The sequence below is a fragment of the Treponema sp. R80B11-R83G3 genome (assembly GCF_054786115.1).
This window is the reverse complement of the sequence record NZ_BDHF01000081.1, coordinates 1-57,671: the sequence shown is the minus strand read 5'-3', so window position 1 is coordinate 57,671 and position 57,671 is coordinate 1. Positions and strand designations below refer to the sequence as shown.

The 57,671-nt window shown below is 41.9% G+C and carries 55 protein-coding genes, 1 tRNA gene and 2 pseudogenes (1 of these 58 running past the window's edge); 35 read left to right on the top strand and 23 right to left on the bottom strand.

All coding sequences use genetic code 11. The annotated features are described in order from the left end of the window. Nucleotides 1–1,396 carry the 3' portion of a beta strand repeat-containing protein gene (locus ACYVRH_RS10185; protein ID WP_461256799.1) on the top strand. It extends 4,916 nt beyond the left edge of the window, so the window shows 1,396 of its 6,312 coding nt (coding positions 4,917–6,312); its start codon lies off the left edge, out of view; the stop codon is at nucleotides 1,394–1,396. Nucleotides 1,397–1,464: 68 nt separating this feature from the next. Here ACYVRH_RS10185 and ACYVRH_RS10180 read toward each other — a convergent pair whose 3' ends face one another. Continuing rightward, the gene (locus tag ACYVRH_RS10180; protein ID WP_461256798.1) at nucleotides 1,465–1,683 is read right to left on the bottom strand and encodes a hypothetical protein; all 219 of its coding nucleotides are present in this window, start codon (nucleotides 1,681–1,683) and stop codon (nucleotides 1,465–1,467) included. Between the two features lie 32 nt (nucleotides 1,684–1,715). Further along, nucleotides 1,716–2,666, bottom strand: coding sequence for an Rpn family recombination-promoting nuclease/putative transposase (locus tag ACYVRH_RS10175; protein WP_461256797.1), 951 nt, complete (start codon nucleotides 2,664–2,666; stop codon nucleotides 1,716–1,718). A 495-nt stretch (nucleotides 2,667–3,161) separates the two neighbouring features. Here ACYVRH_RS10175 and ACYVRH_RS10170 point away from each other — a divergent pair, with 495 nt between their 5' ends. Next, nucleotides 3,162–3,575, top strand: a complete 414-nt coding sequence (locus tag ACYVRH_RS10170; protein ID WP_461256796.1) for a DUF3800 domain-containing protein — start codon at nucleotides 3,162–3,164, stop codon at nucleotides 3,573–3,575. Nucleotides 3,576–4,128: 553 nt separating this feature from the next. On the opposite strand, the gene ACYVRH_RS10165 is transcribed toward ACYVRH_RS10170, so the two are convergent. The 3 genes from ACYVRH_RS10165 to ACYVRH_RS10155 are packed head-to-tail and all read right to left on the bottom strand — an operon-like array spanning nucleotide 4,129 to nucleotide 5,555. Next, nucleotides 4,129–4,314 carry a hypothetical protein gene (locus ACYVRH_RS10165; protein ID WP_461256795.1) on the bottom strand — a complete coding sequence of 62 codons (186 nt, stop codon included), beginning with the start codon at nucleotides 4,312–4,314 and terminating at the stop codon, nucleotides 4,129–4,131. Nucleotides 4,315–4,324: 10 nt separating this feature from the next. Next, nucleotides 4,325–4,600 carry a type II toxin-antitoxin system RelE/ParE family toxin gene (locus ACYVRH_RS10160; protein ID WP_461256840.1) on the bottom strand — a complete coding sequence of 92 codons (276 nt, stop codon included), beginning with the start codon at nucleotides 4,598–4,600 and terminating at the stop codon, nucleotides 4,325–4,327. Nucleotides 4,601–4,634: 34 nt separating this feature from the next. Continuing rightward, nucleotides 4,635–5,555, bottom strand: coding sequence for a homoserine O-succinyltransferase (locus ACYVRH_RS10155; protein WP_461256794.1), 921 nt, complete (start codon nucleotides 5,553–5,555; stop codon nucleotides 4,635–4,637). 202 nt (nucleotides 5,556–5,757) lie between these two features. Between ACYVRH_RS10155 and ACYVRH_RS10150 the strand changes: the two genes are divergently transcribed. From ACYVRH_RS10150 to truB, 7 genes and pseudogenes are all read left to right on the top strand, one after another. Continuing rightward, nucleotides 5,758–6,777: an HD-GYP domain-containing protein gene (locus ACYVRH_RS10150; protein ID WP_461256793.1), complete on the top strand. Its 1,020-nt coding sequence runs from the start codon at nucleotides 5,758–5,760 to the stop codon at nucleotides 6,775–6,777. Then, on the top strand, nucleotides 6,777–9,944 hold the full coding sequence (locus ACYVRH_RS10145) for an ATP-binding protein (protein ID WP_461256839.1): 3,168 nt from the start codon (nucleotides 6,777–6,779) through the stop codon (nucleotides 9,942–9,944). The genes ACYVRH_RS10150 and ACYVRH_RS10145 overlap by 1 nt, the downstream gene beginning before the upstream one ends. 108 nt (nucleotides 9,945–10,052) lie before the next feature. Next, complete coding sequence (locus ACYVRH_RS10140; protein ID WP_461256792.1) at nucleotides 10,053–10,433, top strand: LSm family protein; 381 nt, start codon at nucleotides 10,053–10,055, stop codon at nucleotides 10,431–10,433. Nucleotides 10,434–10,527: 94 nt separating this feature from the next. Next, a pseudogene (nusA, locus tag ACYVRH_RS10135) lies at nucleotides 10,528–12,002 on the top strand (transcription termination factor NusA). Nucleotides 12,003–12,013: 11 nt separating this feature from the next. Further along, entirely contained in the window at nucleotides 12,014–14,485 is a 2,472-nt protein-coding gene (gene infB, locus ACYVRH_RS10130; protein WP_461256791.1) for a translation initiation factor IF-2, read from the top strand. Between the two features lie 2 nt (nucleotides 14,486–14,487). Next, complete coding sequence (gene rbfA / locus ACYVRH_RS10125; protein WP_461256790.1) at nucleotides 14,488–14,928, top strand: 30S ribosome-binding factor RbfA; 441 nt, start codon at nucleotides 14,488–14,490, stop codon at nucleotides 14,926–14,928. Next, nucleotides 14,897–15,904, top strand: coding sequence for a tRNA pseudouridine(55) synthase TruB (gene truB, locus ACYVRH_RS10120; protein WP_461256789.1), 1,008 nt, complete (start codon nucleotides 14,897–14,899; stop codon nucleotides 15,902–15,904). Before rbfA ends, truB begins: the two co-directional genes overlap by 32 nt. 2 nt (nucleotides 15,905–15,906) lie before the next feature. Here the strand turns inward: truB and ACYVRH_RS10115 are convergent, their stop codons facing one another. Together ACYVRH_RS10115 and ACYVRH_RS10110 are read right to left on the bottom strand one after the other, a co-directional pair. Further along, nucleotides 15,907–16,401 carry an META domain-containing protein gene (locus ACYVRH_RS10115; RefSeq protein ID WP_461256788.1) on the bottom strand — a complete coding sequence of 165 codons (495 nt, stop codon included), beginning with the start codon at nucleotides 16,399–16,401 and terminating at the stop codon, nucleotides 15,907–15,909. A gap of 70 nt (nucleotides 16,402–16,471) precedes the next feature. Then, on the bottom strand, nucleotides 16,472–16,930 hold the full coding sequence (locus ACYVRH_RS10110; protein ID WP_461256787.1) for an META domain-containing protein: 459 nt from the start codon (nucleotides 16,928–16,930) through the stop codon (nucleotides 16,472–16,474). Nucleotides 16,931–17,260: 330 nt separating this feature from the next. Between ACYVRH_RS10110 and ACYVRH_RS10105 the strand changes: the two genes are divergently transcribed. From ACYVRH_RS10105 to ACYVRH_RS10020, 18 genes and pseudogenes are all read left to right on the top strand, one after another. Continuing rightward, nucleotides 17,261–17,866 carry a flagellar biosynthetic protein FliO gene (locus ACYVRH_RS10105; protein ID WP_461256786.1) on the top strand — a complete coding sequence of 202 codons (606 nt, stop codon included), beginning with the start codon at nucleotides 17,261–17,263 and terminating at the stop codon, nucleotides 17,864–17,866. Beyond that, nucleotides 17,866–18,786, top strand: a complete 921-nt coding sequence (gene fliP, locus ACYVRH_RS10100) for a flagellar type III secretion system pore protein FliP (protein WP_461256785.1) — start codon at nucleotides 17,866–17,868, stop codon at nucleotides 18,784–18,786. Before ACYVRH_RS10105 ends, fliP begins: the two co-directional genes overlap by 1 nt. A 7-nt stretch (nucleotides 18,787–18,793) precedes the next feature. Next, a complete protein-coding gene (fliQ, locus tag ACYVRH_RS10095; RefSeq protein WP_461256838.1) occupies nucleotides 18,794–19,066 on the top strand; it encodes a flagellar biosynthesis protein FliQ in 273 nt (90 codons plus the stop codon). Nucleotides 19,067–19,074: 8 nt separating this feature from the next. Then, a complete protein-coding gene (locus ACYVRH_RS10090; protein WP_461256784.1) occupies nucleotides 19,075–19,950 on the top strand; it encodes a flagellar biosynthetic protein FliR in 876 nt (291 codons plus the stop codon). Next, complete coding sequence (gene flhB, locus ACYVRH_RS10085; protein ID WP_461256783.1) at nucleotides 19,947–21,155, top strand: flagellar biosynthesis protein FlhB; 1,209 nt, start codon at nucleotides 19,947–19,949, stop codon at nucleotides 21,153–21,155. Before ACYVRH_RS10090 ends, flhB begins: the two co-directional genes overlap by 4 nt. Nucleotides 21,156–21,182: 27 nt before the next feature. Then, nucleotides 21,183–23,298: pseudogene (locus ACYVRH_RS10080) on the top strand (flagellar biosynthesis protein FlhA). Nucleotide 23,299: 1 nt separating this feature from the next. Next, a complete protein-coding gene (locus ACYVRH_RS10075; protein ID WP_461256782.1) occupies nucleotides 23,300–24,580 on the top strand; it encodes an AAA family ATPase in 1,281 nt (426 codons plus the stop codon). Nucleotides 24,581–24,592: 12 nt separating this feature from the next. Further along, nucleotides 24,593–25,513 carry a MinD/ParA family protein gene (locus tag ACYVRH_RS10070; RefSeq protein WP_461256781.1) on the top strand — a complete coding sequence of 307 codons (921 nt, stop codon included), beginning with the start codon at nucleotides 24,593–24,595 and terminating at the stop codon, nucleotides 25,511–25,513. 19 nt (nucleotides 25,514–25,532) lie between these two features. Next, nucleotides 25,533–26,384, top strand: coding sequence for a hypothetical protein (locus tag ACYVRH_RS10065; protein ID WP_461256780.1), 852 nt, complete (start codon nucleotides 25,533–25,535; stop codon nucleotides 26,382–26,384). A gap of 17 nt (nucleotides 26,385–26,401) precedes the next feature. Next, complete coding sequence (gene whiG, locus ACYVRH_RS10060) at nucleotides 26,402–27,178, top strand: RNA polymerase sigma factor WhiG (RefSeq protein WP_461251979.1); 777 nt, start codon at nucleotides 26,402–26,404, stop codon at nucleotides 27,176–27,178. After that, nucleotides 27,175–29,139: a FapA family protein gene (locus ACYVRH_RS10055; RefSeq protein WP_461256779.1), complete on the top strand. Its 1,965-nt coding sequence runs from the start codon at nucleotides 27,175–27,177 to the stop codon at nucleotides 29,137–29,139. The genes whiG and ACYVRH_RS10055 overlap by 4 nt, the downstream gene beginning before the upstream one ends. Next, nucleotides 29,120–29,464, top strand: a complete 345-nt coding sequence (locus ACYVRH_RS10050; RefSeq protein WP_461256778.1) for a hypothetical protein — start codon at nucleotides 29,120–29,122, stop codon at nucleotides 29,462–29,464. Before ACYVRH_RS10055 ends, ACYVRH_RS10050 begins: the two co-directional genes overlap by 20 nt. Nucleotides 29,465–29,475: 11 nt before the next feature. Then, on the top strand, nucleotides 29,476–30,093 hold the full coding sequence (locus tag ACYVRH_RS10045) for a hypothetical protein (RefSeq protein ID WP_461256777.1): 618 nt from the start codon (nucleotides 29,476–29,478) through the stop codon (nucleotides 30,091–30,093). Between the two features lie 41 nt (nucleotides 30,094–30,134). Next, on the top strand, nucleotides 30,135–31,430 hold the full coding sequence (locus tag ACYVRH_RS10040; RefSeq protein ID WP_461256776.1) for a lipoprotein N-acyltransferase Lnb domain-containing protein: 1,296 nt from the start codon (nucleotides 30,135–30,137) through the stop codon (nucleotides 31,428–31,430). Next, nucleotides 31,420–31,671 (top strand): hypothetical protein, encoded by a 252-nt coding sequence (locus tag ACYVRH_RS10035; RefSeq protein WP_461256775.1) that lies wholly within the window; start codon nucleotides 31,420–31,422, stop codon nucleotides 31,669–31,671. The genes ACYVRH_RS10040 and ACYVRH_RS10035 overlap by 11 nt, the downstream gene beginning before the upstream one ends. Before the next feature lie 183 nt (nucleotides 31,672–31,854). Next, nucleotides 31,855–31,927, top strand: a tRNA-Asn gene (locus ACYVRH_RS10030). Nucleotides 31,928–32,304: 377 nt separating this feature from the next. Next, entirely contained in the window at nucleotides 32,305–32,571 is a 267-nt protein-coding gene (locus tag ACYVRH_RS10025; protein WP_461256774.1) for a hypothetical protein, read from the top strand. A 36-nt stretch (nucleotides 32,572–32,607) separates the two neighbouring features. Beyond that, nucleotides 32,608–32,811 (top strand): hypothetical protein, encoded by a 204-nt coding sequence (locus ACYVRH_RS10020; RefSeq protein ID WP_461256773.1) that lies wholly within the window; start codon nucleotides 32,608–32,610, stop codon nucleotides 32,809–32,811. 42 nt (nucleotides 32,812–32,853) lie between these two features. Here ACYVRH_RS10020 and ACYVRH_RS10015 read toward each other — a convergent pair whose 3' ends face one another. From ACYVRH_RS10015 to ACYVRH_RS10000, 4 genes are read right to left on the bottom strand one after another with little or no spacing between them, the layout of a single operon-like run. Beyond that, nucleotides 32,854–34,356, bottom strand: a complete 1,503-nt coding sequence (locus ACYVRH_RS10015; protein ID WP_461256772.1) for a hypothetical protein — start codon at nucleotides 34,354–34,356, stop codon at nucleotides 32,854–32,856. After that, nucleotides 34,337–36,055 carry a hypothetical protein gene (locus ACYVRH_RS10010; RefSeq protein ID WP_461256771.1) on the bottom strand — a complete coding sequence of 573 codons (1,719 nt, stop codon included), beginning with the start codon at nucleotides 36,053–36,055 and terminating at the stop codon, nucleotides 34,337–34,339. Before ACYVRH_RS10010 ends, ACYVRH_RS10015 begins: the two co-directional genes overlap by 20 nt. Then, nucleotides 36,004–36,936 (bottom strand): hypothetical protein, encoded by a 933-nt coding sequence (locus tag ACYVRH_RS10005; protein ID WP_461256770.1) that lies wholly within the window; start codon nucleotides 36,934–36,936, stop codon nucleotides 36,004–36,006. The genes ACYVRH_RS10010 and ACYVRH_RS10005 overlap by 52 nt, the downstream gene beginning before the upstream one ends. Before the next feature lie 17 nt (nucleotides 36,937–36,953). Further along, nucleotides 36,954–38,276, bottom strand: a complete 1,323-nt coding sequence (locus ACYVRH_RS10000) for a hypothetical protein (protein WP_461256769.1) — start codon at nucleotides 38,274–38,276, stop codon at nucleotides 36,954–36,956. A gap of 251 nt (nucleotides 38,277–38,527) precedes the next feature. Between ACYVRH_RS10000 and ACYVRH_RS09995 the strand changes: the two genes are divergently transcribed. From ACYVRH_RS09995 to ACYVRH_RS09975, 5 genes are all read left to right on the top strand, one after another. Next, nucleotides 38,528–38,884, top strand: a complete 357-nt coding sequence (locus ACYVRH_RS09995) for a helix-turn-helix domain-containing protein (RefSeq protein ID WP_461256768.1) — start codon at nucleotides 38,528–38,530, stop codon at nucleotides 38,882–38,884. Between the two features lie 457 nt (nucleotides 38,885–39,341). Continuing rightward, nucleotides 39,342–39,617, top strand: coding sequence for a type II toxin-antitoxin system RelB/DinJ family antitoxin (locus tag ACYVRH_RS09990; RefSeq protein WP_461256767.1), 276 nt, complete (start codon nucleotides 39,342–39,344; stop codon nucleotides 39,615–39,617). Next, entirely contained in the window at nucleotides 39,610–39,879 is a 270-nt protein-coding gene (locus ACYVRH_RS09985; RefSeq protein ID WP_461256766.1) for a Txe/YoeB family addiction module toxin, read from the top strand. The genes ACYVRH_RS09990 and ACYVRH_RS09985 overlap by 8 nt, the downstream gene beginning before the upstream one ends. 593 nt (nucleotides 39,880–40,472) lie before the next feature. Continuing rightward, nucleotides 40,473–40,778: a hypothetical protein gene (locus ACYVRH_RS09980; RefSeq protein ID WP_461256765.1), complete on the top strand. Its 306-nt coding sequence runs from the start codon at nucleotides 40,473–40,475 to the stop codon at nucleotides 40,776–40,778. Next, nucleotides 40,757–40,948: a tyrosine-type recombinase/integrase gene (locus tag ACYVRH_RS09975; protein WP_461256837.1), complete on the top strand. Its 192-nt coding sequence runs from the start codon at nucleotides 40,757–40,759 to the stop codon at nucleotides 40,946–40,948. The genes ACYVRH_RS09980 and ACYVRH_RS09975 overlap by 22 nt, the downstream gene beginning before the upstream one ends. Before the next feature lie 15 nt (nucleotides 40,949–40,963). Here ACYVRH_RS09975 and ACYVRH_RS09970 read toward each other — a convergent pair whose 3' ends face one another. From ACYVRH_RS09970 to lsrK, 5 genes are all read right to left on the bottom strand, one after another. After that, on the bottom strand, nucleotides 40,964–41,317 hold the full coding sequence (locus ACYVRH_RS09970; RefSeq protein ID WP_461256764.1) for a hypothetical protein: 354 nt from the start codon (nucleotides 41,315–41,317) through the stop codon (nucleotides 40,964–40,966). Between the two features lie 97 nt (nucleotides 41,318–41,414). Then, nucleotides 41,415–43,265 carry a flavin reductase gene (locus ACYVRH_RS09965; protein WP_461256763.1) on the bottom strand — a complete coding sequence of 617 codons (1,851 nt, stop codon included), beginning with the start codon at nucleotides 43,263–43,265 and terminating at the stop codon, nucleotides 41,415–41,417. 70 nt (nucleotides 43,266–43,335) lie between these two features. Beyond that, on the bottom strand, nucleotides 43,336–44,103 hold the full coding sequence (locus tag ACYVRH_RS09960) for an EFR1 family ferrodoxin (RefSeq protein WP_461256762.1): 768 nt from the start codon (nucleotides 44,101–44,103) through the stop codon (nucleotides 43,336–43,338). A 50-nt stretch (nucleotides 44,104–44,153) separates the two neighbouring features. Further along, nucleotides 44,154–44,504: a cupin domain-containing protein gene (locus ACYVRH_RS09955; RefSeq protein WP_461256761.1), complete on the bottom strand. Its 351-nt coding sequence runs from the start codon at nucleotides 44,502–44,504 to the stop codon at nucleotides 44,154–44,156. 14 nt (nucleotides 44,505–44,518) lie between these two features. Beyond that, nucleotides 44,519–46,084 (bottom strand): autoinducer-2 kinase, encoded by a 1,566-nt coding sequence (gene lsrK, locus ACYVRH_RS09950; protein ID WP_461256760.1) that lies wholly within the window; start codon nucleotides 46,082–46,084, stop codon nucleotides 44,519–44,521. A gap of 67 nt (nucleotides 46,085–46,151) precedes the next feature. Between lsrK and lsrF the strand changes: the two genes are divergently transcribed. After that, a complete protein-coding gene (gene lsrF, locus ACYVRH_RS09945; RefSeq protein WP_461256759.1) occupies nucleotides 46,152–47,039 on the top strand; it encodes a 3-hydroxy-5-phosphonooxypentane-2,4-dione thiolase in 888 nt (295 codons plus the stop codon). A 322-nt stretch (nucleotides 47,040–47,361) separates the two neighbouring features. Here the strand turns inward: lsrF and ACYVRH_RS09940 are convergent, their stop codons facing one another. The 5 genes from ACYVRH_RS09940 to ACYVRH_RS09920 all read right to left on the bottom strand — a co-directional run bounded on the left by ACYVRH_RS09940 (nucleotide 47,362) and on the right by ACYVRH_RS09920 (nucleotide 49,865). Continuing rightward, the gene (locus ACYVRH_RS09940) at nucleotides 47,362–47,703 is read right to left on the bottom strand and encodes a GNAT family N-acetyltransferase (RefSeq protein ID WP_461256758.1); all 342 of its coding nucleotides are present in this window, start codon (nucleotides 47,701–47,703) and stop codon (nucleotides 47,362–47,364) included. Between the two features lie 16 nt (nucleotides 47,704–47,719). Further along, the gene (locus tag ACYVRH_RS09935) at nucleotides 47,720–48,052 is read right to left on the bottom strand and encodes a cytidine deaminase family protein (RefSeq protein WP_461256836.1); all 333 of its coding nucleotides are present in this window, start codon (nucleotides 48,050–48,052) and stop codon (nucleotides 47,720–47,722) included. Between the two features lie 81 nt (nucleotides 48,053–48,133). Continuing rightward, nucleotides 48,134–48,562, bottom strand: coding sequence for a hypothetical protein (locus ACYVRH_RS09930; protein WP_461256757.1), 429 nt, complete (start codon nucleotides 48,560–48,562; stop codon nucleotides 48,134–48,136). A gap of 54 nt (nucleotides 48,563–48,616) precedes the next feature. Then, nucleotides 48,617–49,102 (bottom strand): GNAT family N-acetyltransferase, encoded by a 486-nt coding sequence (locus ACYVRH_RS09925; RefSeq protein WP_461256756.1) that lies wholly within the window; start codon nucleotides 49,100–49,102, stop codon nucleotides 48,617–48,619. A gap of 172 nt (nucleotides 49,103–49,274) precedes the next feature. After that, complete coding sequence (locus ACYVRH_RS09920; protein ID WP_461256755.1) at nucleotides 49,275–49,865, bottom strand: GNAT family N-acetyltransferase; 591 nt, start codon at nucleotides 49,863–49,865, stop codon at nucleotides 49,275–49,277. A 113-nt stretch (nucleotides 49,866–49,978) separates the two neighbouring features. Here ACYVRH_RS09920 and ACYVRH_RS09915 point away from each other — a divergent pair, with 113 nt between their 5' ends. Next, a complete protein-coding gene (locus tag ACYVRH_RS09915) occupies nucleotides 49,979–50,254 on the top strand; it encodes an integrase core domain-containing protein (protein ID WP_461256754.1) in 276 nt (91 codons plus the stop codon). A 3-nt stretch (nucleotides 50,255–50,257) separates the two neighbouring features. On the opposite strand, the gene ACYVRH_RS09910 is transcribed toward ACYVRH_RS09915, so the two are convergent. Both ACYVRH_RS09910 and ACYVRH_RS09905 read right to left on the bottom strand, forming a co-directional pair. After that, nucleotides 50,258–54,649: an acyl-CoA dehydratase activase gene (locus ACYVRH_RS09910; protein WP_461256753.1), complete on the bottom strand. Its 4,392-nt coding sequence runs from the start codon at nucleotides 54,647–54,649 to the stop codon at nucleotides 50,258–50,260. 358 nt (nucleotides 54,650–55,007) lie between these two features. Continuing rightward, the gene (locus tag ACYVRH_RS09905) at nucleotides 55,008–56,216 is read right to left on the bottom strand and encodes a hypothetical protein (protein WP_461256752.1); all 1,209 of its coding nucleotides are present in this window, start codon (nucleotides 56,214–56,216) and stop codon (nucleotides 55,008–55,010) included. Between the two features lie 219 nt (nucleotides 56,217–56,435). On the opposite strand from ACYVRH_RS09905, the gene ACYVRH_RS09900 reads away from it, so the two are divergent. Continuing rightward, on the top strand, nucleotides 56,436–57,671 hold a 1,236-nt coding region (locus ACYVRH_RS09900), incomplete at its 3' end, for a hypothetical protein (RefSeq protein ID WP_461256751.1).

Sequence of the window (57,671 nt, the reverse complement as noted above, 5' to 3'; positions counted from 1 at the left end):
TACTTGTGATGGCGTAGGCATATATCGAAACACTGGTAGTCTTTCTATCGTAAATTCTAATATAAGAAATATAACAGATAGTGGTATGGATCCAAATATCGCAGGATACTCAAGCGGAATATACTATATTGCTTCAGGAAATCTGACAGTCTCAGGTTTAGAGTTACAGAATATTTCGGGTGACGGCATTTATAGCTGGGGAAGCGGCGTTAGGAAATTTTCTGGTATTACCGCAACAAACATAGGCGGCGAAGGCGTGTGTTCCGATTCCATGACAAGTGGCAGTTTTTCCGTTACCGACAGCAATTTCGCTTCCAGCGACGTGGTCTGTGTCGCATCGGGAGCCGTACCAATAACCGTGTCCGATACGAATTTCCTCGGCACATCAGGGGGTGTTTATTTATATACAAACGACGGAGGTGTTACTATAGACAATGTTATCATTGACAGTGAATTATTTATTGACAGATATGGGATATCAATTGAATCACGCGGTACGATTAAAATTTCCAATTCGATTATAAAAAATAGAGGAAGTGGAATTCGTACAAGTACAATATATAGAAGTATAACTACAGGGAATAATATAGAAATTTCCGGGACTACTATAAAAAACTGTAGTTATGGATTGTCCTTTTCGGGTTACGCAACATTGACCATTGATAATATATTTATGGAGTTATGTCTGCCTAATAATAGGTACGGAAAAATTATTAGTACTGGTTCTAAAATAGGGACTGGCGACTGCACAATAACCAATTCACGTTTTATTAACTGCATCGGGGGAGATGATGGTTACAATTTAAATGATAACAGTTTATTTCTTGCTGCAGAAGATTTTACAATAATCAGCAATTGCGAATTTACTCATAATGCCGCCCTTCCCGCTCTGGCAGTGAGCAGTCGTGGTTATGTTAAATCTTTGTTTGGAGCCGGAGAAGGAAACTTTGAAAACTGTACTTTTAATAATTTAAAAGGCGATATGCCGTCAGGGCAAAATTACATTTTTAACAGTTGGTATAAGTATCCATCGTATGCTCCTTCAGGAGGAGTTTCCGGAGTGGTAGGCACAGTAAGCTCAAAAATTAATATAAATTTGCGGAACTGTACGTTTAACTTTAATTCTGGTTCGGCAGGTTTATTGGCATTAAGTAGCGTACAGACAACCGACGGCAATCATATTGATTATCTTTTAATGGATGGCGTTACCATCAACAATAATAACGGTCAGCAGCCTCTTATCTGGCTTAATGATAATAGAGTCGCTGGTACTTTTCAATTCAAGGCGAATAACAGATACAACGGAACCTTGCTGAACACGCAAGCGGCAATAGTCGGATTGGGCAGTAATGTTATAAGATTAACTAACGGCGCGACGCCTGTGTTAGTGCCATAGGATAGCATAAGATTACCGCGCAAAGGATAATTTTTTGAAATAGCGTATATTGTCGCAGATTAGCGTTATCACAATTGAGCGATGGCTTCTATGGATAGCCCTGTATACTTACTAATCTGAGATGCGGGCATATTATCAGCCTTCATTTTTCTAGCACTTTCGAGATTTGCTTCCTTCTTTGCATCTTTCATTCCGCTTCGCCAGTCGAGTTCGCCTTTCATAAGGCTGGTTTGAAGCGCGTACGCTTCATATTCCGCTGAAACTTTACGTAGTGTGTCAGTAGCCATCGCTATTCCCTCCTCGTGGTTTATTATCTCCTTTATTTTAGTCCTTGGGTAATGGCTTCAATGGGGAGGCCGGTAACAGCTTGTATCTGTTCCGTTAAAAAGCCCATTGTTTTCATCTTTTGGGCAATGTCAAGACAGGCTTCGTTACGGCCTTCCCTATGCCCTTCCCTATGACCTTCCTTATGCCCTCTGCGTTCAGCATCTTTCATTCCGCTCCGCCAATCGAGTTCGCCTTTCATAAGGCTGGTTTGAAGCGCATAAGCTTCATATTCCGCTGAAACTTGTCGCAGTGTGTTCGTTGCCATTGCTATTCCCTCCTCGTGGTCTATTATCTCCTTTATTTTCTCTCTTTTTGTCTCATCTGTCAAATACTGAAAATAAGCCGCCCATTGTTCCGCGTCCGTCATTTCTTCCACCGGCTTGCCAATGAAGGCATCGGCTTTTTCCAGTTCCAGCGTGATTATCCGTATCTTGCCGTCAAGTGACACATTAGTCTGCGGATCATAAAATTGAAAATTATGCGTCAGGTATTTATCAGGGAAGAATGGTTTTTGCGCCAGTATCGAGATTTGATAAGTTTCCTTTAAATCGGAATAGGTTTTTTCGATACCCTCTATCTCCTGCCCTACGAACAGTCTGGACGCGAAATACTCAACCCGGTTTAACTCATCGTCAATCGGGTGGAATGACATTTCTACGTCGATAGGTTCCCCGTTTTTGCTCATACAGGAAATATCGTATCTGATTTTCTTCTGCCCCAGAAAGCCTGTTGCAGGTTCATTGGCGACGATAGTTTCCACCGCGACAATTCGCCCGATAAGCGCGGAAATCAAGTCCGATAACGCGCCTCTTGACGCTGACGTGTCTCTGGTAAATACGGCTTTGAACACCTGGTCATACCGAATGTCCAAGATATGCGTCCCATCCTCAAAAGGGAAGAATCCCCACTCGTTCTGAGCAGGATTTTGATTATTTCTTTCCATAAACAACTCCATAGATAGTTTTTTCCCGAACCTTAAAAAAAGGTTCGCCTATATATGGCGTGAAAGTGCCATTTTGCTTGACTGTTTTTAAAAATTTTTCGAAAAAAATTCACACTGGGAATGGGGAATGGGGAGTGGGGTTTTTGTTCGGGGGCTATGCGTGAGCTTCACGCGCAGATAACGAACAACAACATTGCTAATTGTTCATTTCTCATTGCTAATTGGTTTCCCCCCTTTGTGAGCTGCGCACTGTCGCAGCCTAAAGGCTGCTTGCTTTTATTACAAACAGCGGCTTTTATTGGTGCTACGCTGTGCGGCATTATTGATCCACGCTGCTATGCCGTGCGTTTATTTAGCGTCTTTGTGCTCTTAGTGTGAATTTCTTATGAAATAAACTTCCCCATCCCCACTCGTAAGGAATAGGATTTTAGTTTTTAAAGAGCTAAAGGATTTGACTTATAATTAAATAAAAACTACAATTTTTAAGATATGTCAATGAAAAGCAGTAATTACCTTGTTTTTGTCGATGAATCAGGGGATCATTATCTTAATAAATATCCTAAGGATTATCCTATGTTTGTTCTTGCTTTTGTTATTATTTCCAAAGACGAATATTGCGATCATTTACTGCCAAGATTTTCGCGGTTGAAATTAAAATATTTTCCAGATGTAAGTACGATATTTCATGAAAGAGAAATAAGGAAAGCTGAAAAAAGATTTTCTTTTCTTACAAATGCTGAAGTACGCCATTCTTTTCAAACTGATTTATCGGCAATGATAGCGGAAACTGATTATAAAATAGTTGCAGTAGCTATAAATAAAGAAAAAAAAGCCGAACAAAATTTGTTAACTGATAATCTTTATGAACTTGGCGTTAAATATGGTTTGACGAAAATAGAGGATTTTTAAAAAGTAAAAATGATTTTAACTATACAACCATAACATTTGAATCACGAGCATATTCGATTGACGGATACCGGCAGGCGGATGAACAGCTTTACCATTATTTTAAAAAAACGGCACATGAAAAATTTGGCATAGAAATTCATATTAAATCCGCTGGAGGATTAGGATTACAATTTGCTGATATGATTGCGCGTCCTATTGGGATTCATGTTCTTCGCCCGGAACAAATAAACAGGGCATGGGAGATAATAAAAGAAAAAATTTATAATGACGGGTTGATTGTACTTCCTTAAAAAAAAGCGGCTGCCTTTCGACAACCGCCGGACGGGTTCCCCATCCCATTTATATCTTAAATATAACACACAAACAAAGAAAAGTCAAACAGTTTTTTGTCCATAATCCTATCGTGAAGCCCACGCTTAGCCCTCGGACGACAACCACTTTCTTCCCTTTGTGCTCTTTGCGCACTGTCGCAGCCTAAAGGCTGCTTGCTTTTATTGTAAATAGCAGCATTTATTGGTGCTACGCTGTGCGGCATTATTGTTAAGTGGTTTACTTATACTGCGACTCGATCAATATGCGCAATTTTCTCAGAACTATCAGTTCTTTGAATTGTTTTGGAGTCTTCCTCGAGGCACATTTCATCATATTCCCGCATCTGTGCCTCTGAAATTGCACCGATTTCAAAATTAGCGGTTGCATTTTCGTGTATTGCTTCCAAAATGTCGCTTTTGTATTTCATGTCAGACCTCCTAAAGAACTTCAATCAGAGTTCCTTTTTTCAAACGAGCGTTAATCTGCTCATCTGTCAAGGCAAACTGATCTTTGGCATCAACCTTGAATGCCCTCAATTCTCTTTCGTCAATGTTGCCTCTATCGGACTTTGCAAAACCATAGACAAAAAAAGTACGAAATTTATTTCTAAAGTACACAATAACCCGGTAACCGCCAGTTTTCCCTTTTCCGGGCCGAGCTACACGTACTTTATAAACATTACCTCCGAGGTCATCTGCTTGTCCCGCTTCAATTTGTGATCTTAGTGTGAGTCTTTTGAGAATAGTCCTAATTCAATTCATCCAAATTATAAGGAGTTTCCTGATACACATAATTCAGCCAATTATCAAAAAAAAGATTGGCGTGGGCGCGCCAGCGGACAACTGGGGTTTTTGACGGATCATCGTCGGGATAATAATTTATTGGCAGTTCAATCGGCAGCCCCTTTGAAACATCGCGTTTATATTCGCGGTCAAGCGTGAGAGGATCGTATTCCAAGTGGCCTGTAACATAAATTTCCCTGCCTCCGCGGGCGGTTACAATGAATACGCCCGTTTGCGGAGACTCGGATTGAATTGTCAGCCTATTATTTGTCGCTATCTTGTTACGGTCGCTTGCGGTGTGCCTTGACTGGGGAGCCAGAAATTCATCGTCGAAGCCGCGGAATAACAAATTTTGCTGGTCGTTCACGGTATTGGGAAAAATACCGAATAATTTTTTTTCCAGCGGATGCTTTGGAATGCCGTATTTGCAGTAAAGGCCGGCCTGAGCGCCCCAGCAGATATGCAGGCAGGAAAAAACATTTTTCTGCGAATATTCAATTATCTTTACAAGCTCGTCCCAGTAATCAACTTCCTCGAAAGGCAGAGTCTCCACGGGCGCGCCCGTGATTATAAGCCCGTCAAAACGCACCTTCATGCAGACAATTTCTTCGGCGCTTATGTAAAATTTTTCCAAATGGCCGGGCGGGGCATTCTTTGACTCATGGCTGCCCATGTTAAGAAAAGTTATGTCAACCTGCAACGGGCTGTTGCCTAACAGCCTTAAAAGCTGAATTTCGGTGTCAATTGTAGTCGGCATTAAATTGATTATTCCGACCTTTAACGGCCTAATATCCTGAGATTCCGCGCGGTCTTCCGTCATTAAAAAAATATGCTCGCGGGAAAGGGCTTCGTATGCCGGCAGTTCTTTTGGTATCTTTATTGGCATATATCATTTTTAGCATACTTTTTAACAAATTGCCAATATCTTTAAACGGATAGAAATACTAACAGGTTATAAATATTCCAGCGTTTACTTAATTTAAATTACGATGATAGTTGATGTTTTTATGTAAAAACGTTAAAATTTATACAAGAGCCTCTCAATCGGCATCATTAAATCTTGATTGGTAGGAGATGCGGAATAACAAATGAAAACAATATTTGTCGTTGATGACAGTGATACTAATTTATCTATGGCGGAGGCGGTATTGGAGGATCATTACCGTGTAATGACAATGCCATCCGCTATAAAAATGTTCGCGTTTCTTGAAAAAATCGTTCCCGATTTAATTCTTCTTGATATAGAAATGCCGGAAATGGACGGGATGGAGGCGCTAAAACGCCTGAAATCCGAAAGTAAATGGTCGGATATTCCGGTTATGTTTCTGACCGGACGAAATAACGCGGAAGTGGAGGCGCACGGGTTTGAGTTGGGCGCCGTCGATTTTATAACAAAGCCTTTTTCCGGCCCCGTGCTTTTAAACCGCATGAAAACCCATCTTGATATCGATGGAATTATCCGTGAAAGAACGCAGCGGTTGCGTGAAATTAGAAACAGCATTGTGTCGGTTCTGGCGGATATGGTTGAAACTCGTGACAAGGGGACGGGAGGCCATATTGAACGCACGTCCGTATATATCAAAATTTTAATACAGGAAATGAAAGAGCGCGGATTATATGCCGAAGAAACGCAAAACTGGGATATTGATAAAATGATGGCGTCGGCGCGTATGCATGATCTGGGAAAGATAACCATTACGGATACTATCATTAACAAGCCGGGTAAGCTTACTGACAATGAATTTGATATAATGAAAGGCCATACCAGCGAAGGCGAGCGCATTATAGATGAAATTATTTCGCGCACGGGCGAAGGCGAATTTTTAAATAACGCAAAATTATTCGCTGGAACCCATCATGAAAGGTGGGACGGTAAGGGTTACCCGCGCGGGCTTAAAGGAAATGAAATTCCCCTGCAGGGGCGGATAATGGCGATTGTGGACGTATATGACGCGCTTGTTTCAGAACGTCCTTATAAAAAGGCATTCTCGGAAGATGAAGCGGTGAATATTATTATGAAAAATGCCGGCACTCATTTTGACCCGAAAATAACAGAATTGTTTTATGAAATTAAAGATCGCATAAAAATGGCAAGGGCGGACAATTGATGCGTTCGTGGTTAAGAAAAATTTTTGTCTTTATAACTCGTATGCAGTTTCTGGTTGTTGTAGCGGCGTTTGCCCTTATGGTTTTCTTTAGCTACAATTTTATGGGCGATATTGAGCGTAAGCATTTGCTTAATGACGTTAATTATGTACTGGATAACGCGCAAACTTTTATCGAAGACAGAATCGGCGAATCTGACTCAAATCCGGCGAGTATTACAAAAGAGATTTCTGATTATGCTACTAACGCCCATGTTACCAAAAACAGTTATGGAATTCTTTTAGACGGTGATTTTAACGTGATTGCCCATCCCCATCCCGCTTTTATAGGCAAGAATTTAAGACAAATGAATGACGGACCTGCCATACAAAAAGAAGTGGAAGAAGGGAAAGTAATTTTAGAAAGAAAAGCTACGGATTACAACGGGGACAAATCCGTCCTTTTTGTCAGAAAACTGAAAAATGGCTGGTATTTGGCGATAATCGAGTATGCTGAATATTATTATAAAAGCTTAAGACATATAGGCGGCATATTAATAACGTTAGGTGTCATATTTGCCGGAATCTCAAGCGCGATTTTATTAAGCATGTATTCCGCTAAAAACAGGGCGGAAGAACGCACTAAAATAATGCTGGACGCGACTCCGCTTTGCGCTAACTTTTGGGATAATAATTTTAAGCTTATAGATTGCAATAAAGAAGCCATAAAATTATTCGGAGTATCAAGTAAAAAGGAATATCTGGAGCATTTTTTTGAACTGTCCCCCGAATACCAGCCTGACGGAAGCTTGTCATACAATAAAGCGATGGAATATATAAGAAGAACATTTGATGAAAGATATTGCCGTCTTGAATGGTTGCACCGGACGATTCACGGTGAATTGATACCATGCGAAATTACGTTTGTCAGGGTGAAATACAGAAAAGAAACCATGGTTTGCGGATATACGCGCGATTTACGTGAAATTAAATCAATGATGTCAAAAATGCGCGAAGCGGACGAATGTACGCAGATTTTGTTTGACGCTACGCCTCTTAGCAGTTTTATGGTAGACAAGCATTTAAATATAATTGAATGTAACCAGGAAATTGTAAGATTGTTCGGATTGCAGGTTAAACAGGAATTTATAGATAGAATGTATGACCTTTATCCTGAATATCAGCCGTCAGGAGAGATGTCAAAAGAACAGCTAATTATTCACTTTGACGAGGCGTTTGAAGAAGGTCATTGCCGTTTTGAGTGGATGCATCAAAAACTTGACGGAGAGCAAATACCTACGGAAGTTTCATTGGTTCGCGTTAAGTTCAGAGGCGAGTACGCCGTCGCGGGCTTTATAAGGGATTTAAGAGAAATAAAGAAAATGATCGCGGAAATGCACAGGGCGGAAATCGCGGAAGAGAGCAGTAAGGCAAAGAGCGATTTCCTTGCGAAAATGAGCCATGAAATCCGCACGCCTATGAACGCGATTCTCGGCATTACTGAAATTCAGCTTCAGGAAAAAACGCTTCCGCTTGCCACTCAGGAAGCGCTGGAAAGGATTTACAATTCAGGCGATTTATTGCTTGGCATAATAAATGACATACTCGATCTTTCTAAAATTGAAGCCGGAAAACTGGAACTTTTTACATCGCAATATGATGTCGCAAGTTTGATTCATGATACCGTAAAACTTAATATTTTACGCTGTGAATCCAAACCTATAGAATTTAAATTAATTGTCAGCGAAAACATGCCGTCAATGCTGGAAGGGGATGAGCTTAGAATTAAACAAATTCTAAACAACCTTCTTTCCAACGCGTTCAAATATACGCAGGAGGGACGGGTAGAATTTGAACTGTCCGCCGAGCCTAAGGAAAACAGTTCAACCGTTATCATAGTATTCCGCATTGATGATACGGGACAGGGGATGACGGCTGAACAGGTTAAAAAACTTGGAGACAAATTCAGCAGATTTAACATGGAGGCCAACCGTAAAACGGAGGGCACGGGTCTTGGCATGAATATCACGATGAATTTAATTCAACTAATGAAAGGCAGCATAGATATTGAAAGCACTCCGGGTCTTGGATCCACGTTTACCGTGCGACTGCCGCAGGAAAAGGCAAATGACGACGTTATCGGCAAAGAGATGGCTGAAAATCTGATGAAGTTAAATCTTGTAAATACGGCAAATATAAAGAAAACTCAAATAACAAAGGAATATATGCCCTATGGACGCGTCCTTGTCGTAGATGACGTGGAGACGAACATTTATGTAGCGCGCGGCCTTATTGCGCCTTACGGAATATATGTAGACACGGCGTTAAGCGGATTTGAAGCCGTAGATAAAATAAGAGAAGGCGCGTCTTATGACATTATATTTATGGATCACATGATGCCCAGGATGGACGGCATTGAAGCGGTAAAAATAATCCGCGGTTTTGGATATAAAGAACCTATTGTCGCGTTAACCGCTAACGCGCTTGCGGGACAGGCGGAAATCTTTTTGAATAACGGATTTGATGATTTTATTTCAAAACCGATAGATGTCCGCCAGTTAAACAACACGCTTAACAGATTAATTCGTGACAAACAGCCCCAAGAAGTGCTTGAAGAGGCCAACAGGCAAAAAAACAACCTGTATGCCGGCGGGAAGCACAATATTGCGGTTGATTCGCAATTAGCTGAATATTTTTTACGAGACGCAAAAAAAGCGGTAAACGCTTTAAGCGCGATTTATGAAAATAAATGCCGCAGGATGGAAGATATTCCGGCGTTTATAATTAATCTTCACGCGATGAAAAGCGCCCTGGCAAATGTGGGAGAAAGCGAACTTTCCAGTGAAGCGTCAAAATTGGAACAGATAGGAAGGGATAAAAATATCGATCTGATTTTATCTTCTATTCCCGCGTTTATAGAAGACTTAAATAAAGTTATTGAAAAACTCAGTCCGGATGAAGAGGACTTAAATGAGAACATGGATTTGGCGTTTTTACGGGAAAAACTGGATACAATTCAGAAGGCGTGCGCTTTTTATGATAAAAAAACCGCAAAAAAAGCATTGTCGGAACTAAAGAAAAAAAACCACTCAAAGGAAATAAAAAACCTGCTTAGCGAGATAGACGAATGTCTTCTTCACAGTGAATTTGACGAGGTCGCAAATCTTGCCAGTGGAATACATTTTTCCTAATTTATATTGACATTTTTTTAAAAAAAAGATAGTTTTATATCAGTTTAGTTTTCATTTAAAAAAGGCCCTTGGTACAGAGGCCTTTTTTTATGGTTGCAAGGGAAGGGTATGCAGTATACCGGCAAAGACATGGAAAACCGGGAAATAGCGGCCGTAAGGCAGCCGCTTGAGGCTGTTCTAAACGGGCTTGGTTTCAGCCTTATCGAACTTGCAGTTTCCCGGCACAAGGGAAGCGCGCAGATCAGAGCTGTAATTTACAACGGGGGAAGCATTGGCACTGATGACTGTTCAAGAGCGCATCGCGCCATAATGCCGAGGTTGGAACTGGCCTTTGAAGGGCAGGATATCTATCTGGAAGTGTCGTCTCCGGGGATAGACAGGCTTATTAAAGACGGCGCTGAATTTGCCAATTATAAGGGAAGGGGAGTGCGGTGTTACCGCGCGGATATTTCAGATTGGACGGCGGGGATTTTGGAATCCGCGAAATAATTTCGAATTATCATAAAGACAAAAGAAGGGGACGTCAGAATAGATTTTGACATTATAGCCAAAGCAAGGCTTGATCCTTCACAGGAGGTATAAATTGGGAACAGATATGTCGCAGGCAATTCGTCAGTTAAATCAGGATCGCGGTATTCCTGAAGATCTGATACTGCGGACCATTGAAGATACGCTAATTGCCGCATATAAACATCGTTTTGGCAACGCGGACAACGCGATTGTTCAGTTTGATGAAGATAATCTTGAAGTCTCTATTTTCGCCAAGAAAGATATTTTTGATTGGACGGCGTTTTTGATCCTGTAACTGAAATTGATCTGGAAGAAGCGCGAGAATTAAACCCGGATGCCGAAGTCGGCGATGAAATACTTGTGGAAATAGACCCGAAACAATTTGACCGCATCACGGTTCAAAGCGCGAAACAAAAAGCTCATCAGTCAATCAGGGATATTCAAAAGGACAGTCTTTATTCAGAGTTCAAGGACAAAGAAAAGGAAATAATAATTGGTTATTACCAGCGGGAGCGTAACGGCACTATTTATGTGGACATCGGAAAAATGGAAGGCATCCTCCCCAAAAAATTCCAGTCTCCCAGAGAAATATACCATGTGAATGACAGGATAAAAGCCCTTATCGCTGAAGTAAAAAAAGATTCGTCCGGGCTTCAAATTGTGCTTTCAAGAACGCATACCGAATTTGTGCAGGCTATTTTTGAACTTGAAGTCCCTGAAATTTACGACAAGACCGTAGTAATACACAAGATCGTGCGCGAGCCGGGTTTTCGCACAAAACTTGCCGTTTACTCAAACCGCGAAGACGTTGATCCCGTAGGCGCGTGCGTCGGTCTTAAGGGCGTGCGTATTCAGGCGGTAATAAAGGAACTTGAAGGGGAAAAGATCGATATTCTTAAATACGATCCCGACCCCAGGCGCTTTATTAAAAACGCCCTCTCCCCCGCCGAAGTGCGTGACGTGATAATACTGGACGAAGGAAAACATCAGGCGCTTGCCGTCGTAAACGACTCCATGTTGTCGCTCGCCATCGGCAAACAGGGGCTTAATGTCCGCCTTGCGAACAGGCTTGTTGACTGGAACATCGACGTAAAAACCGAATCTCAATTTGCGGAAATGGATATTGCAGCGGAATCGCGCAGAGCGGTTTCCGAATTGTTCGGAGATACGGAATCATACGAAAAGGAAATTACAAGAATCAGCGAACTGCCGAATGTTGATGGCCGCGCCGCCCAGATTCTCCTTGACAACGGAATTGATTTAATCGAAGATTTCATCGCTTTGAGTCAGGAAGAACTGGAAGCAAAAGGGCTGTCATCGTCAGAACTTGACGCGCTTAGAAAAGTTATTGATGATTATGTGGAAATTGTAGAAGAAGAAAATGAATATGAGGAAGAAGATGCAAAACAGGAAGATGAAGCAGACGAAGAAACTGCTGAGGCGGAAGAATATGAATGTCCTGAGTGCGGGGCAAAGATAACTGTTGACATGACAACTTGCCCAAGCTGCGGCATTGGCCTTAGTTTTGAATACGAAGAGGAGGAATAAAAAGAGGATTTATGGCGGAAGAAACTGACAAAGACAAGAAACCAAAAGCGCAGTTAATTAAACATTCGCAAGCGGAAGAGACTCCGACGGAAAAGAAAACTGCGGAACAAGCTGAGCGTCCTAAGGTAAAGATTTTAGTAAAAAAACCGGCGGCCTCAACTCCCAAGAAAACTTCCACTAAAGTTGTTGTCAGTGCGCCCGCTATAAAATCATCTCAATCTCCAAAGACGGATATCAATATAGAAAAAAGCCATTCGCAGGAAAACACGGTTTCTACAAAGGTAAATTCTTTTCAAATTGCCCAACGTCCCGCAGCCGCAGCCGGCAGAGTCGGCGGCAAATTGGTCGGAAATAACGCCCCTCCCCAACGTATGGGAAAGCCCGGACAACAGCGAGGAAATAGAAATAACGAATCATGCCCTCCTAACAGATCAAGTTTTGGACAGCGTCAGAGCGGAGGGGGACAGGTAAAGAGACCGGGCTTCCAACCAAAGCAAGGCGCTGGAGGCGGTAACAGACAGCAGTTTGGCTTTAACCGTCCGCCTTCCGGAAACCGCAGCGCTGGGATTGGGGCAGCTCCGTCAACTCCGTTACCGGAAGGAAAAGGCCCGGCAAAACGGAAATTTATTACAAAGAAACCCGCTTATAACAGAAAAGAAAAAGAGCTTGAAATGGAGGAAAAACTCCTCCAGACAAAGAAAAAAATTACCCACATCGCAAACCCGGTGCCAAAGTCCATTGACATAATGGAAGTTATTTCGGTTTCCGAGTTGGCGCGTAAAATGAATTTAAAAGCGTCAGACTTAATCGCAAAACTTATGAGCATGGGGCAGATGGTTACCATAAACCAGCAAATTGACGCGGATACGGCGACTATACTTGCTGCTGAATTCGGCGCGGACGTGAAAATAGTCAGCCTATACGATGAGACTGTAATAGAAACTGTTTCCGACGATAACGCGCTACTGCTTCCGCGCCCTCCCGTTGTTACCGTTATGGGACATGTCGATCACGGTAAGACAAAATTATTGGACGCTATCAGAAAATCGGACGTTGTGTCGGGCGAATTCGGCGGCATTACCCAGCACATTGGCGCGTACATGGTGGAGACTCCCCACGGCAGCCTCACTTTCCTTGACACCCCTGGTCACGAAGCTTTTACGCGCATGAGGGCGAGAGGCGCTCAAATAACCGACATTGTAGTGTTGGTTGTCGCCGCCGACGACGGCGTTATGCCCCAAACAATTGAAGCTATCAATCACGCTAAAGACGCTCAAGTGCCGATTATTGTCGCCGTAAATAAAATTGACAAACCGGAAGCGAATCCGGACAGGGTAAAAAGCCAGCTTTCCGAACTTGGGCTTATGCCTGAAGGTTGGGGAGGGCAGACCATGTTTGTCGAGCTTTCCGCCCTGCAAAAAACAGGCATTGATAAATTAATCGAAGCCATCCTGCTGGAAGCCGAGCTTTTGGATTTAAGGGCCAATTTTAAATGCAACGCGGAAGGAAAAATACTTGAATCGAAAGTTGATCACGGCAGAGGCATTGTAGCGACTGTAATGATCGAGAGGGGAACCCTCGCGATTGGGGACGCTTATGTCGCCGGTATATGGCCGGGCAAAGTGCGCGCGATTTTTAACGACAAGGGGGAAAAAATCAACAAGGCGACTCCTTCCATGCCCGTTGAAGTTCTTGGCTTTGAGGGAATCCCCAACGCCGGGGACCCATTGCAGGTAGTAGCCGATGAAAAAGTGGCGCGCGAATTTTCATCAAAGCGGCAGGAACTGCGCCGTTTTGAAGACGCTAAAATACTCAAAAAAGTTACAATGGACAATCTGCATGACATGATTAGCGACGGCACGATTCAGGAATTAAAAGTTATCATAAAAGCGGACGTTCAGGGGTCGGCGGAAGCGTTAAAATCAAGTTTGGAAAAATTAAGCACAAAAGAAATACGCCTGCATGTAATACAGGCGCTTCCCGGTCCCGTCAACGAAGGAGACGTTGATCTTGCGATAGCGTCTAAAGCGATAATTATCAGCTTTAACGTGCGCCCCTTGCCAAAGGCGAAAATTTTAGCCGATCAGGAAAAAGTTGACATCAGAAAATACAATATTATCTACAGGGCTGTGGACGAAATTAGGCTGGCTATGGAAGGAATGTTAAAGCCGGACACAAAGGAAGAAGTGATAGGAACCGTGGAAGTCCGCAATACGTTCAAAGTGCCGAAAATCGGCACCATCGCAGGTTGTTATGTGCAAACAGGCCTTATAAAGCGCAGTTGTACCGTCAATGTTCTGCGGGATCAAGTTGTTATTTACACCGGAAAAATCGCGTCTTTAAAACGCTTTAAAGACGACGCGCGCGAAGTAGCGGCTGGCTATGAATGCGGCCTTGGGTTGGAAGGTTTTGACGATATTCGAGTCGGCGATACGCTTGAAGTTATCGAAATTGTAGAAATCGCCCGAAAATTGAGTTCTTAAATATGGCGACTTTCAGAACCGAACGCCTTGGCCAGACGATACAGGAAAAGATAGGCTCTCTAATCCTTGAAGGAAAAATTAAAGACTCCCGCGTAAATACGTTTATTTCCATAACAAAAGCGGACGTGTCAAAAGACCTTTCATACGCCGATGTTTATGTCTCCGATATTCGCGGAAATATAACCGAAAAAGAAGTTGAAGGACTGCAAAGCGCCGCCGGATTTATTCAGTCACAGCTTGGGGCGTCAATGCATATTAGAAAAATACCGCATCTTCGTTTTCATTCCGATAAAAGCATAAGCGAAAGTTTTGAAATAATAAAAAAAATAGAGAAACTTGTCGATACGGAAAACAAAATCAACGCAAACAGCGGCGCAGAAAGCGGCGCAAACAGCGGCGCAAAAAACACAAATGGCAAAATCGGGACTGATACTGCTCAATAAAAAACCCGGCATCACTTCCTTTGAGGCGTTAGGTGAAATTAAACGCGCCCTTGGGACGGGAAAAGTAGGCCACGCGGGAACCCTTGACAAATTCGCGCAGGGGCTTTTAACGGTTCTTACGGGCAGGGCGCTGAGGCTCACCCCGTATTTTTCCCACTGCGACAAACAGTACAAAGGGCGCGTTCACTTCGGCGCGGAAACCGACACCCTCGACCCTGAGGGGCGCATAATCGCGGAAGCCGAAACGCCTTCCCGTGAAAAAGTTGAGCAGGCTATTACATTGTTTAATGGCGAAATAACGCAAAAACCGCCTATTTTTTCCGCTATTCACGTGAACGGACAACGCGCCAGTAAACTCGCGAGAAGCGGCGAAGCTCCGCAAATGAAAGAAAGAGAGGTAACCATTTACAAACTTGAACTTGAGTCATGGCAGCCCCCCTTCGCCGACATTTTTGTCCACTGTTCAAGCGGCACGTACATACGCTCCCTCGCCAGGGACATAGCGTTGGCTGCGGGAAGCAGGGGTTTTCTTTTTTCGCTTACGCGAACTCAAATTGCGGGATTTAAACTTGAAGACGCTGTTAGTGGGGAGTGGGGAGGAGAGGGTAGAGAGCGGAGAATAGAAAATAGAGAGCTGAGAGTTGGAAGTAGCGGTAATTCGTCTTCTTCTTTCCCTACTCCCTACTCCCTACTCCCCACTCCCTTTTTCTCCCTACTCCCTACTCCCTACTCCCCACTCCCCATAACCAAGTCCGTAATCGCCGCGCTTGGATTGCCGTGGTTTGAAGTTACCCCTTCTGAAGCCGAAAAAATTTTTCACGGCAAACCTCTTGCGCCGATTCTAGGAGAGAAACAGTTTTTTTCACAGAATACGCTTATAACGCATAACGCGGCGGCAGTTTTTAACGGTGAAACTCTTATCGCCGTTGTAGAAAAAATTGACAGCGCATGGAAATACGGCTGTGTGTTAGTGTGAATTTATTCCCTACCAGTTGAATACGCTAAAACTACCTGAGTACCGTCTTCTTTGGATGAATACAATTCCAGTTTTCCTTTGCGTATTTTCCAGCGAGTTGCCCTTTCTATGTACAAGAAATATTCGTGTTCTTTAATGTCATACATTTCAAATATAGGGAGCATGCGCGTACTGTTAATTTTATTGAAAAAAAGAGTATAATTTTTTTTGGCTGAATATAAACCAAAAAAATGGTTGGGTGCGCCTATGCCGGCAAAACGTTCCGTATTAAACATAATAGTATAAGAAGACTCAGGTTTATTTTTCCTGTTTATGCTGATAATAGTTTTTCCAATTTTTACTTCATCAAGATACCAGCATTTATCATGAAAGTCACTTACGTCCGTCTCGTCCAAAGGACAGTCCGAAGGACAGTCCGCAGATAAAATGTCGCTTGCGCGGGAAAATAATCCCAAAGCAAAAAACGGAAAAACGGTTTTAAAAACAATCTTTTTCATAAGTCCCCTGTAATTTAATATAAGCAAATAAATATAAAACTAATAGTAATATATTTTAAAACATAATATTTTAGTAATACACTAAAATCACATGTTCTCCGTCATCATTGGATGAATACAGTTCCAGTTTTCCATTGCGTATCTCCCAACGGGTTACCTTTTCTATGTACGTGAAATATTCGCGTTCATTAAAGTTGTCCGTTTCATATTTGGAACCTAAGCGCGTGCTTGTAACCCTTTTTAATAAAAGAGAGTGATCTTTTTTTACAGAATATGGACCAAAATAGCGGCTGTACGCGCCTATACCGGTGAATCGTTCTGAATTGAACATAATAGTATAAATCAAGCTTGGTTTATTATCCCTGTTTATTCTTATACCGGTTGTTCCTATTATCACTTCAGAAAGATACCAATTTTTGTCTTGAAACTTTAAAAGGCGCGTATTATTCACGTTTATTAGGCCGAGGGCGAAGGAAAAAGCCACAGAAAAAAATAGAAAAATTGCTATTATCAATAAAATGCTTTTCATAATTCCTCCGCAAATATATTGGAATTAAGCGGCGTTTTAATGTCGCTTATCGCGGTAGTATCCGCTGTTTTAATGGCGGATACATGAAATATAAGAATATTAAAAAATGTTCTTTGTCTTTTTTTTAGAAACACCACATTTTAAAATAAAAAATGAAAACCTGTTTTGAAGACCGATAAAAGCATAGTTTTTACTGTTTTTTTCAATATTTTCGATATTTTTTCCTGTTTTCTCTTGCCAAAAAATTAAAAAAAGTGTAAAATTAAGCAGAATCAGTTTGATCTGGAGGGGTAAAAACTGAAAATACCTAAATTTGCCCTGCTGTTATTAGTGGGGCTTCTTGTCCAAATACCGGTCTTTTCTCAGGAAGTTATACAGGAGTCTGTTCAGGAAGCTGATCAGCAATCTGCTCAGGAAACTGATCAGGAAGCCCCTGTTACTGTTGATGATCCATACAGAGCCGCAGAGCGAAATATTATTTTCGGAAGCGAACCCGCTATTCCAGCGCAGAGATCAGGCTCTTCAATCTGGATTGTAATTAGAATGATACTTGTCCTCGCCCTTGCCGCCGCGGCAATTTACGGTATTGTTTTTTTTATTAAAAGGACTTCCAAGCAAACCGCCGCAAACGACCCCTTCTTAAAAATCTTAGCAAGTTCCCATTTGGGTTTTAACCGTTATGTGCATATTGCCTCTGTCGGCTCTAAGGTTTGGCTTTTGGGAGCAAGCGAGGGAGGCGTGAATCTTATCAGCGAAATTGAAGATAAAGAAATTATAGACGCGATGCTTCTTGAAGATTCAAAAAAAAGCGCACAGCCTCAAAATCGATTTCCTGACTTTTTGTCAATGCTTCGCAGTCTTGGAACTCCGTTTCAAACCCGTTCTTCCGGTATTGATGAAATTCGCAAGCGCAGAGAAAGGCTTAAGGGGATGTGATGAGATTAACAAGAATTTTTTACAATAAATTGTCACAAACCAGCGCAAATAAAAAAAATAAGACTAATTATAAATTGGCGCTGTTTGTTTTATTCGCAGTTTTTTCCGTTCTCTTTCCCTCCGTAACAAACGCGCAGGAACTGTTTCCTGACAGGGCTACGCAGGGAACGACAAATTTGACGCCGCCTCCGGGTCCTCCTGCTATTCCTTTTATTGATTTTACAATACGAAACCCACAGAACGGGCAGGAAGTGGCGTTTTCATTACAGTTACTGCTTCTTTTAACAGTTCTTTCCCTCGCGCCAAGCATCATTATACTAATGACAAGTTTTTTGCGCGTTTCCATTGTTTTGGATTTCATAAAACGCGCCCTCTCATTACAGCAGGTTCCCCCCAATCAGGTAATATTAGGCATATCGCTTTTTCTTACCGTGCTTATCATGTGGCCTACATTTAGTAAAATTTATTATAATTCTATACAGCCGCTTTCAGCGGGTACGCTTTCGGTAGAGAACGCGTACAGGGCGGCGGTAGCCCCTTTAAGGGATTTTATGTATTCACAGATGGGAAAAAGAAGTAATGCTAGAGAACCTAGAGAACTTACAAATGGGGAAAAGAATATCGCGCTTTTTATGAGAATGAGCGGGCACGAAAACAGTCCGCGTGGGCTTTATGATGTTCCCACTTATGTTTTAATTCCGGCGTTTATTTTAAATGAACTTACTGTCGCGTTTAAAATAGGAATACTGCTTTTTATTCCATTCATTGTAATAGACTTTGTTGTCGCAAGCGCGCTTATGTCAATGGGTATGATCATGCTCCCTCCCGTTATGATCTCCATGCCATTTAAGTTAGTCCTTTTTATACTTGTAGACGGGTGGGGATTGCTGACGGAACAGCTGGTCCGTTCATTTTATTAAGGAGTGAATAATGACTATAGGTGATGTAGTAGCCGCTTTACGTGAAGGAATATTGGAAACTTTGATACTTGCAGCCCCTATTTTATTATCCGCATTGGCGATTGGTTTAATTGTCGCGATACTTCAGGCGGCAACGTCAATTCAGGAGCAGACGCTTACCTTTGTGCCTAAGTTGTTTGTTATCCTTGGAGCGCTCGCGTTATTGGGCGGGTTTATGTTCACGTCTCTTGGTGAATATACAATAAGGCTGTTTAATAGAATTCCGGATATGGCGAGGTAGGTAGAAGAGTGATAGAAAACGCGGTTTTACAGAATATTCTCACCTTTGGACCTGTTTTTCTGCTAATAGCGGCAAGAGCGTTCGCTATGATTCAAACCGCGCCTATTCTTTCGTCCGAAGCCATTCCTCAAACCGCAAAAATCGCGCTTGCCGGCCTTGCCGCTTTCGCGGTTCTTCCCACCGCAGAAATTTATCAGGCGGCTAATTCGCCTAACGGTATTGTTACCCTGCCCGGCGGCACTTTAAGCGACTTGCGTTATGAGCCATTCAGTTTTCGCTTCCTGTTGCTTCTTATTGGCGAAGGGATAATCGGCATAATTATGGGTTTTTATCTGACTGTCATTTTTGCGGCTTTTTCTACGGCGGGACAGTTTTTCTCCCTGCAAATGGGATTTGGCGCTTCAGAAACTTTTGACCCTATCGCTCAGGTTGAAAATCCGCTTATGGGCCAATATTTTAACCTTGTGTCCATGCTAGTCTTTGTAACGATTGGCGGCTTTCATCAGCTTTTTCTTGGGGGCTTCTGGCGTTCAGTGCAATCGCTCAATATCATTTCCCTGATTGACGGAAGAGAACATGTTGTTGGAATGTTCGCTTCAGGGCTTTCGCGCCTGTTCATGGACGCGTTTGTTATTTCGCTTCCAATCCTCGGCACTTTGTTTTTAACGTCTCTGACCACGGGGCTTATATCAAAAGCCGCACCTCAGGTAAATATTCTTTCGGAAGGCTTTCCCATTTCTATTACTGTCGCCTTCCTGCTTATTTTTGCGTCTCTTCCGTTTATGATAGAAGCGTTTACCCGCGTAATAGATTCCGGCTTTAAAAACATCGAAACCCTCTACATTCAAATCGGCAGGCAGATTACCGGTGGAGGCAGGTTATGAAAAAAGTGGAAGTTAAAATGAATGAATTAGAATACGCATTAAATTTTCCACCGCTCACTGCTAACTGCTCACTGCTAACTGCTCAATATCCCCTCATCGATCTCCAGTGGTTTGCCGACAGCGATGATGAAGACGCTCCCGGCAAGACAGAACCGCCCTCCGAGCAAAAGTTAAAACGGTTAAGGGAAGAAGGGCAGGTAGTAAAAAGCCAGGATCTGATCGGCGCTGTCGGTTTATTGCTTCCCGCGCTGTTATTGCTTTTTATAGCTCCTTATATGTTGAAAACTTGCGTTGAAATGGTGCGGTTTTTCTTTTTGCGCGCCGTGGAATTGGATCCGACAAAAGACGCCATTATTATCGGAAACTTTTTTATTTACTTTGCGCGGCTTGTTTTACCGATTATTATAGTCGCCCTTGTATCGGCAATATTTTCAAATGTGGTGCAAACAGGCGGCTTCCTGTTTACAACAAAAACTATTACGCCTGATTTTTCCAGAGTGCTGCCAAGATTCGGGCAGTATTTTAAGCGTATTTTTTCCATTGACGGACTTGTTAAACTTGGGATGTCGCTTGTTAAAATAGTAATTATCGGCGTTGTAGCTTATTTGTTCATAAAAGCGGATATTGGAAAACTGCTTAATTTGCAAAAAGTGGAAGTTTATCAAGGGCTTACGCTGGTAGCTACAATCGCAATACGGATGATCATAGTTGTCGCCGTTTTAATGCTTGCCCTTTCGATAGCGGATTATTTTTTCCAGCGGTTTCGCTTCCGCGAACGGCACAAGATGACGCGTTATGAGCAAAAAGAAGAAAGAAAAATGTACGAATCTGATCCGCAGGTACAGCAAAGGATACGCTCCCGTTTCCGTGAGATGTTAAAGCAGAATCTCACCGTTACGGTTCCTAAAGCTGACGTTGTAGTTACAAACCCGACGCACTTGGCAGTGGCTTTGCAATACGATAAAAGTTATATGGAAGGGCCTATGGTGGTCGCTATGGGCGCCGATGAAATGTCCGCGAGGATCAGGCGGATCGCGCAGGATAATGACGTTCCGATGGTGGAAAACAAGCCGCTTGCATGGGCGCTGTACCGTGAAACCGACGTGGGGGAAATTGTCCCTTATAAGTACTGGAATACGGTAGCGTTAATATTGAATAAGGTTTGGAGCCTTAACGAAGAACGGCGTAAAAGGATGAGCGCGTGAAAAAGTTAATTTTTATGAGGAGGATAAATGGCTGATAATCCGTTAGAGCAAGGCAATGCAGGCGTTAACGTGTTGGGCTTTTTAAAAAATAACTTTCCCGCAGTAGCCGTAATTACTATGGTACTTGCGATTGTTCTTCCCCTGCCCACTTTTATTCTTGACGCGCTTATGGCTATTAATTTAATCTTTTCCCTGATACTTCTGCTTAGCGTGCTTAGCACGCAAAGACCGACAGAGTTGACTCTTTTCCCGACATTTTTGCTTGTTTCCACGGTATTCAGCCTCGCTTTGAACGTATCGTCCGCGCGCCTTATTCTTACGCAAGGTTCTAATTTTAACGGGCGGATGATTAAAGCGTTTTCCAGCTTTGTTGTGGGATCGGGCGGCGTTCAGGGCATTGTCGTCGGCACTATCATCTTTATCATTATTATATTGGTGCAGGTAATTGTTATTACAAAAGGTGCGACCCGCGTATCTGAAGTTGCGGCGCGTTTTACTTTGGACAGCATGCCGGTAAAAATGATGGCGGTAGATACCGAATACAGTTCCGGCGCGATTACCGAAGAAGAGGCTAAAAACAAAAAAGCCCAAATACAGATGGAATCTGATTTTTACGGATCAATGGACGGAGCGAGTAAATTTATTTCAGGTAACGTAAAGGTTGGAGTTTTTATCATTATTATTGAAATGTTGGGCGGGTTCATTATCGGTTCCGCGCTGTACGGCCAGCAAAGCGGGATAAGCGTTTACATCGCCCTTGCCATAGGAGACGGGCTTGTTACCCAGCTTCCCGCTCTTCTTGTTTCCGCAGCAATGGCCCTTATTGTTACAAGAGCCGCCGCGACAGGCGTTCTTGCCGATCAGATTGTCGATCAAATCCTGAAGCGCAATTCGTCACTTTATTGGGTATGCGCCGCAGTTGTCGCGGTTCTCGGCTTCCTGCCGGGCTTCCCTTGGTATTTGCTTTTCCCGATGGCGGCTTTAATCGCGTTTCATGCGTATGCAAGAGGCCGCGATCAGAAAAAGGCGGTTGTTATTAGTCAAAAAGCCGGAAAAGCCCGTGAACAAGGCGAAAAACCGGCGGAGTTTCCCCCCGTTGTCCCTTTGGACGCGCTCTCGCTGGAACTTGGCTACGGGCTTGTGCCGTTAGTTGAAAAGGAAAAAGGCGCGGAACTTCTGGAAAGGGTTATGAACGTAAGAAGCCAGTCAGCCTATGATCTTGGGCTTGTTATTCCCAAAGTGCGCATAATTGACAATTCCATGCTCGCGCCTTCCGAATACTGTTTTAAAATTAAGGGAGTTGATTCAGGGCGCGGCAAAATCCGTCTTGGTTACTATATGTGCATCAATCCCGGAATGGTTACGGCTGAATTGGAAGGCGAAAAGAGTCAACTCCGCTTTTGGGATACCGGCAATTTGGATTGAACAGTCAAGGAGGGACGAAGCGGAACGCGCCGGGTACACGGTAGTTGATCCGCCTTCGATAATAGCCACTCATTTAACTGAAATTATCCGCCGCCATGCGGCTGATATTCTTGGCTTGCAGGATACCCAGGTGATTCTGGATACCCTAAAGAAAGATTACCCCGCCGTTGTTGACGAAGCGCTGAGGGAAGGCAAGGGGTTGCGCGTAACGGAAATTCAAAAAGTGCTTCACGGCTTGCTGAGGGAAAGGGTATCTATCCGCAATCTTGTTTCAATTCTTGAAGCAATTGCCGATTATGCGCCTGTTTCCAAAAATATCTGGTTCCTTACTGAAAAAGCGCGGCAGGCCCTCGCTAATCAGATATGCAACCAATATGCAGATGAAGACAAAAGACTGCGCGTTCTTACAATTGACCCCGCTCTTGAACAAAGAATCATCGACGCTAAATATGAGACAGCCTCAGGGATTGTCTGCGCCCTTGATCCTCCTACGCAAAAAGCGTGGATTAAATCGGTTGCAAAAGCTGTAGCTGCGGTTAAGGAAAAGGGATGGATGCCCGTTATTCTCTGTTCTGAACAGGCGCGTTTCCTTGTTAAAAATTCAACGGATCGCGAATTGCCGGATTTGGCGGTTCTTTCCGTCCCCGAAATTGTTACGGGAATTATTCCTGAAGCGGTTGGGATGATAAGAATAGAAGATAATATGGCGGAGCAATAAAATGGATATTTTGATTGAACAAGGCGAAAGCCTGCTGGAGTGCAAACAAAAAATTTATGAAAGATACAAACGTCCTTTCCATATTCAAAGCCGTAAAGAGATCAGGCTTGGAGGGTTTTTAGGCTTGTTTACAAAACCAGGCGTTCAGGTTGAATTTTATTTTCCGCCGCAAAGGCAAAATAACCCGCCTTATGATTATAACGCCCGGCTTCCGCTTTCACAAAATACAGGTATGCAATATGCGGCAGGAGATTTGTTTTCGGAAAAAAATCTTGAAGAGGCAAAACAAAAGGTTATTGAGACTGCCAGAAAAAACATCAGCGAAATATCAGCAAACGGCAGGGAGGCTTCCCAGCAGATTTTAGACGCGCTGAAGGAAATAAAGGAGAAGGTGGAAAATACGGGCAAAAGGGAAGATCATCCCTCTTTTGTCCGCGTGACGGAATTATTAAAGGCAAATGATTTCTCGGAAAAATACATTAACGGAATGTTGGAAAGACTGCGAAAAGATCTGTCTCTTGAACAGTTGGAAAATTTTGACGTTGTGCAAGAGCGTATTCTTGAATGGATAGGGGAGAGCATCAGTATTTATAAAGAAGAAGCCGTTATGCGCAAACCAAGAATCATGGTTCTTGTAGGCCCTACGGGAGTCGGAAAAACAACAACGATTTCAAAACTGGCGGCTATTTACGGCATAGGGACTGATGAAATTCCCGCTGTTGACGTAAGACTGATAACGATTGACACATTCCGTATTTGCGCCAAAGAGCAGCTTGAACAAATTGGGAGCATTATGCAGATACCGGTTTCATGCGTTTTAAACAAGCAGGATATAAAAAAAGAAATCGCGCTTTACAGCGACGATATTGATTTGTTTTTAATAGACACTATAGGCAATAGTCCCAAGGATTCTTCAAAGATAGGCGAAATGAAGGAGATTCTTGACGGGTGTCCCAAGAACGCGGAATATCATCTTGTTATAAGCGCGGCGACAAAAGCAAGCGATATAGAAGAAATAATGCGGCAGTTTGAGCCGTTTAATTATAAATCTGTTATACTTACTAAAATGGACGAGACCGGCAGTTACGGGAATATAATTTCGGCCCTTGCGGAGAAAAGAAAAAGTATTTCTTTCATCACTAACGGGCAGGCTGTTCCCGAAGATATAAGAAGGGCGTCTGTTTTGCGTTTTCTTATTAATCTTGACGGTTTTAAAATAAACCGTGATAAAATAGAGAAGCGTTTTCCTTCTGGAGAAGCGGATCAATTTAAGTGGAGATAGATAGGGGTAAATATGGAAGATCAGGCTGAGAAATTGCGGGAAATTATGAAACGGAAAAAAGACGGTACAGGCTCGTCAAGAGCGTCGTCTTCAAAGTCGAATGTAAAGCCGGCTGATAAGGCCCGCGTTATTACCGTCACTTCAGGCAAGGGCGGCGTGGGAAAAACCAACCTTTCCGTAAATATGGCTCTCGCGTTCGCAAGGTTGGGAAGAAAAGTGGTTGTAATGGACGCCGACCTTGGGCTTGCCAACGTCAATGTAATGCTCAATATGATCCCCAAGTACAATCTGTACCATGTTATTAAAAAGCAAAAAACAATACGCGAAATTCTTGTGGAGACGGAATACGGCATATCCATCGTAGCCGGAGCTTCAGGCTTTTCTCAAATAGCCAACATGAGCGAAGAGGACAGAAAAGATTTTATCGCCGAACTTGATTCGCTATCAAACGCGGACATAATCATCATTGACACAAGCGCGGGCGTATCCAGTAACGTTTTGGATTTTATCGCCGCTGCGGACGATGCCGTTATTATCACTACTCCAGAGCCGACCGCGATTACTGACGCTTACGGAATAATTAAAATCATCGCTACTGAGTATGACTCGGTTAATATGGGTTTAAAACTTGTCGTAAACCGCGCAAAAGGCGCGGCGCAGGCAAAAAGCGTCGCCGACAGAATGATCAATATCGCAGGCCAGTTTTTAAATTTAAAACTTGATTATCTGGGATTTATTTATGACGACGTGTCAGTCTCCCATGCCGTGCTAAGGCAAAAGCCTTTTATGGTAGTGGATCCAAAGTGTAAGGCAAGCATCTGCGTTCAACATATCGTGGAGCGCATGGACAGGAATAAACCGGGAGAAGCCGGCGGTTTTGGAGCGATGTTTAAAAGGCTTTTCAAGTCTTCACAGAATGAAACCACCGTATAAAAAATAAAAGGAGCAAGGTATGGCTAATTTAAAATGGGGTTCAATATCAGCAATTTGCGCTTTAGTTATTTCAATCCTTCTTGGCATGATTTCCGGAGTAGGCACAGTTCATATTATTCTCAGAGCTTTGATTTTTTCAGCTGTTTTTTTTGGGATTGGTTTTGGCCTGCGGTTTGTTTTGGACAGTTTCTATCCTGAGGTTTTAGTAACAAACGAAGAAATTGTTCCTCCCGAAATTAATGAAGCCGGCGGACATATAAGTATAGCTATGGATGGTATGGGTGAATATGCCGTGCCTGAATTATTTAATCAGGGTAATCCTGAGGAATTGGGCAATGTAGAAGCCCTTGTTTCCGGCGCTTTTAAGCCCCGTACCGTACAGGATGACTTAAATTCAAGCGGAAATCAGTCTGAATACCCCAGTTTTGACTTCTCTATGACATCTGAGGGTATAGACCGAAAGAATGAAGCAGGTTATAATAATACTGGAGAAGTTCAAGATGATTCGTTTTTTGAAAGTGAGGTCGAAGAATCGGCTAACTTTCCTGAAACGTCCGGTTTTGAAAAACCTGAGGTTAATAAACCGGCGGCTTTCCAGCCGCAGTTTACCCCAAGTTTTGGGGATGATTCAGGATTGGGGGGATTGCCAGATTTGGATATGATGGCAATGGCGTTTTCATCCAATTATAGCGGAACCCCCGCTCCTGCCGCGCCTTCGGCGGCGTCTGCGCCGGCAATGCGTCCGGTTGAGGACTCCTCCTCTGAGCCGGATCGCAGCCAGTATAAGGGCAATAAGCCTCAGACGTTGCAGGGTGATTTTGACCCGCAAAGTATGGCGCAAGGCATTAGAACGGTATTAAGTAAGAGTTAAGAGGGAAAGGTTTGGGAATGCCGGAAGAAAAAACAGAAGAGGAACTCTGGCAGCAGTACCGAAAAAATCGGGATCCTGCGATACGGGAGGCCTTCATAAAACAATACGCCCCGCTTGTAAAATATGTGGCCGGAAAAGTCGCGGTTGGAATGCCCAACAATGTTGAATTTGACGACCTTGTAGGCTATGGGGTTTTTGGACTTATTGACGCGATTGATAAATTCGATCCTGAAAAAAACGTAAAATTTAAAACTTATGCCGTTACGCGCATAAGAGGCGCTATTTTTGACGAATTGCGCTTAATTGATTTTGTTCCGCGTTCCGTCAGGCAAAAAACCCGCGAAATAGAAACGACTATTTCTTCTTTGGAAGCGCAGTTGGGCAGAACGGCATCCGATCAGGAAATTGCCGGTGCCCTTGGCATAGACGAGCAGGAATACATGAAAGTGATTCAAAAAATATCAGGCACATCCATAATTTCTTTGAATGATTTATGGTACTCAGGCGATGATAATGACAAAGTGTCCATTGGCGACAGTATTGAATCTCCTTCCAGTTTAAATCCCGACGTAGTGGTGGTTAACGAAGAAATCCGCAGAGTTATTGTCGAAGCGATAAACGAACTTCCCGATAAAGAAAAGAAAATTTTGGTTCTCTATTATTATGAAGATTTAACTTTAAAAGATATTGGACGCGTGTTGCAAGTAACGGAGTCCAGAGTTTCGCAGCTGCATACGAAAGCCGTTCTTCACTTAAGGTCAAAGTTAACGAATATCAGAAAAGGTATTGTATGATCGATTTTATCCAGTTGCAGGAAATTGTAAAAGAGCATCTGGAACATGACAGGGCGATTCAGTCTGTGGACGCTAAAGGCCCCACGCTGGAAGCCGCCGTTAATGAAGCCGCCGCCCTGCTTGATACTTCCATCCGCCGTCTTGATTATGAAATCATTGAAAGAGGTTCGTCCGGCTTTATGGGCGCTGGAAAAAAAGACTGGGTAATACGCGCTTATGAGCGCACTCAGGTTAAAAAGGCGAAACACGCTCAAGAGGATATTGTTGGCGAAGACGATGAAAAAGTTCAGGTTATTCAAGATAAAGACGGAGACGTATTTGTACAATGCTGGCCTGACGGAGTTTATCTTAAAGTTATGCCGCCTGTCGGTAATGGCAAAAGAGTATTTTTAACTCACGCGATACAGGCGCTTCACACCAAGAATATTCTGGAGTTCGATAACGACCTTGTTGACACGCTTGTAAATAAAGCTTCTGGAATGTATGTAAAGGTGGCTGACTTTAATCATAATCCGGCGAATGACAGTATGGCTAACATTGAAGTTGACGATCCGGAAATGAAAGTTACTGTTATTATTATTCCTCCTGGTGACGGCGGCGCGGATTTAACGGTTGATTCATTAAAAAGCCTGCTTGTACAGCATAGGGTATACCATGGGGTTAAAGAGGAATTCCTTGAAGGATTTTTAGACAAACCTTCTTACAGGGAAAAGGTAGAAATAGCTGAAGGCATAAAACCAGTTAACGGAAAAGACGCGTATATTCATTATTTCTTTAAAACGGATCAAACGCAAATAAAGTTAAAAGAAGGGGCTAATGGAAGGGTCAATTTTAAAGAACTTGATATTATTCAAAACGTAGTTCAAAATCAGCCTCTCGCTAAAAAGATACCTCCCGAAGACGGCATAGACGGAAAAACAGTTACAGGAAAGATTCTTCCCGCAAGGGCCGGAAACGATATACCGATGCCTGTCGGAACACATGTGCATGTAAACGATGACGGTGATACTATTCTTTCCGATATAAACGGCCAGGTAATAATCGCGAACGGAAAAATCAATGTAGAGCCGATTTTAAATATTGAAGGCGATGTTAACCTGAAAACGGGAAATATTATTTTCCTTGGAACGGTTGTAATAAGCGGCAATGTTGAAGACGGTTTCTCGGTAAAAGCCGCCGGAAATATTGAAGTAAAGGGAACTGTCGCAAAAGCGGAACTTGACGCGGAAGGCGATATAATTATTTATCAGGGCATTAACGGAAAGAGCGGAGAGAAAAAAATTCGCGCGGGGCGTTCAATTTGGTCGCGCTTTATTGAAAACGCGAATGTGGAAGCCGGGAATATGGTCGTTGTTGCCGACGGAATAATCAATTCAAACGTAGACGCGATAAAGAGCATTGTTTGCATGGGTAAACGCGCAAATATCATGGGCGGGCGTCTGCGCGCGGGAGAGGAAATAAACGCCAAGGTTCTTGGCAATGCAACAAGCGGAACCGAGACAATCTGCGAAGTTGGTTTTGATCCCCATAGTAAGCTGGAACTGGAACGCCTCCTTGAGATGAAATCGACATCTGAAACAGAATTGGAAGCAATCAGACTGGATTTGCAAACCTTAATCAATACAAAGAAACAGCGAAAGACCTTGCCTGAAGATAAAGAAGCGTATATGCAGGAATTAATGGAACGGCGGCAAATATTAACTGATGAATTAAAAGACATAAATGACAGCATTCAAAAAGTTCAGGAATTTATGAATCAAATACAGGTTCGCGGACGGGTATCCGCGTCTACAAAAGTATGGCCGGGCGTAAAAATATGGATTCGGGACATTAAAGAAGATGTAAAAACGGATTATCGCGCGACAACTTTTATTCTTGATAACGGGCTTATCAGGGCGACCAAGTATGAGGAACCTGACGATCTTGCGAAGAAGGGATTAGATGGCTATAGCGCCGATTGATTTGCAGGCTATTTTTTCACAGGTTGACAAGGTAGGGAAAACCCAGGCCGCGCAGAGGGAGGGGCAAGCGCTTCATCAGGCGATTGTAGGCGTACAGCTTCAACGTAAGACGGAAGAAAATATACAGCAGGTGAACGAGGCTCAGAATACGGGAGAAGGAGCGGAAAAAGTTAAGGATCGCGATGCGGAGCATAAACAGAAACATAATTCAGGCGGCAAGAGCGGCAGGAACGATGAAAGTAAAGAAGACGAGAACGCGGAAGAAAAGCAATTTTCTGTTTTACATGACCCATATTTGGGCAAGAAAATTGACATAAGCCTTTAGTACGGAGTACAATGAATATTTTTTTTATAGTATCAATTATTTGTCTGGCCGCCTGTTTCGTCATGTTTTTTTATTTAAAATGGTATGTTAAAAACCGCACGTCCGCCTCGGGACTTGAAGAACATAGGGCGGAAGTAGCCAAATTAATTGTTGACATTAATCAAGTGACGGATAGAAATTTACAGCTTGTAGAAGACAGTATTTCCAAACTTAAAAAATTTCTGGAAGATGCCGAAAAACGGATTGCTGAGTATAAGGACGCGATTCAAATTAAACCTTCCGGCGATGCCCTTTATACGAATCTTGGACGCGGCATTCGCGCCGCATTAATAAATCCCGCCGACCAAATGCCGCCGCCTCAGTTGCGGAACGAACATCCGTTAAAATCGCGCCAATTATCATTGGAGACTCAAAGATCATCTGAATTTTTTGAAACATCCGCTAAATCTGAAAACAAAACGGCTCAAGGCGCGCCTGTTGTTCAGAAGCCCCCCTCAAAGAAACAGCTCCGAAGCGCTATTGACTTGCTTGCCAATGAGGGGCTTCCTGCTGAAGAAATAGCGTCCCGTCTTGATATAAGCATCGCGCAGGTAAATCTTGCGATGAATTTACGCCGTACAAAACGATAACACGTATTGAAAAACTTTAAATGATAATGCACACTTACAATATGGTTAAGAAAATTGCATTTATATTTTTACTGTTTGTCATTGCCGCGAGTTCGGCTTTTTCCGCGCCGGGCGACAATCTTACGCTTAAAATTGCCGTAATGGGACCGGGGGATCAACTGTATTTTTGGTGGGGGCATATCGCCCTTATTGTGGAAGATTCTTCCGACAACACCAGTTATTTTTTTGATTACGGATTATTTTCATTTGATAATGATAATTTCTTTTATAACTTTGCTTTTGGCAGGTTGTTGTACAGTTGCGGCGTTTCTCGCTCTGAAAGAAATTTAGATCTATATAAAAGAAAAAACCGCGATATAACGGTTTATACGTTAGACCTTCCGCCCGAGACTAAAATAAAAGTCAGGGATTTTGCCGTGCGTAATGTTCTTCCTGAAAACCGTGATTATTATTACCATCATTTCAGGGATAATTGTTCGACAAGGATCAGGGATATAATTGATCTTGCGACAGACGGGCAGTTTAAAAAAGAATTTGAAAATGTAAACGGCGGTTTTACTTTACGGAATCATGTGCGCCGCCACACATGGTTTTCGCCCGTAGTAGACTGGTTTTTAAATTTCTTAATGGGACAGAGCATTGATACGCAAATCAGCATATGGGAAGATATGTTTCTTCCCGCGGAAGTCGGCAAAAGAATAGAAAATTTCTGGTATACCGACGCTAATGGCAACAGGCGAAAGCTGGTATCGTCCGTTGAAATTGTAAATAAATCAGTAGGTCGTCCTATAGTTCTTGAAAAACCGCGAAAACAATGGATACGGGAACTTGTATTCAGTCTTGCGTTATCTGCTATTTTTTGTTTCTTTTTCTTTTTACAGGCAAAAAACAAAAAGGCGGGCAGAGTATTAGCCGGAATCAGCATGAGTTTGAGCGGCCTTTTTTTCGGCACTGTCGGTCTTCTTCTGTATTTTATGAGTCTTTTTACAAATCATGATTACACCTATCATAATATGAACATGATTTTTTGCACGCCGCTTCTTCTTGCCGCAGTCCCTTTTGGAATAAGTTATGCGGCAACTAAAAATCAAAAGAAACTGAAGGTTTACGGCGAATTATTAAGATTAATCTGGTTTTTATCAGTATTAGGCGTATTTATATCAATGTTAATTAAGATATTGCCCGGTTTTTATCAGGATAATCTGACGGATCAGATGTTAATTCTGCCCATAGCCCTTACATTTACATTACAGCCAAACGGCCTTAAAGAAATGTTAAACAAGTATTTCCCAGTGAAAAAACATTCCACCCCCTCCGGAGACAAAAATGGCTCTTAGTAACGAGTGGCAAGAAATCAAGTACAAAGAAGTATTTGAGCAGGAAACGACGGGCCTTACGCGCCGCCTTATTTCTGATCCCGAATGTAAAGCGGAAGATTTGGAAGCGATTTTAAAAAACCTATATATTATGGAAGGCGCGAATCATATTGGCAGAGGCCCGCTTCAAGATACAATAATGGCCGCCACAATAGCCGCCTACGAACATTTTATCGCCAAAATGAAGGCGAAGGCGCAATAAATTCGTTTTTTTTGTAACCTTTTACCCCCTATATGGTTGTATAGTTACCATACTAGTTTTGTTTCACGTTCCTCCTCTTTCTCCTTTTCCCCGGAGTTACTCCTTTCTCCGGGGTTTTTTATGCCTTTTTCATATTTTAACATATTGACATTTTTTTTAAAATTTAATAAAGTGAGGTAAATATCCCCTGTAGCTCAGCTGGCAGAGCAAGTGGCTGTTAACCACTGGGTCCGTGGTCCGAATCCGCGCGGGGGAGCAACCAACCGCACGCCGAAGGCGTGTAGATGAACAATCCCAAACGCTCCGGCGCCGAATCAGTCCCCCACGACGAAAAAATGAGGCTGGCTTTAGACAGCCGTTCGCGCCGTGGTCAAAGCGAGGTATTCGCCACTTTTTATTAATGTAACAAAATAGCGATCTTTTTCTGTACTAACCAACCGCACGCCGAAGGCGTGTAGATGAACAATCCCAAACGCTCCGGCGCCGAACAAGTCCCCACGACAATAAAATGAGGCTGGCTTTAGCCAGCCGTCCGCGCCGCAGTCAAAGCGAGGTATTCGCCACTTTTTATTAATGTAACAAAATAGCGATCTTTTTCTGTACCAACCAACCGCACGCCGGTAGGAGGCTACTATGGCGGTCAAGGTTGGCAAGTATCACCTTTTCCAAAGGCGGTTAGAGAACGGCACATTCTGGTACTATTGGTATTATGATGAAACCGGAAAGCAGGTTCAGAAAGCGTGCGGCTACGGATGCGAAAGCAAACGGGACGCAACCGCCTTTCTGGAAAATCTTTTGCAGTCGGATCTGCTCAATGAAAAACGTAAAGATGAATTAAAAAAAAACTTCTTCCAATTCGCGGAAAATTTCTTTCTCGAAGGGGCTGCCCACCTTGAGTGATGGAAAGCCAAAGGCCATATCCTTAAACCACAAACCGTGCAGACGAAGGAGCTTTTTAACAGAAAAGCCGGAGAAGTTTATGAACGGCTTGAATCGCTCCATGAGATGATTGTACTGCGATTGCCTACATGGTGGGAAAAAGTCTGCATATTGTTTAAGAGGGTTTTGGAAAAACTGCTTCCTTTTCTGTCGTTTAAATTGATCGCCGGAAAGAAAGCCCCTCAAGAGCTTGCCGCTTAAGAAAAAATCCAAAAGAAAGGCCGTCCTTCCGGACGGCTTTTTTTATCTGGTATTACCCTGTGTACTTTGCCATTGTAGATATTCCGCAACCGACATGACAGGTAAAACAAAACCTGTTATATTTTGCGGATTCGAAATTTGCTCCCAAACTATTCCTTCTATTTTTGGCGTTAATGTATCGGTAATATCTTTAAGTGGTATATTGTTAAATGAAATATTTCTAAACGCGGCGTTTTCATAATATTTCTGTTGAGCTATAATTTGATCTGTTGATTTTAAATATACAGATAATTGACGTTGAATCTTATTGATACGATCTCCAAAATCGTCATATAAACCGAAGCCTAATCTGATAATATATGATATTCCAGCATAATCATAAGGACTATTCATATGACGACCAAAAACTTTAGGGATTTTTACAACATTAACCCATGATTTATTTTCCGCATTTGTTCGTACCAATTCCCATTCATCAAGTATCTTTTTATAAACCAGTAAGGCAGTTCTGTTTGGAACTAACTTAACACCCGGTTTTACTGTAATTGAAACGCTTCCCGCACCGGACATATCTATTTTATCTTCTATAACGCTAAAATCGTAAACCACAATTAAGAAGTTTTTATCAAGATAGGCGTTTAATTCAGTGAATATTTTTTTCCATTTATCTATATGTGTTTGCGCATAATTCGCGCGTTCCCTAATACTGGCGCCTGTCGGAACCGTAAATACATTTTGTATGTTGCGGTCAGCTTCGGTCTTTGTCGTATTTGAGTTAAGCGCTTCTGTAAAAAAAGCCAATGCCTCAACCTCATTACCGGCCTTTGCCGCCGCCGTTCCTCTTGCAAGCTGCGCTGTTGCCCGTACATCAATTTCCTGAACAGCAAGCAATGACCGTTCGCCTTCATCAGTCAGTTCAATTCCCATACCCACAAGAAGTTCCCGTACCGCTTCTTTTGTTGCAAGTCCGCTTTCAATATCGTTAAGTAAATATGACTTGTCAAATGCGGCCTTAATTTCATTTGTTTCCGTATTATTAATTCTGAAACTGATGTTGTAGCGCCCGGAAATATTTTGTATTTTTCCGGCAACAATGTATTTAGCATTAGTCAAATTGCCAATCTTGATATAATCGTTGTCCGAATAATTGCCTGATAAAGACAGACTTTGTTCTGCAAGAACAAGCTTCTCATTTGACCTGTCAAGCACAGTCATAGCGGAATATTTTGAAATATCTCCTGTCATACGGTCTTGAAAGAATTGAGGCAACCAATTATCACTTATCGATGTGCTATTAAGTGATGGAGTGGGAACCGCGATTGTAATGCCTTTGCCGCCGTCACCTGTAAACGGCATCTTTGGAGTTCTTGCAGTCCTGACATTTGATTGTTCGTTTGATCCTTTATTTACTACTTTATCAGACGCTTCAGATGAGGGTGTTGTAAAACAGGCGGATAAAACTATAGAAATGAAGGCTATAGATAAAATTAAGATATAGGCATTTATATTACCAAACTTATTCTTCCTATTGAACATTAAATTCATTCTCCAACTCCTTATATTCTTTATATACATCGTTAATGTCCTTTTTTCCGGAATCAGTACATTCTTTCCATTTTTTCTTTTCTTTAATGTATTTAATCCTTTTGTTTATGCCAAAAATCAATAATGTTAATGGAATAATCAAGACTGTAAAAATAGGAACTATAGTATTAATAATATCATTTGTTTTTGGTATATAACTTTCTGCTAATAACATAATAACTAAAGAAATTAATAGATAGAAAAATAAAGTTAATAACCATGATGACGGTAAAATATGCCTAAAAAATCCTTTGCGGTCCTTATATTTTTTTGCAATGTTAATTCTGTCATCAGTCCGCAAGTATTTATATCGATCTTCTTTACTTTCAGGTTTTTTTACTTCTTCGATTATCTTTTCGTCTGGTAATTCTTCAGTTTTGTTTTCAGGTAATACGGTATTTTCATTATTTTCCGGAGTATCTTCATAATTTTTCAATTTGGGTATGTCAAAAATCGCTCCGTCAATAGGTTTAAATGAATCTGTAGCTACCTTCATTTTTTGCCCAGTCAAATACAAACAAGCCCCATAAAAAATATTTGCCAATACCTGGTTTTCGATATATGGTGATTCAATGGAATTTAATTCTTTTTTATTTTGTTTATACCCGATATTTTGTATATAAAGACAATGATCATCAGCAAAATAAAAATTAAGTTCATATTCGTTAATAATTTTTTCCCAATTTAAATAAACATTTTTATTTTTTATTATATATATTCCTTTAATTGTTATTAAAAAGAATTCTTGCCACGAAGATAAAGCTGTATAATCACTCGCAATAAGAATTCTATCATTTTCAGATATTTTTAATATGCTTCGTAATCTTGTTTCAATATCTAATGGAATTTTACCCCAATAAGTTTTCTTTCCAAGTATTTTTTTCCCGTTCTTTTTAATTATATTATTAATAAATTTCTCAAAAAGATTAATCCTGTCATCAACGGGGAAAGAAAAGTATTTTAATGCCTGGAAATCATCCAATTGTTCTAAATCAATATTAAGTTTGTATAGTTGATTCGTTTTTATTATATTATCAATTATTATATTATTAATAATTATATCATTGTGTTCATTAAAATATTCTTTACATAGCTTTATTAGTTGTATTATAAAAATATCTAATTTAATTATAGGAATAGTTTTTACTGTCTCATTAACTATTGCTTCAAATTTATCCGACATTATCGCTTTTATGAGAATTTCTGATTTTTCTGATATTAATAAATTAGTTAATCTATTTAAATGTAAATTATAAAGTTCATTCAATATTTTATCATTAAAAGTATTGTTTATTTCAATATCACATTTTAACAGAAGTTCTGATAATTTTATAAAAATATCTATATCAAGATTTTCATCTTTAAAATTTAACAATATTGCCTGTTTAAATAATTCTTTAAATTCAGGATTATTTATATTATTCTTAATATAATCAATATGATCATTTAAACTATTCTCATACTCTGAAATATCAGTATCATTTTCATCAGAATTAATTAGAAAAGTATCTAGGGTCATATATGCGTCTAATAAAGATGATATGCAAATAGATGACATTTCCTTATTAAAACCCGGAATATACTCATTAACTCGAACTGTAAAATCATTTATACTTGCGATATTTTTTTTGTTCCACCATAATTTGCTATTAAATTCCATTTTAATATAATCTTCCAATATATTGGTTCAAACGGAAAAATATTTAAACATTTCAATGAACCTACTACTAATTCCATTTCATCTTCAATTGCGGTTCTTTGCATGTTTTCATAATATGATTCCGCAGAAATTTTACACTCAAGCATTTGTGTATAATTAAGTATATCAGGCGAATCTTCCTCAAGAATCCAATAATTTAATTTCTCAATATGTACATCATACATACGCCAAAAAATAATAATCCAATAATTAATAATATTCTCCAATGTGGATTTTTGATTATAATAATCATTCATTTTTTTATTTGTTGATATATTATCTTTAAAATTTCCGACAGTATTAATCACGCTATGAATTAACCCAGTCCCTAAATTACCCAATTCTGCCCCTATTGCCGAACCGACTGCCCCCTTAAATCCAAAACCTATTCCAAACATCCTGCCCCTGTTTTCTTTTCTTAATGCTCTATATGCTTCTGATTCAATCTGATCAGAAGTTAATCCTCCCCAAACTGATTTTATATCATCAAAAATACTATTAAATAACTGTCCAAATTCATTATTTAAATCTTCAATTATATCTTTCTTTTTATAATCATATACTTTATAATTAGCAAAATCTGTTAAAAACAATTCAGCTAATGCATCCAATATATTCAACCATAAATCAGGATATCCATCAATAATATTTTCAAGGTTTTTCCTGCTCCAATACCATTTTTTGATCGATTCACATGACGAATCAAGAAAAGATTGAAATACAATTATTTTCGACCATGAAAACGTTTTTAAAATTGAAATACCAACCGGGGTTATCTCACCTGTTTCTGAAAATAAATTAAGATCGATATCGTCCTGCTTATTAAAGTTTATTTTTTCCATTTTAATACTTTATCCTTCTATTTTTTATCCAATACTATTTCAAAATATGGATCATATACAGGAACTGTTCCTGCCGGAAACGAAAACTTTAACTTATTTTTAGTCGCGTTCATATAAACCGAATTTGAAAATACATCTTTAAACAACAACGCGTTTATTTTAAGTCTCATATTAAGTTTAGAATCTTCGATTTTTATTTCAGTCTTAAATTCACCATAATCTTCTTTTGGAAAAGTTAAAGTATTTAAATTTTTCAATACTAACTTTTTAAGCTCATTTTTTTCAGGTAATTTCTTATTGTCTGGATTTGACTCAATTACCGCATCAACATAAACATCTATAAAAATATCATAATTTGCGGATGCATAATATTCAAAATATATGTCAGTTAATTTTTTTATATTTTTTTTAAAATCTACGGAAACAAAAACAGGTATTCTGGCATAATAACGGGTTTCTCCTGCATAATCGGAAGGAGTTAGTTGATATACATCTTTCAAACCGATCCAATGTCCGGCTATTTGATTTAACGATTTTAAGTCATTAAAAACCACTTTTTCCCAAACATCCGGTGTTTCAAGGTATGGGCTTAAATCAATACCCAAATCAACATATCTATTTTCAGATTCATCAATTTTTGCTAATAAATTAAGAATTGTAAGAATTTTTTGTTTTTCTACATTGTTCTTTGCCTTACCAAAAAGATTTATTAATGTTTTTACGTCGCCTGCAGGTAATATTATTTTATGGGTGTTTAAATATTCAATAATCGCTTCAGTATTATTTGAGGTTATAATATCTTCTCTATTTACCCAATATGGCCAAATATTATGATTTTTAGTTATTTCTTCAGCAATTTTATAATAGCCTTTACGCATTGCAATATAGTAAGCATCCTTTTCAACATCGTCATTTTGAACAGGCTCTCCTCTCGTCTTGAAAGCCGTATAGGACTTCTCTCCTTTTTTAAGTAATTTTTGTACCTCTTTGAGATTCCCTTTTTCAGCGGCTTGATACAGGGGCGGAATACTTTCGTTTATTGTTTTTGGCTGAGCCAACGGGCTTATAGGATTAGTTTTATCCTCGCTTGTTTCTTCAGGCATGCTTACGGTTTCTACTCTATTTTCTGTGGGAGTGGCAGGAATGATAATGAATAATGTCCAAAATCCCCCGTACAATAAAGTTGTAACTATCAATGTTCCAATAGGCTTTTTTGCTCCGCGAATAGCTCCACGGATAAATCCGTATAACCCAACAGGATATAAAAAAATTAACAAGAGCCTGATAGCCCATGTACGGTCAAACCATCTTTTCTTTTTTTCTACTTCGTTTTCTGACATACAAAACTCACCACTTAAAATTCCACCGAGTAATTATTATCTCAAGAGTTACAAATAAAACAATTTTCCGCTTTTTCATTCCTGTTCCTTTACGTTTATGCCTGACAAAAACTGTAAACTACAGCGACTTTCATAAGGCAACCATAATGACTATCTAATGGTATAGGTATTTATCAAAATAGTCAACTACCAAATGAAAGTTGCTATTAATTCCTTTCCTGTTAGTATAATAAATTTAAAAATACTGAAATATGACGAATATCAGGGAATTATTGGCTTTCAATCTCAAATCTTTCAGGGCTGCCCGAGGGTGGAGTCAGGCAAAATTAGCGGAAAAAACAGGTACTTCGACCCAATATATAGGAATGATTGAAACAAAAATCAAATTTCCTTCTTCCGATATGCTTCAAAAACTAGCTTTAGCGCTTAAAATAGACCCTGCGGAACTCTTTTACAGGGAAATTGACCCGGAAACAATGAGAAAAAACGCCCAAAAAGCCGTTATTGAAGATTTTGGAGAGGCTTTTTGCTTACTAATCAATGATTTTATTGCTGAAAAAGTCAGAGAGATAGATGAAGGAACCGTAGAAAAGCCCATTTTAGATTAAAGCCAAGATACCTCCAATTAATTGAAAATGGAATAATTTTTTGAGGTATTAGATTGCATGATCGAATTATGGGGTATTCTTCACCTTCAGTAAATCTTGCTCCCTTCACAAGGTAAGCATGAAGAATAACGTGAGAGGCTTCATGAACTACATTGAAACGCGCATGACCATCATCAACAGCAATCTTATTATAGCAAGTCTGTGTTATTTGTACTGTTCGCTCCATTGGTCTCATTCTAGCTTCAATAATAAGATTATCAAAACATGTAATAAGATCTTCTTTATATCCATGTGATAGGAATAAAGAAACTTCCAGTGATTTATCAACATCCAATGGGACTGGCTTTCTGTTTAAGGTCTCTGGATGATACTTTTTTAAGAAATTTTCCATTTCTAAATATGTATTGACATTGTAAGTGTTTAGCTGTATATTGTAAATATAATAGGAGATACACTTATGGCCACTACAAGTATAACAATCCGTATGGATAAGAACCTCAAAAAACAAGCCGAAACTCTCTTCGATGAGCTAGGTATTAATATGACTACGGCCTTTACTATTTTTACCAAAACTGCCGTCCGGCAACAAAAAATACCTTTTGAACTCACAGCAGATCCATTCTTTAATGAAGAAAATCAAGCACGCTTGCGTAAGGCGGCAAAAGACATGGAGGCGGGGCGAGGCATAGTTCGCAAAACCTTGGCAGAACTTGAGGCCTTGGAAAATGAGTGATCTTATTTTCAAAGATGAAGCATGGGAAGACTATGTTTACTGGCAGAAGCAGGACAAGAAAACTTTAAAGCGTATCAATGAACTCATCAAAGAGGTTGAACGAAATGGTTATACGGGAATTGGAAAACCTGAGCCGTTAAAATATGACTTATCAGGATGGTGGAGTAGGCATATTGATGAGAATAATCGATTAGTTTATAGACTTGATGATAAAGGCGGCATCGAGATACTTCAATGCGGTTCACATTATCGTGATAAATAATGACTCAATTCTTCCCTTCCCCTGTTACCATTATTGTTACTAAAACCCTTGATCTTTCCCATTCAGCCTGATACGCTATGATTCATAGCAATTCTACTTATCTCTATATGGGATATAGAATTAGCTCATAGTAGTACATTCTGGTACCCCCCAAAGCAGAGACCTAGTTTTGCCTGTTACCCACTGTGTCCGTGGTCCGAATCCGCGCGGGGGAGCAAATAACCGCACGCCGAAGGCGTGTAGATGAAAAACCCCAAACGCTCCGGCGCCGAACAGCTCCCCCACGACGAAAAAAATGAGGCTGGCTTTAGCCAGCCGTCCGCGCCGCGGTCAAAGCGAGGTACTCGCCGCATTTTATTAATGTTGTAAAACAGCGATTTTTTCTGTACTAACCAACCGCACGCCGAAGGCGTGTAGATGAAAAACCCCAAACGCTCCGGCGCCGAACAGCTCCCCCACGACGAAAAAAATGAGGCTGGCTTTAGCCAGCCGTCCGCGCCGCAGTCAAAGCGAGGTACTCGCCGCATTTTATTAATGTTGTAAAACAGCGATTTTTTCTGTACCAACCAACCGCACGCCGCTAGGAGGCTACTATGGCGGTCAAGTTTGGCAAGTATCACCTTTTCCAAAGGCGGTTAGAGTACGGCACATTCTGGTACTATTGGTATTATGATGAAACCGGAAAGCAGGTTCAGAAAGCGTGCGGCTACGGATGCGAAAGCAAACGGGACGCAGCCGCCTTTCTGGAAAATCTTTTGCAGTCGGATCTGCTCAATGAAAAACGTAAAGATGAATTAAAAAAAACTTCTTCCAATTCGCGGAAAATTTCTTTCTCGAAGGGGCTGCCCACCTTGAGTGATGGAAAGCCAAAGGCCATATCCTCAAACCACAAACCGTAGTCCAGCACCGCCACCATCTCACGAACTACCTTATCCCCAAGTTTGGCAAACTCCCATTGGACAAAATCCGTCCAGCGAAAGTAGAGGACTTCCTGCTGGAGCAACGGCTTTCAAACTCATGCCGGAATACGATCCTCTACATGCTTAAACTTGTTATGCGTGAAGCCTAAGAGAGCAGGTGTTATTCAAATGATACCTGAGTTTGAACCTTTTAAGCGGAACGGCAAGCGACAGGATGTGTTATCAAGCGAAGAATTGACAGCCTTATTCCCATACAATGAAAAAGAACTTATTAAAATCTGGAAGCGCCCGGATGACATGAGAAAAGAACGCGATGAAATCGCCCTGATGTTCGGGACTCTTTTTTGCGTGACTGTTTCAGCGGGCTTGCGTTCAGGCGAAATAAGGGCATTGAACACGGAACAAATCAGCATTGCAAACAGCGGCTTTGTGATTGACCACGCCGTCGATGATCGGGGCAGGATTAGGCCGGTAAAAAAAGCAACCGCCGATGATACGAGAAGCAGGGCGATTATCATCCCCGAAATTACTTTAAGGATACTGGAACATGCGCCCTTCGGTAGAGCAATTCTGGGGGAAAAAATAAGACGTTGCCCTTATTGTGATGCCATCGCGTCAAATACGCTCAAAGTCCTTAGCGCCGTGCTTGCAGAGAGGGCAAATAAAATCATCCGGCAAAGTGTCGCCTTCATATACATATCCGCATATTTTGCAGACGAATCCCTTTTTGTTTCCTTTAGGCGGTTGGGGCTTGGGTCTTATATTATCAAAGTAATATTGATATGTTACGCTTGCGTCATGCGATAGCGAAAAGGCTTGGCGCACCTCGGCGATAAACAGCGTATGCGTGCCGCAGTCAAAAGATTCTTTCACTTCTGCGGAAATCACGCCGTTTGTCCATTTTGACACATAACGGATGCCGTTTTCAGTACGCAGGGCCTCCCCGCAACCGGCAAATTTATCCGTCTCTTTTCCGTTTTGAAAGCCAAAATGCTGGAAAACGCGAAAAGGCACTCCCTCGCTTAAAACGGAAATATTGAATTTTCCCGTCTTTAGTATCATATCGTGAGTATAATTGGCCTTATTCACTCCAATAGTTATCTTCACGGGAGACGCTGTTATTTGCATGACCGTATTGATAATACAGCCGTTGTCCTTATCGCCGTCTCTGGCTGTTAATACAAATAAACCATAGGACAGTTTGAACATTGTGTCGGGATCAATTGCATTTAACGCAGCTTGATTTTTCTGATTATGTTCAACGGGAGCGGTGAAATCCGCGCTAATCGCTTCCGCCATTGATTCAATATCTTGAAGCTGCGCTGTTTTTAAGCCGGACAGTATGCTTAACTTATTTTCAAGAATATCAATATTTTTGCATTTGCCAAGTTTTTCACGAATTAAATCGCCGCTTGTGGGCGCCCATGAACCGTTTTCGATTATGGCAACCTTGCGGTTTTTAATATTGTGCGCCGTAAGATCATTAATCAAGGCTTCCATTGTTACGAAAATTCCAGCGTTGTAGGTTGTGGACGCGAATACGAGGTGGCTCCATTTGAACGCTGCGCTTACTATCTCTGAAGCCGGCGTAACTGAAACGTCAAATATAACGGTTTTAATTCCTTTGTCGCGTAGGCGGCAGGCAAGAATTTCCGCCGCGTTTTCCGTATTCTCGTAAACCGACGCATAGGCGATCATAACGCCGCGATCTTCCGGCTCGTATTTGCCCCAAAGCATGTATTTTGAAATAATTTCATTTAGATTTGTTCGCCATACAAAGCCGTGAAGCGGACATATCATTTCTATTTTGAGGGCGGACATTTTGTCCAGCGCCGATTCAACCTGAGTCCCATATTTCCCGACTATATTTGAATAATAGCGCCTCGCCTCGTCCATATAATCCTTCGCGAAATCCACTTCATCAGCAAAAAGAGCGCCGTTCAACGCGCCAAAACATCCAAACGCGTCCGCTGAAAAAAGTATTTTATTCGTGGAATCGTAGGTAAACATAACTTCCGGCCAATGTATCATTGGCGCCATAATAAATTGAAGAGTGTGCTTTCCGGTATTCAGAGTCTCGTTTGCTTCGACCACATGGACGTGCGAATCAATATCAAAGTCGTAGAATTGTTTGATAATTTTTAACGCCCTTGCACTGCAAACAATTTTTATTTCAGGGTACTGTCGGATCAATTCATGAATCACTGCGGAATGGTCGGGTTCGACATGTTGTACCACGAGGTAATCCAGTTTTCTGCCTTTCAACGCTTCTTCAATATTTTCTAAAAATCTCTGCCGTACCGCTTTATCGACAGTATCAAACAGCACAGTTTTTTCATCAGTCAAAAGGTATGAATTGTACGACACGCCCGCCGGTACGGAATAAACGCCCTCGAATAACGCCAGCCGCCGGTCATTCGCTCCGACCCATAATAAATCATCAGTAACTTTTTTTATACAGTACATTTTCTAAATTATACTCCTTTATAATCATTATAAGGCAGATACAGGTGCCTGTCATCAGTTAATTTTCCGTCTATCCCCTTCCAAGTTCTTTAATACTAACCTCAGGATGACAATACCCCCGCGTGCCGAATTTTGCGCGTCCGAATTGAATGGCGCGTGACGGGCATAAGTCGATACAGGCGGCGCAATTTTCGCATTTGCAGGTGAATACTGGGCGGTTTCCCTTCATAGTAATACCGGCAACGGGGCAAACTTTTTCGCAGATACGGCAGCCGTTACATTTGTCGCTTACTTTGTAATGCTTGTAAAATATTTTTACCCCAAGAGAGAAAAGAAAAGAAATAAATACGGATAACGGACGGAAGGTATTAATCTTGTTTGTTTTTCTTTCTATCACATAACGCGCCGCTTTTTCAGTCGCTTCTTTCTGCATGGCGGCGCGTTTTGTAATCTTTTTCTCATCAGGCGGGCCAAATACGGGGATGTAATTTTCCATTGCGGGAATTTTACCAAAGTAAAGAGAAGCTATCTTTTTCTTTTTTAATATTCTGCTTAGTTCCGCCTGCGTGCCGCATGGGTCGGAGCCGTAGGTTACAAACGCCGCAAGATACAGAGTTTTAAATAGAGCTTTCTTTGCAAAGCGGCGGACTATCAACGGCAGTCCGTAGGCATACGAAGGGTAGACAAATATCACAGCCTGCGCGTCAATTATTATTTCGTCTTTTTCAGCTTCAATGCCAATGTTAAACAGTTCGCAAGGTTCGCCGATTATTTGCGCAATTTTTTTCGCAGACCATAAACTGTTGCCGGTGCCGCTGAAGTAATAAATTTTTGTCAATTATTTTTATCCTTCTTTATTAAAGAAATTGTTCCGCTTTTATGCCGCTGTTAAATTACAGGATTATCCACTTCAATTTTATCAACCTTCTGATAAGGGGCAAGTGTAGAAACCATGCGCACTACAGAAGAAGATTTATTGATCACATAATGAACCTCTTTAGGCTCAATGTGAATGAGTTGGCCGGGACTAAGGGTGTGCGCCGTTCCGTCCACAACGATGGTAACTGTTCCCTCAAGGATAAAAAAATTTTCTTCCATCACTTCATGGTAATGGGCGCGAAAATCCTGCCCGGGCATGAATTGTACCAGCGCGAAGTTACTGCGAGGTCCCTGCATGAGGTACTTGGGGCCTGAGTCCCCGAATCTGTATTCCTTGTCTTTTTCATCTACTATAAACATATTGTCCTCCTTAATTACATCCCCGGCGCAAGCCACATATATTTAGTTACTTTTTCATCACTAAGCCGTAACTGCGGCGCGTAAGCCGCTTTCCATTTTTCAAATGCCTTTTCATAGATTTCGCTGTTTTCTTTGTTAGGTGAAAATACCTTTTCAATTTTTGCCAGTTTGCGGGCGGTCTCCTTAACATCGGCATACAGTCCTATGCCTTTCCCTGCCATGATGGCTGCCCCCAACGCTGTGGCTTCCTTCACTACTGGAACTTCTACTGGAATGCCTAGAGCGTCAGCAAGTATCTGGGGCCATAAGGCGCTCTTTGAGGCGCCACCAGCGAAAACTATTTTTTTAGGGCAATTGCCTGTCGCGGCTTCTACAAGGCGCAGATGGCCTAGTGTTACAAGGGCGGTGTTTTCCATGATTGCTCGGTAGAAGGTAAACTTGTTGTATTTTTCGGGGTTAAGCTCGAAGTTTATGAAGCCGGGGGCGGCGTGTTTCCAGTTGATGTAGTTCATTACGTCGGAGAAGGTGCAGATCATGCCGTAACTGCCGGGGGGAATGTTCGCCGCCGCTTTGTCCATGAGAGAGTAGGGGTCGGCGTGTTGTTCGAGAGCGATGCGTTTTTCTTCGGAGCAGAAAGCGTCTCTGTACCATCGCATAACGAGTCCGGGGTTGAAGGCTAGAGCTTCGTATTGCCACAGGTTGGCAATGGCGTGGCAGTTTACACGAACGTCGCTTTTGGGGGAGCAAGCGCCTGAGTCGGTGTTGTATTCGTACTGCCAGAAACTGCCGCCGAAAACTACCGCTTCGTTTGTATCGACTACGCCTACGCCGATGGTGCCAAGCTGACAGTCTCCGCCGCCAACGACTAGGGGAGTACCTTCAAGCAAGCCGGTTTGTTTAGCGCCTGTTTTGGACACTTTTGCGGCGGCAGTACCGCACTCTATTACATCGGGGAAAATGTCATCACGGAGGCCGCAGCGGCGGGCTATGCTTTTGTCCCATGTTCTTGTTTTAAGATCGAAAAGGCCGGTGGTTGAACCGTTGCTGGGTTCCACGGCAAGTACTCCTGAAAGTTTAAAAATGATCCAGTCGTTAAACATTCCGATGCGGGAGATTTTTTTGTATGCGTCGGGGAGTTTGTTCTTTACCCATAACAGACGGGGTAAAGCGCCTAACGCAAAGGTTTGACCGGATTCCATGTACAATTCTTTCTCAAGCTCCGGGTCTATGCGTTTTAGTTGGGCGACTTCATCACCGGCACGGGCGTCAACATTGGCGCACGCCCATATTTCCTCTCCCGCCGCATCGTAAAGGACAATGCCTTCCCTCATGCAAGTGCTGGACAGCGCCGCTATTTGGGCGGGTTTAATGCAGGTTTCCGCCATGACTTCCTTTATACAAGAGCGGGTAAGGTTCCAGTTGGTTTTCCAATCAAAATCCATACTTCCCGGATACCGCCGGTCTTCAAGATGTCTCCACTCTTTTTGTACGCAGGCTGTTTGATTACCGTTGGCATCAAATATAACGGCTCGGACGCTTCCTGTTCCCGCATCGACCGCCATCAAATATTCGCCGGACATAACTCCCCCTTTTTATTTCTACAAGATTATCATATAATTTGATTTTATATAACTATGGAGGATAATCATGGCTGATGTTGAAGGAACTAAGGTAGAGAAAAATTACCATACTGACGTGCCTTTTAAGACAAACGGGAATTTTCATGTGAAGGGCGCGGCGAATCTTGATTGGGGGATGAAAAGGCATTTAACCAATATTTTCAATCCTAAAAGCGGCAATACGGTGATGTTCGCTTTTGATCACGGTTATTTTATGGGTTCAGTTTCCGGTCTTGAACGGCTGGACTTGCTTATCCCTCAATTAATTGATCATGTTGACGTGCTGATGGCGACACGGGGGGCGCTTAGAACTTGCGTTAAGCCGAATTTCAGAAAAGGTATCGCCCTGCGGGTGTCTGCCGGTTCGTCAATGATAAACGACGACCTTAGTCATGAGATTGTTTCGGTGGATATTGAAGACGCTATCCGCATGAACGCCGATTGTCTTGCGGTTCAAACTTTTATCGGGGCGGACGGTCAGCTTGAAAGCATAGGCAACCTTTCAAAAGTGATAAACGCCGGCGCTCGTTATAGCATACCCACTTTGGGCGTTATTGCCGTTGGGAAAAATATGGAGCGCACCGACCAGTATTTTAAATTGGCGACCCGCATTGTGGCGGAGCTTGGCGCTAATATCGTGAAGACTTACTATTGCGATAAGTTCGAGGAAATTGCCGCAGCGTGTCCTGTTCCCATTGTTGTAGCCGGCGGCAAGAAATTGCCGGAAAAAGAGGCGCTTACGATGGCTTATCAATCAATTCAGGGTGGGGCGCATGGGCTTGATATGGGCAGGAATATTTTTCAAAGTTATCATCCGGGGGAGATGGCGGACGCTATTGGGAAGATTGTGCATAACAGGTATACGGACAAGGAAGCGTGGGAGTTTTACTGCGAGAAGACTAAGGGTAAAGGTTAAACTGTTACACGATGTATGCCCAAAGAATTTATTTAGTACAGTGCAATCCGGCGTAGCCGGATTGCTTAGGAGTTTTGCCAAATAGCAAACTACTGTTTTCGTTGCTTTTTTTACTTTGGTTAGACTCCATGCTTCTTGATAATGTCTTGTGTTTGGCAAAACTCCATGCTGCGGGTGGCAAAAACTCTGGGAGAGCGTCGCATTGTCGGTCACCTGAAGGTGTCCTTGCTTTATTGGGGACTGCGGCATTATTGATCCACACGGCTACGCCGTGCGTTTATTTGGCTGTGGCGGGGAACGTAAAATCCCCTTGAGGAGAAGGTTAAACAGAAAGACGAAGTGATAGCGGAGCTTGCCGAAGAGCTTTTAGCGTTAAAAAAAAGAATTCTGGCCTGAGGTAGGGAAAGCGAAAATGAGTCTTGAAGCGCGGCAAATTGCGGAAAGGGAAATACGGCGTTACCACTTTTAATTCTACGGCAAAAAACGCCTTATTTCTTGATCTTTCAATACATAGCTCTTTTGCTTTTTCTATTGTTATTTGTTTTCCGGGTTCATATTTATAAGTCTGTTTATCTGATAAATATTCATAAAGGTCAGCACAATCGTTTTCTTTAAATTGGCGTATATTTAATCTTTCAGTAATCACTACTGTTTTTATTTTCAATTTTTAACCTCATTATTCATTTAAAACATTCATCAGCCCACCACATTGGGATTATGTCTTTGAGTCTCACCGTTTTCATTGTATCTATGTTTGTCAATATTTCTATATTCCCGCTGTTTTTATCAAGTTGCATAAGATATTCCCTGCATGCGCCGCAGGGTAATCCGACTTTTCCGTCTAAAAAACAGCAAACTAATTTTACTATTTTACTTTCACCGTTTGTTATCATATTAGCTATTGCGTTACGTTCGGCGCACATACCCAAAGAACATGACGTGTCTATACAAACGCCTGTAAATACATTGCCGTTTTCAGTTAATATGGCAGACGAAACCTCTCCCGCTTCAATTAACGGAGATATTTTACGAGGATTTATTTTACTTTTAGCTGTTTCATAAAGAAACTGCGGCTTTTTATATAGTCCATTAATTTATTTAAAATTTATTATTTCATAAAAGTAAATGTTTTCATCCTTTTCATTATTTTCCCTATTTTCTGCTTCTACCCTAAATACAATATATGGTTTATCTGTTTTTCTCTCAGGCGCATCAACTTGTACTATATATCCCATTATAGACATAGTTCCACCATATTCTTTTATTTGAGTTATGGAATTTATTTTTGAATAATTTAGCATCTTAGTCAAACTCATGGGGCGGAAATAAACAAAATAACCATTATATCCTCCATATGTTTCAAAAACAGTAGTGCCATATAATTCCAGTTTTTCATAGTGCGGATTAATTGTTATATTTTCTTCCGCAATAATATTCCAAGCCCAAAACTCTAAACGCATATTTTCTTCTGGTACGGCATTTGAACGCGGGTATTCTTCTAATCGTAATACATATAATGCCATATACCGGCCTGTTAAGCGACGAATTGGCTTTACAATTTATTATGAATTATATTTTTAAATCCATTTATACATCATTAACTCCCAATTATTTACAATTCTAGTTTTTAAAATATTATAATTTTCATTATAACTAATACTGGAATCATAAATATTAAAACCATTCTTTTTATAAAAATCAATTGACCAAGGAGCAATTTTTAATACATTCAGAATAATTAGTCTGCGATTTTCTTTACTTAATATATTTATACAGTATTCTAATAATTCAGTTCCAATGCCTTTTCGTTGTTCTTTGGATAATAAGTAAAGACCCGAAATAAAAGTATAATTTGATTGATTATTATATGATATCCAACCAATGTGTTCATTTGTATTTAATATTTCCGCAATATATACAATATTTGAAATAAATAAATCCTTTAAAAGATCATATTCCGATTCTCTCCTGATATTTTCAGGAAATATATTTATTGATTCATTATATATGGAAGTCATTATTGCAATATCTGCCCATAAAGCTTTACGGATATTTATTTGCATATTTTTAACCGATTCCCCATTAAATTATTATACACTATTATTTAAATATTTTCAATTTAATTTTTAAACACCTGCCAATTTGTCGCTTAACGTTCCGGCTGTTTATGACTGTTGGGGCAGGTAATAGGGCGATGCGTAAACAGACATATTGTGCAGGTTTTTTGCTTTTTAACTAATTTTTCATTATTTTTTCCATTAAATACCCCGATCTTGTTTTGCTTTTTGGATCATTTATTTTCCAGATTTTAAATCCGCATTTATTTACATAAAAATGATGATTCCTATGTGAAAAGCCTGGAGTATCTGTCATCCATTTTTTTGTTTCGGGAAATTTTTGTTCAATAAATTTCCACATTATTGATCCAATACCTTTGTCTTGAATATCAGGATCAAGAAAAATATTACCTAAAAAATTTTCATTGGTTTTTGTATTGATAAATACGTTAATACCACCAATGGGTTTATTGTCTTTAAAAACAGCAAATGCAGTAGCGTCTTTATTTAAGTACCATTCTCTGAGGAAACTTCCATTTTCATAACCATCAGGACCACCATTTTTTCCAAGATGAATTTGATAGTCTTTGTCAAATGCTTTTTTAAACATTTGAGTAAACAAACTAACATCATCTTCCACAAATTTTTTGAAACTCAACCCACCAAAATTTTCCATAAAAATTCCTCTAAAAATATTTTTGCCTTGATAAATATAAGTTTTATGTAATATACCAGCAATGAGAAAATGAGAATGAATAATTTTCATCATTAAGATACAAAACTCGTTTTATTATTTTCTGGGCATCCTTAGAGACGTATCCGCAAGCCGCCAGACTGCGGCTGATAAGCGACAACGGCAAACTGGAGCGGTTCCACCGCACTTTGAAAACCGAACACGTAAGAAGGGCATCGTATTTGGAATATCAAGACGCCTGCATAAAGCTGGCGGAATGGATCGCGTATTACAACAGCGAAAGGCTTCACAGCGCGATCTGGTATCTAACGCCGAATGACGTTTTTTACGGCAGGGCGGCGGGACGGCTTGAAGAACGCAAAGAAAAGTTGCATCTGCGTTTATTAAGAGACAGGAATACTGGCGGACACAAAATGCCGGTTCCTGACATGCCTTGGTCTGGTACGAGATTTCTTCCACCATAATAATTACATCGCCTTCATCTGACTGCGAGCGTTCATTATCAGCATTTGCAAACGATTTTCTATATTGGCAAAACTCACGTCAGGATCGTAATCCAAAGGCAGAATCTGAATGTCGGGGCGCAATTCTTTTATCTTCTTTATAACACCGCGTCCGCTGATATGATTGGGCAGACAGCCGAATGGCTGAAGGAGGACGAAAGATCGCACGCCTCGGGAGGCGTAGTGAAGAATTTCTCCGGGAATAAGCCAACCTTTTCCGCTTGTAAAAGTACGATGCATTATTGGGTCGGTTGCAGACGCTATTTTAGGAAGTCGTGTGGAAGGTTCGTAAAGAGGATGCTTGATTGCCGTTTTTTCCAGTTTGTTCAGAACATAGTCAAAAAGTCCATTGCCGACATAAGAGACAATAACGTCAATAAAAGGATACTGCACGCCGAAATCTTGCATCTCTGAAATTTTTCGCAGATATTCGCGCCAAAAATTGTCGATCATACGAGGAAGGATAACTTCCATGTTGTGATTTTCCAAATATTCCTCGACATAATAATTAGAACCGGGATGGTAATTTAAAAGGTACTCGCCCAAGATAAATACCAATGGCTTGCGGACGCTCCTGTCGTATGCAATCGCGCGCATTTCGGCAATGCCTTTTTTGTATGCCCGTACCGCGCCGCGTATTCCCTTTGTGGAAAGACCGGCGGCAACCGCGTCTATCGCAGAAGTAAAACAGCGCTCCGTCGAACCGGGAACAAGTTCGTAGGGGCGAATCTTATGGTAGAGATCTTCCAGAATGTCCATGATAATAATGCCCCATATCATGCGTATTTCAAAAGCCGTTCCGAGCTTAAATCCGGGATACATATTTTTTGTATCAAATCTGTCTGTGGTAATTATTGAAACCTGAGGGTAGCCCGCCTCGTCCAAAGCCCTTCGCGCAAGGCTCGCGTAGTGTGAAAGTCTGCAGTCGCTGGGATATTTCGCAAGGCCAAGTACCACTTCTTCGGGCTTGTACCTGCCGCTCTCCAACATCAGCAGTCCCTCGCCAATATTCATCTGAGCGGGGAAGCAAATATCATTGTGAACATATTTTTTTCCAAGCTGTATGGCGTCCCGTCCGCCAAGGGGCATGGGTTCTACCCGAAAACCTTGACGGCGTATGGCGGCGCTTATAATTTTGCAGAAAGCGACAGACACATTCGGGATAATCAGCGTTTTATTTTTCCAATCCGCCCGCGTAAATTTTACGGGGTAAGGGTCTTCCAAAGCTCGCGCCGTCTCTACTGCTTTTTTCGCGCGCCGCGTTTTTATCGTTTCGACAAAAGATTTTATCCTTAGGGTGAGAGGGCCGACGGCGTCCCCTTCGTCAAGTTTAAGGATAAGAGGGGTCTTGCCGGAAATCACATTCATAAGCCGAATAATCTCATCGGTTAGAATCGCGTCATGACCGCAACCGAAACTTACTATCTGCACATATTCAAGAGCTGGATTACGGGCGACGCAAATGGCTCCTGATAACATTCGCGCGTGGAAGTTGTTCGTAATCTCGGAGCGCGCGTATTTAAGGTCAGTCATGTTTAATTCCGGCAGGCAGTCCAATGTAAGGACGGGAATACCCAACCGCGTAAAGTAACCGGATAATGTGTGATTTACAAGCTCATCGTTGTGGTAGGGTCTGCCCGCGAGAACTACGGCAAACTTTCCCTCTTTTTCAACCTGCGCGATTATTTGCCGCGCTTTGGAGATAAGTTCCCCGCGAAACGCCGAAAGCGCCGCGTCCGCCTGGCTTATAGCCTTGCGCGTAACAACGCCCGAAATGTTAAAACTCTTTTTAACAAAATCGCAGATTTGCCTGTTTCTGTCCTGCGGCGTTAACCAATGAAAGATGGGCGTATCAAAAGGAGTGTTCCATCTGCGTTGCGGATCGTCGCTGTATTGAATAACCAGCGGATAACCTTTTACCACGGCGCACACATAGTCGGATGAAGATTCGATATTCTCAGGCGGCATACGGACAATCAAAGGCATAAAAATCCTGTCCGCTTTTTTTTCAACTAAATCGCGGATGTGCCCGTGAACGAGTTTTGCCGGAAAGCACACGGTATCCGAGGAAACGAAGTGCAGTCCTTGTTCGTACAGGCTGCGGTTGGATTTGCGGGAAATAAGAGTCGTGAAACCAAGCGCGCGCCAAAATGTCGTCCAGAAAGGCATACTGTTCCAGAACTCAAGAACGCGGGGAAGACCCAAAGTAATGCCGCGTTCCGGCAGGAACGGCGTTACAGGGTATTCTTTAAAAAGAAGCTCTTCCCGCGTTTTCATAAGATCGGGAACAGCCAACATTCTGCCGGTAATTGTTTTTATTTTTTCCCGCACTGCGGAATCATCCGCCGCGCCTACGACCTCGCCGCGCTCGCAACGGTTGCCGGTAACCCATGTAAGACCGTTGGAAAAGCGCACCAGCATACGGTTACAGTTGTTGCCGCAAAAGGGGCATACTAAATTTGCCTGTTGGGTATAGTTAAAGTCTTTTAGAGCGTCAAAACCGATAAAGCGGGAATGTCCGCTTGTGCCGTGCGGAGAGGTATAACCATGCTCGATTATTTCACGTTTGGTAAGAATGGCAATGCCGACCGCGCCCATCTCTCCCGGGTAGGGGGCGCGTACTACGTTTCTTCCAAGGTATTGCTCAAGCGCGCGCAGTACTGCGTCGTTTTTAAATGTTCCGCCCTGCACGACAATTTTTTTGCCTAACTGCGCGTTATTTGAAATGCGCACTACTTTTGTAAATACATTTTCTATTATCGACCTGCACAGGCCTGCCATAATATCGTCAGCCTGTTTGCCGTTTTTTTGTTCGGTAATAATAGTGCTGTTCATAAAGACGGTACAGCGGCTTCCGAGCAACGCCGGATTTTTCGCGTTAAAGGCGGCTTCGGCAATTTTATCAACGGGAATATGCAGGGTTTCCGCGAAAGTTTCCAAAAATGAACCGCAGCCGGAAGAGCAGGCTTCGTTTACCGTTATGTTTGTAATAACATCGTTTGATATACTGATCGCTTTCATATCCTGGCCGCCGATGTCAAGGATAAACGTTACTCCGGGAACATATTTCTGCGCGGCTGCGGCGTGCGCCACTGTTTCTACCGTGTGGAAATCCGCGCCCAGAGCTTTGTCAAAAAGAAGTTCCCCATAACCGGTTGTTCCCATTGCTATAACTTCCAGATCAATTCCCAAATCCTTGTATTTTTTGTGCATGTCAAGTAACGCCTGTTTTACCACTTTAAGCGGCTCTCCCTTGTTATTACCATAAAAACTGTCAATTACATTTTCATTTTCGTCTATTAAAACAAACTTGGTTGTAGTAGACCCCGCGTCAATGCCCAGATACACCCGCATTGTTTTTCCATGCAGAAAATTTATAGACGCGGGATCATGTTTAATATTGATAGGTTTGTGACGCGCAAGAAAATCTTTACGTTCTTTGCTGTTTGCAAAAAAACATTTATTTAGTTTTTCATCGTTTCCCGTAACGATTTCGCGGTACATGGAAAGGGATGTTAACGCAGCTTCGGGGCTGAAATTTTTGTCATAATCCTGAAATAACTCATTGATGGAAAGGGCGGCTCCGTAAGCGATAAGGGTTTCGCTGTTTGGCGGGGTGATAATGTCGGTTTGCGCAAGTCCAAGCCTTTCCGTAAAAACTCTGATAAGAGTCGGGTTAAATGTCAACGGCCCGCCTTCAAAAATCACTGGCGGTTTTATCTCAAGCCCCTGGGCAAGACCGCCTATCGTCTGCTTTGTAATGGCGTGGAAAGTGGAAAGAGCTATGTCTTCTAACAGTCCGCCCTGATTCAACAGAGGCTGAATATCGGTCTTGGCAAAAACGCCGCAGCGCCCTGAAATATCATACACCTGAGTGCCTCTGGCGGCAAGATTGTCGAACTCCTCGACAGGAGTGCGCAGAAGGGACGCAATCTCATCGATGAACGCTCCTGTTCCGCCGGCGCAGCTTCCGTTCATGCGCATATCGCCGGCTAACATTCGTTTTGTAACAGTGTCATGGTAGAAAAAGACGATTTTTGCGTCCTGTCCGCCCAATTCTACCGCGACTTTTGATTGGGGATAAAAAGTACGCACTGCTATTGAATTGGCGACAACTTCCTGTATATACGGCGCGTTTATCATTTCGGCTATGATTCTGCCGCCGGAACCGCAAAAAGCAAGGCGGTAATCCTCATTGGGAAAACGGAAAAAAATATCTTTAAGAAACGCGTACACTTTTTCGCTTTGACAGGCGCGATGCCGCTCATAGTAAGAAAAAAGCATTTCTTTTGTATCAGGTCTGATAACTACGGCTTTTACAGTAGTGGAACCTACGTCTATACCTACGTGAATCAATTAATTCCTCTTTATTGGAGAAGTATACAATATATCTGTCAAAAAAGACACTAGCAAATTATATACAGAAGATTTCACACACGCTAGATGAACGCACGGCGTAGCCGTGTAGATGAATAATGCCGCATAGCGTAGCACCAATAAACGCCGCTGTCTGTAATAAAGCAAGGCGGCCTTTAGACCGCCGCCAGTGCGCAGATCACTAAGGAACAAAGATCACAAAGGGGGATTAGGGGTTGTTGTCCGACGGCTATATTCGAGCTTCACGCTAAGATAACGGACAAAAACCCCCTCTTCCCTCTTCTCTGTGTTCTTCTCTTACTTTGTGCTCTTTGTGTGAAATTTCTTCGGGTATAAATTATTGAGTACTCTTAGGCGCGTCAGGGTGGTTAGGGCCGAAGCTCTTTAGCAGTACCAAAGGCTCAACCGGGCTTGTGTTGGCAATTACTATGCCTTGTTTTGCCGCGTCCTCGCTTACAAAGAATTCATCGGCGCTCTGCTGGCCAAAGCGCAACATTCCCGGCGCTTCACATAAATAGGGGCCGAATTTGCCGTGTCCCTGTATGAAGATAATTCCGTGCGCCGCAGGTTCCTTCACCGTAACGCTCTTTCCCGGATTAACTGAAAGTTCCTTCGCGCTAAAGAAGCCGTCGTTTGCGTAGGAAATCCATTTCTCCTCGCAGTCAGCGTTTTTAACAATGGTAATCGGCGGTCGGCCAAAGCGTTTTTTGTAGTGGGGGTCGGTATTTTTTTCCCAGTCCAATAAACTGAAAATATAGTCGATGTCGTCTTTTTTGTCGGGGGGACATTCGCCGTTCATAAATTCGCGGGGGTAGGTAACGCCTGAAACGACGTTTTCATGCACTGAGTTGACATCGCCGTTCCAGTTAAGTTCGTAGGTCATTACGGAACCGGGAGCGTGGATAACTCCGGCGGGGGAGTACCAGCCGGAACCAAGCTCGATGCGCCAGGCTCGTGAAAGTTCCGTTATGCGATTATCGCCCTTGTTGTAATCGCGCAGGCGCTGTTTCACTTCTTCGGGTTTTGTGTCAGGGTCATAGCCAAAATATGTAGCGTTTATTTCTCCGGTGTGGCTTGCGCACTGGCGGGGGAAATAGTAGCACTCAGGTTTGCCTAACTTGCCGACTCGCGCCGCCGCTTCCATATCAAGGTGAAGGTGGTGGAAGAGCGGGGTTTTAAGATCGTAAAATTTTGAAAAGACTGGGAACCCTTTGTACTTAGCCATAAGTTCTTTCCCGATGATTGCCTCCCCTAGAACTTCAATTGCTTCTTTCAGGCTGAATTTCTCATCGTTGCCATAATCAACCGCGACAAAACTCAATCCCTCTTGCGGTCCCGCCAGCGGCCCATTTTGTGCGATGTTAGTGGAAGACATCCATCTCTCTTTTATTGAACCGCGCTCAAGGCCGTAGGCAAAATAATCATCGGGATGAAGCCGCAGTCTTCTTCCCTCAACACCGAAAGGGCGGGGTATAAAATTGGGATTCAGGCGGAAAATGCCCTCTCCTTTTTTTAATGTTTTTTCTATTAAATCCTTATTAGCCATATTAAATTCCTCCGTAATAAGAGAATTTTCCGGTATAAAATGCGGGTTGTCAAGCTGATAAAATTTTGTTTACCCGCTTTACATTATTTAAAAATTCTTTTATGTTTAATAATATTCTAACATAAAAAAAATTGAAATTACACCGCTCCGTTGGGGCGTTAAATAGCGGTATTATTTGCATGAACCGCATTATTAATAGGTTTTTTGAAGGATGTTTTGATGAAAAAAATTGTATTGTTTTTATTAGTCGCGGTAGTAACCGTAGGCGCGGCGTGGGGACAAGCGTTCACTGTCGCCCAAATCCCAAATTCTATCGCTCTCGTGGATTTTGACAATTTCTTTGTTGATGGCGTAGCATCTATAGAAAGCCAATATAGTCAGGGAATTTTCACTTCCTATGCTGACGATTTCTTATGGTTTACCGGATATGATGCAAAGGTTGGAACATTCCTTTTATTTGGCGGTCAAGCGTCAAGCGGATATACTCTCAATCTTGGGTTTGCCAAGACGTTAAAAACAGGGTACCTTGGCTTGTACTTTGGCGGCGATCTGGTGAATGCATCCGGCACTAACAACGGACTAACCGGAGATGATAATGCAACTTCTTCTGACGCGACATGGAATAACAAACTTTCAGTCCTTTATGGAAAAGAAGGTTTGGGCGGCATCCGCTTTGACATACTTTTTCCTAATTCTCATTATGAAGATACTTTAATAAACGGCAAACCCGGCTCACAGGAAGTAACCGATGCTCCAAGCATAGGGTTAGGCTGGGGCACCACTCTGGCAAACGGCATGGAAGCGTACGCGCAGTTGGGTTATAGGTTCGCGAATATGACTGTAACCGGCAATAGTGATGGCAGCAAACAAGATACTGAATGGGGTACATCAAGACTTGCGTTACAAGCCGGTATTGAAAAGCCTCTGTCAAAAACTGATAATTCAGAGTCATCGCTTTCGGTTGATGTTTTAATCGGCAATGTATTCGGCGGTTCCGGTGATGGCGACTTAGCTTTGAAAGACCATAGATATGTAAATGGCGGCATTTTCCTGTTTGGCGCGGGTGCGGGCTTTAAACAGAAAATTAATTTAGGCAAGCTTTCATTAGGTTTCAAACCAGGCGTAGCGCTTGGCTTTACGGTTGACGATTCCAGTTCTGCTATTACCGGCAGTAAAACAGTAAACGACCGTAGAAAAATAGTTGGTTTTGAAGTGGCTGCCGACATTGATCTGGGCGTTAAATTTCAAATTAACGAAAAGTTTAGTTTATATTCCGGTCTTGGCCTTTCTATATTTGACTTTAGAACCGGCGGTTATGCGGAAGGCAAAGATGATGAATATGATAAAACTTCAAATCCTGATGTCAAGAGCAGCGCGTGGCAAATTTCCGTTCTCGGCTGGAAAGGCTCAGATTCAAAGCTTAGCTTTGGTTTAACTTATGAACCCGCCAAGAAC

Excerpts from the sequence above, each read along its gene's own strand:
- ACYVRH_RS10180 (WP_461256798.1), bottom strand. The coding sequence starts at position 1,683 with ATGGCTACTGACACACTACGTAAAGTTTCAGCGGAATATGAAGCGTAC.
- ACYVRH_RS10175 (WP_461256797.1), bottom strand. The coding sequence starts at position 2,666 with ATGGAAAGAAATAATCAAAATCCTGCTCAGAACGAGTGGGGATTCTTC.
- ACYVRH_RS10170 (WP_461256796.1), top strand. The coding sequence starts at position 3,162 with ATGAAAAGCAGTAATTACCTTGTTTTTGTCGATGAATCAGGGGATCAT.
- ACYVRH_RS10165 (WP_461256795.1), bottom strand. The coding sequence starts at position 4,314 with ATGAAATACAAAAGCGACATTTTGGAAGCAATACACGAAAATGCAACC.
- ACYVRH_RS10155 (WP_461256794.1), bottom strand. The coding sequence starts at position 5,555 with ATGCCAATAAAGATACCAAAAGAACTGCCGGCATACGAAGCCCTTTCC.
- ACYVRH_RS10150 (WP_461256793.1), top strand. The coding sequence starts at position 5,758 with ATGAAAACAATATTTGTCGTTGATGACAGTGATACTAATTTATCTATG.
- ACYVRH_RS10145 (WP_461256839.1), top strand. The coding sequence starts at position 6,777 with ATGCGTTCGTGGTTAAGAAAAATTTTTGTCTTTATAACTCGTATGCAG.
- ACYVRH_RS10140 (WP_461256792.1), top strand. The coding sequence starts at position 10,053 with ATGCAGTATACCGGCAAAGACATGGAAAACCGGGAAATAGCGGCCGTA.
- infB (WP_461256791.1), top strand. The coding sequence starts at position 12,014 with ATGGCGGAAGAAACTGACAAAGACAAGAAACCAAAAGCGCAGTTAATT.
- rbfA (WP_461256790.1), top strand. The coding sequence starts at position 14,488 with ATGGCGACTTTCAGAACCGAACGCCTTGGCCAGACGATACAGGAAAAG.
- truB (WP_461256789.1), top strand. The coding sequence starts at position 14,897 with ATGGCAAAATCGGGACTGATACTGCTCAATAAAAAACCCGGCATCACT.
- ACYVRH_RS10115 (WP_461256788.1), bottom strand. The coding sequence starts at position 16,401 with ATGAAAAAGATTGTTTTTAAAACCGTTTTTCCGTTTTTTGCTTTGGGA.
- ACYVRH_RS10110 (WP_461256787.1), bottom strand. The coding sequence starts at position 16,930 with ATGAAAAGCATTTTATTGATAATAGCAATTTTTCTATTTTTTTCTGTG.
- fliP (WP_461256785.1), top strand. The coding sequence starts at position 17,866 with ATGAGATTAACAAGAATTTTTTACAATAAATTGTCACAAACCAGCGCA.
- flhB (WP_461256783.1), top strand. The coding sequence starts at position 19,947 with ATGAAAAAAGTGGAAGTTAAAATGAATGAATTAGAATACGCATTAAAT.
- ACYVRH_RS10075 (WP_461256782.1), top strand. The coding sequence starts at position 23,300 with ATGGATATTTTGATTGAACAAGGCGAAAGCCTGCTGGAGTGCAAACAA.
- ACYVRH_RS10070 (WP_461256781.1), top strand. The coding sequence starts at position 24,593 with ATGGAAGATCAGGCTGAGAAATTGCGGGAAATTATGAAACGGAAAAAA.
- ACYVRH_RS10065 (WP_461256780.1), top strand. The coding sequence starts at position 25,533 with ATGGCTAATTTAAAATGGGGTTCAATATCAGCAATTTGCGCTTTAGTT.
- whiG (WP_461251979.1), top strand. The coding sequence starts at position 26,402 with ATGCCGGAAGAAAAAACAGAAGAGGAACTCTGGCAGCAGTACCGAAAA.
- ACYVRH_RS10055 (WP_461256779.1), top strand. The coding sequence starts at position 27,175 with ATGATCGATTTTATCCAGTTGCAGGAAATTGTAAAAGAGCATCTGGAA.
- ACYVRH_RS10050 (WP_461256778.1), top strand. The coding sequence starts at position 29,120 with ATGGCTATAGCGCCGATTGATTTGCAGGCTATTTTTTCACAGGTTGAC.
- ACYVRH_RS10045 (WP_461256777.1), top strand. The coding sequence starts at position 29,476 with ATGAATATTTTTTTTATAGTATCAATTATTTGTCTGGCCGCCTGTTTC.
- ACYVRH_RS10040 (WP_461256776.1), top strand. The coding sequence starts at position 30,135 with ATGGTTAAGAAAATTGCATTTATATTTTTACTGTTTGTCATTGCCGCG.
- ACYVRH_RS10035 (WP_461256775.1), top strand. The coding sequence starts at position 31,420 with ATGGCTCTTAGTAACGAGTGGCAAGAAATCAAGTACAAAGAAGTATTT.
- ACYVRH_RS10025 (WP_461256774.1), top strand. The coding sequence starts at position 32,305 with ATGGCGGTCAAGGTTGGCAAGTATCACCTTTTCCAAAGGCGGTTAGAG.
- ACYVRH_RS10015 (WP_461256772.1), bottom strand. The coding sequence starts at position 34,356 with ATGAATTTAATGTTCAATAGGAAGAATAAGTTTGGTAATATAAATGCC.
- ACYVRH_RS10010 (WP_461256771.1), bottom strand. The coding sequence starts at position 36,055 with ATGGAATTTAATAGCAAATTATGGTGGAACAAAAAAAATATCGCAAGT.
- ACYVRH_RS10005 (WP_461256770.1), bottom strand. The coding sequence starts at position 36,936 with ATGGAAAAAATAAACTTTAATAAGCAGGACGATATCGATCTTAATTTA.
- ACYVRH_RS10000 (WP_461256769.1), bottom strand. The coding sequence starts at position 38,276 with ATGTCAGAAAACGAAGTAGAAAAAAAGAAAAGATGGTTTGACCGTACA.
- ACYVRH_RS09995 (WP_461256768.1), top strand. The coding sequence starts at position 38,528 with ATGACGAATATCAGGGAATTATTGGCTTTCAATCTCAAATCTTTCAGG.
- ACYVRH_RS09990 (WP_461256767.1), top strand. The coding sequence starts at position 39,342 with ATGGCCACTACAAGTATAACAATCCGTATGGATAAGAACCTCAAAAAA.
- ACYVRH_RS09985 (WP_461256766.1), top strand. The coding sequence starts at position 39,610 with ATGAGTGATCTTATTTTCAAAGATGAAGCATGGGAAGACTATGTTTAC.
- ACYVRH_RS09980 (WP_461256765.1), top strand. The coding sequence starts at position 40,473 with ATGGCGGTCAAGTTTGGCAAGTATCACCTTTTCCAAAGGCGGTTAGAG.
- ACYVRH_RS09970 (WP_461256764.1), bottom strand. The coding sequence starts at position 41,317 with ATGATAATCGCCCTGCTTCTCGTATCATCGGCGGTTGCTTTTTTTACC.
- ACYVRH_RS09965 (WP_461256763.1), bottom strand. The coding sequence starts at position 43,265 with ATGTACTGTATAAAAAAAGTTACTGATGATTTATTATGGGTCGGAGCG.
- ACYVRH_RS09955 (WP_461256761.1), bottom strand. The coding sequence starts at position 44,504 with ATGTTTATAGTAGATGAAAAAGACAAGGAATACAGATTCGGGGACTCA.
- lsrK (WP_461256760.1), bottom strand. The coding sequence starts at position 46,084 with ATGTCCGGCGAATATTTGATGGCGGTCGATGCGGGAACAGGAAGCGTC.
- lsrF (WP_461256759.1), top strand. The coding sequence starts at position 46,152 with ATGGCTGATGTTGAAGGAACTAAGGTAGAGAAAAATTACCATACTGAC.
- ACYVRH_RS09930 (WP_461256757.1), bottom strand. The coding sequence starts at position 48,562 with ATGGCATTATATGTATTACGATTAGAAGAATACCCGCGTTCAAATGCC.
- ACYVRH_RS09925 (WP_461256756.1), bottom strand. The coding sequence starts at position 49,102 with ATGCAAATAAATATCCGTAAAGCTTTATGGGCAGATATTGCAATAATG.
- ACYVRH_RS09920 (WP_461256755.1), bottom strand. The coding sequence starts at position 49,865 with ATGATGAAAATTATTCATTCTCATTTTCTCATTGCTGGTATATTACAT.
- ACYVRH_RS09905 (WP_461256752.1), bottom strand. The coding sequence starts at position 56,216 with ATGGCTAATAAGGATTTAATAGAAAAAACATTAAAAAAAGGAGAGGGC.